We start from the raw sequence: 47,969 nt of genomic DNA on the forward strand, positions 1-47,969 counted from the left end.
GTTGCCATCCCGCAGCCCGGCCCCCGCGCCTCCGCCGTTGTTCGGCCGCCTCGTGGGCGTGGGTTAGCGGGGGGGGCGGGGGGCAGCGGTTCCCTTATGCCCTAAGGTACCGTTTTGCCATTTCAACCCTAAGACGCTTAACTTAAAGATGCTGAGCCCCAAAAGGCTTAGCCCCTTCTTCAGGATATTCAGAGCTGCATTCTGATCCCTATCCAGCACAAGCAGACACTTGGGGCAAATATGAGTTCGCGTAGACAGAGTCTTAACCACTCTATGCCCACAACCACTACAATCCTGCGTGGTGTATTGAGGCGGCACTGCTACGATTGCCTTGCCCCACACCTTGCCGTAGTAGTCTAGCCAGTGAGTGAATAGCGACCAGCTAGCATCTTGGATCGATTTGGCAAGATGACGATTTTTGACCAAGTTCTTCACCGGCAAGTCCTCATACACCACGATGTCGTTAGACATCACTACGCACCGGGCTAGCTTAATCGCCCAGTCTCTACGCTGGCGCTGGACTTTGAGGTCAATCCTACCTACTCGGTTCTTCTGTTTGTGGTAGTTGTTTGATTGCGGTTTTCTCCCTTTTGCGAACATCCTGCTCAACTTGCGTTGATGCCTTTTTAGCCGCTTCTCGCTGCGGCGCAAAAACTTCGGGCAATTCACGGTATTGCCGTTCTGGTCGGTGTAGAAATGCTTGAGCCCAAGATCAATACCGATAACATTGCCTGTGTATTGTCCTTGCTCCTTGCGGTCTACATCCAGACAGAACTGGGCATAGTACCCATCTGCTCTTCGGATCACCCGCACACGGTTGATTTTGGAGCTCAGGATATCCTGTCTTGCTTCTCCATTGCAGTACAGCGCAAAGGTCCCTGCTCCAAACCCGTCCGTGAAGGTGATAGACAGGCCATCATCAGATAACTTCCAGCCCGATTGCTTGTATTCCACAGACCGGCAATGCTTCTTGAACTGGGGATAGCCTTTCTTCTTTTCGCCCTGCTTGCACCGTCTGTAGAAGTTGGAAATCGATAGCCATGCTCGCTCCGCACTCGCCTGCCGAGCAGCAGAGTTGAGCTTATTCGCAAATGGGAACTCCTTCGCCAAGTCTTTGCAGAAAGCATACAGATGCTTCTTCCCTACCCCCCGATTGTCCATCCAATGGCGCAGGCATTTGTTGCGCACAAACTGTGCGGTGCGGATGGCTTCGTCCAAAGCTTGATACTGCTTTGGCGTCCCGTTGAGGAGTTTGGCTTCCCTGACTAACATGAATCTATTTTATTCTGGGTCTTATCAGATAAAACAATCTGCGCCTTATATCCCTGACCTAAAGGGCGGGGCTTTATGGCGCCGCTTGGTAATCTCCTCTCTTCCGGAGGGAGAGGGGGGAAGATCTCAAATCAAATAGAATGGCCCAAGCCGGTTAGCTTGGGTTGGATGGACCCTGAATTTGGCCCCCTCTTGCAAGCATTGGTGCCATGGCTTCTTCTGCTGAGACCACTTGGGATGCCCTGCAGGTGGATCCCGCCCTGCTCACCCCCATGATGCAGCACTACGTGGAGCTGAAGCGGCAATACCCGCACGCCATTCTGCTCTACCGCCTGGGGGATTTCTACGAGATGTTTTTCCAGGACGCGCAACTGGTGTCGCGGGAGCTGGAGCTGGTGCTCACCGGGCGAGAGGCAGGGGCCATTGGCCGGGTGCCCATGTGCGGGATCCCTTACCACGCCTTCGACCGCTATGCCGCCCAGTTGGTGGCCAAAGGCTACGCCCTGGCCGTCTGCGACCAGATGGAGCCGGCGGATCAGGCCAAAGGCTTGGTGCGGCGGGAAGTGACGCGGGTCATCACCCCCGGCACGGTCATCGAAGAGGAGCTGCTGCAGGCACGGCAAAACAACTACTTGGCCGCCGTGGTCCGCCTGAGAGGCTCCAAGCAAACCCCCTGGGGCCTGGCTTACGCCGACATTTCTACCGGCGAGTTCTGGGTCTGCCAGAGCGAGGGGCAAGAGCAGCTAGAACAGGAGCTGGCCCGGCTGCAGCCGGCGGAGATCCTGCTGCCCACCGAGGAAGGGCTGGGCCTGGGCCTAATTCGGCCTGGGGATCCCCAAGCTCCCCTGGGCCTGCCCGGCCAGTACACCTATACCCTGCGCCCGGCGGAGCCCTTTGAGCTGGCGGTGGCTCGAGAAAACTTGCTACAGACCTATGGCCTGCGCTCTTTGGAGGGCTTGGGCTGCGAGGGGCTGCCCCTGGCAATTCGGGCGGCGGGAGGGCTCTTGCACTACCTGGAGGAGACGCAAAAGAACCTGGTGCAGCCTTCTCCCCAGGGGGGCCATCCCCTCCTACGTCCCCCTCGCACCTACCAGTTGACGGATTACCTCATCTTGGATCCCCAAACCCGCCGCAACTTGGAGCTCACCCAGACCATCCGCGAGGGGGCCTTTGTCGGATCCCTGCTCTGGGTGCTGGATCACAGCCGCACCGCCATGGGAGGACGCACCCTACGCCGCTGGCTGTTGCAGCCTTTGCGAGATCCAGAGCAAATCCGCCTCCGCCAAGACACCATCCAGGAGCTCTTGGAAAGCCCCTCCCTGCGCACCCGCCTGGGATCCCTGCTGGACTCTCTCTACGACCTGGAGCGGCTGGCCAACCGCGTCGCCTCCGGCACCGCCAACCCGCGCGAGCTGGTGGCCCTGGGATCCTCTTTGGGCAAACTGCCCCAGTTGGCCGAGCTGGTGGCCGAAGCCCAAACCCCCCTCCTGCAGAGCCTACAACAGGTGGATCCCGCCCTGGTTGACCTGGGCCGCCGCATCGAGCACACCCTCCTGCCCTCCCCTCCCCCTGTGCTCACCGAAGGGGGGTTGATCCGACCTGGGGTAGATGCCGAGCTGGACAGGCTGCGGCAGCAGGTGGAGCAAGACCGCCAGTGGATTGCCCAGTTGGAGAAAACCGAGCGCGAGCGCACTGGGATCCCCACCCTCAAAGTTGGCTTCAACAAGGCTTTCGGCTACTACATCAGCATCAGCCGCGCCAAGGCCCAGCAGGTGCCAAAAGACTACATCCGCAAGCAGACCCTGACCAACGAAGAGCGCTTCATCACCCCTGAGCTCAAAGAAAAAGAAGCCCGCGTCCTCACCGCTCAGACTGAGATCAACCAGCGGGAATACGAGCTGTTTGTGCACCTGCGCCAAGAGGCAGGATCCCAAGCTGCCGCCATCCGCCAGGTGGCCCAGACCCTGGCCGCCGTCGATGCCCTGTTTGGCTTGGCGGAAGTGGCTGTGCAGCAGGGCTACACCCGTCCCGTAATCACGACCGACCGCCGCCTAGTCATCGAGGAAGGGCGCCATCCGGTGGTGGAGAAGTCTTTGCCCCAGGGCCTATTTGTCCCCAACTCGGTGCGCCTGGGATCCCCCCACGGCCCGGATCTGATTGTCCTCACTGGCCCCAACATGTCGGGCAAATCCACCTATTTGCGGCAGATCGGGCTCATCCAGATCCTGGCCCAGATGGGCAGCTTTGTGCCGGCAAGGCGGGCGGAGCTGGGCTTGTGTGACCGCGTGTTTACCCGCATCGGCGCTGTCGATGACCTGGCCACGGGACAGTCCACCTTCATGGTGGAGATGAACGAGACGGCCAACATCCTCAACCACGCCGGCGAGTGCTCCCTGGTGCTTTTGGACGAGATTGGCCGCGGCACCGCCACCTTCGACGGCCTCTCCATTGCCTGGGCCGTAGCCGAGTACCTGGCCACCCAGGTGCGCGCCCGCACGATCTTTGCCACCCACTACCACGAGCTCAACCAACTGGAAACCCTGCTGCCCAACGTGGCCAACTTCCAGGTGGTGGTCAAAGAGCTCCGGGATCGCATCATCTTTTTGCACCAGGTGCAACCTGGCGGAGCCGACCGCTCCTACGGCATCGAGGTGGGGCGCATGGCCGGCCTGCCCCAGCCGGTGATCGAGCGGGCCAAACAGGTGCTGGCCCTGGTGGAACAACACAGCCGCATCGGCCTCGGCCTGCGCAGCCAGGGGAAAAGCCGCCCTTCTTCAAACAACCCCAAGAAACGGTTCAAGCAAGAATCCAATTCCCGCGGGATACCCGACTGCGATGCCAAGGCTGGGGATCAACTATCCCTGATCCCGACCTCCCTCTACCCCGAGGAGCTCTAGGTCTATCCTCGCTCCGGATCCCGTTCTTCCAGCCCCAAGGTGGCGGCCAGCACCTCCAGCTCCTCCCGCTGCCCCTCCACCCAGAGGTGGGATCCGGGGGGCGGAGCGGCCTCTTGCAGCTTCAGGCGGATCTGCTGCGGGCGGTGGCTGCGCCGCCAGTAGTACCAGCCCGCCCAAGGAGAGGCCAGCAGCAGCGTCCAAGGCCAGGCTCCCCAAGCCGGCTGCAGCATCTGCAGCACCAGGGCCAAACAGGCCAGCCCTGCCCCCGCCAGCCCCGTCAAAAAAACAGCCAACCCCACACTGGCCCGCGCCTGACCCACAAAGGTGGCGATCCCCTCCGGGTCAGCAGATTGCAAGCGATAGGCGCGCCCCTCCAGGTGCTTTCGGAGAAGGGATCCCATTTCTTCCAGGTTGCGACTGCTAAAATAGAGACGAGCTTCGACGCGGTCTTTGCCAGAGGCTCGCAGAAAAAAGAACAGGCCGATGGCCAGCAAGACCGTAAGCAGTAGCGTTGAAATTGTCTCCCCTTGCAAGGAAGAAGAGGCGGCTACTGCCGCACGTGCCTCGGATAGAGAGCCAAAGTTGATGGGCGGCGCAACTGCGATCGGGGCTTTCTCTCCTGACCAGAAAGAAGGAGACTTGGCAAGAAAGCAGTTCATGGAATGCTAGTTTACACGCCTGCTGACCAGTTTAGACTTCTCAGAGGAGCTGGCCGCCCCCTCCTCCAAAGAAAAACCGAGTTGCCACCTCTATCGCTTTGTAGCTCGCATGGGCAAAAAACCCCTTGGAGGGCAGTGCGCTTTTCAGCAACCTCAGTGGCAGTTCAAGAGGAGGGGAGGCTACGCCGGATCTCGTGCCTCTCGGCTGGGAAGTGCAACTATAATAAGTTATGATAAGAGGCTTCTGCTTTACTGACTCTTGTCTCTCTCCCTTTCCAGGGTAGCCTCCTTTAAGAGGGCAGAGCTCTGCAGCGAGGGTTGAGGAGGAGGGTGCCTGCCCCACTCGAGCGATGACGGCGCAAAGCAACCGCTCCAGGGAGACACCAGCCTTAGAGATTTCCTCCCAGTCCTGCCCTTTTGGTTTGCCTGCCTCTGTCGCTGTTTCAGCAATACCTTACATGTCTAACTACGAACCTGAGCTCAACGACATTTTGTTGGATGGCGATCTCCTCGATCCCGCTGAGGAAGCAGAGGTAGATCTGGCCGAGAGCGAGTTTGCAGAAGAGGAGCCAGCTCGCCGCTCCACCGATCTGGTGCGCCTTTATTTGCAGGAGATCGGTCGTGTTCCCCTCCTGGGTCGCGATGAGGAGGTGGCTCTGGCCCAAAGAGTCCAAGACTACATGAAGCTTTTGGATGTGCGCCTGCGCCTGCAGAAAGAGTTGGGACGGGAGCCAACTCTGGCCGAGTGGGCAGCTAGGGCCAACCAGTACCCCGAATGGGCCAACCTCACCCCCGAGAAGCTACAGCAGATCCAGCGAATTGGCAAGCGCGCCAAAGAGCACATGATCAAAGCTAACCTGCGCCTGGTGGTGTCGGTGGCGAAAAAATATCAAAATCGCGGCCTGGAGCTGCTGGACTTGATCCAAGAGGGCACGCTGGGCCTGGAGCGAGCGGTGGAGAAGTTCGATCCCAAGAAGGGCTATCGCTTCAGCACCTACGCCTACTGGTGGATCCGGCAGGGCATCACCCGCGCCATCGCCACCCAGAGCCGCACTATCCGCTTGCCCGTTCACATCACCGAGAAGCTGAACAAGATCAAAAAAGCCCAGCGCAAGCTTTCCCAGGAGAAAGGCCGTACCCCCACCATTGAGGATATTGCTTCCGAGCTGGAGATGACGGTGCCCCAGGTCAGGGAGCTGCTGGTGCGGGTGCCGCGCTCGGTTTCTCTGGAAACCAAGGTGGGCAAAGACAAGGACACTGAGCTGGGGGATCTGCTGGAAACCGACGACATCTCCCCCGAAGAGACGATGATGCGGGAGGCCCTGCATCGCGATCTACAGCAGTTGCTGGCAGATCTCACCAGCCGCGAGCGGGATGTGATCCGCATGCGCTTTGGGTTGGGGGATGGGCGCACCTACTCGCTGGCGGAAATTGGCCGCGCCTTGGATCTGTCGCGGGAGCGGGTACGGCAAATCGAGGCCAAAGCCCTGCAAAAGCTGCGGCAGCCGAAGCGGCGCAACCGAGTGCGAGACTACCTCGAAGCCATCAGCTAGTCGGGCCTGCCTAGGATCTGGATGGAGATCGCTGGCTGGCAATCTTGCTCAGGCGCGTCTGGATCTGGGCTGCCAGCCAGTTCACTTCCGGGATCCGCAGATACAGGGCCCCTGCCGCAAACAAGCTGAGACCGATGCCGGCGGCCAGACCGGCCCAGAGGGCGGCGGTGATTAGAGAAGAGCCGAGAATCTCGTGGGAGCGCAGTTGCGTCCACAGCCAATGGCTGAGGCCCCCGGCCAAGGCGGTGATCCCCAGCAACGGCAGCAGGGCCTGCCCCATCTCCTGCCAGGGGATCTCCGGCAAGCGCTGGTGGAGGCGGATCCCCAGCCCAATCAGAGCCATCAGGTTAACGCCTGCCGTGGCCAAGGCAATGCCCGGTGCTCCAAAGGTTGGCAAAAACAGGAAGTCCAGCAGGGCGTTGAGGCCGATGGCCAGGCCGCTGATGTGCAGGGGCGTAGCCCCATCCTCCAGGGCGTAGAAGATACGCACCAGCACATCCCGCAGCAGGTAACAGGTCATCCCCAGCCCATAAGCCATCAGCAGGGCCGCCACCTCCTGGGTCACCTCCGGCGTAAAGCGACCGCGCTGGTAGGCTACTTGAACGATAGGTTCGGCCAGGGCCACCAGCACCATCGCCAGGGGCAGGGTGAGGATGGCCGTCACCATCAGCCCTTGGCGGATACGCTGGCGCAGCTCCGGCCAGCGGGATCCATCCCCCGCCAGCTGGGCGTAGAGAGGCATCAGGGGCACCAGCACCATGTTGGAGAGGATCCCCAGGGGGGTTTGCACCAAAAGCTGGGCATAGCCCAAGTTGCCGATGGTGCGATCCCCGGGCACGAAGGAGGCAAAAAAGAGATCCACATAGACATTGATGTGGATCATGCCGGAGGAGATCACCGCCGGCAACAGCAGCAGGCCCACCGCCCGCACCGGCGGGGATCCCCACTCAAAGCGCAGCCGCAGCCGCCCCAGCCCCAGCCGCTGCTGCAGCGGCACCTGCGCCAACCACTGGGCGATGGCCCCGATGAGCACCCCCCAGGCCAGCAACGTCGGGATCCCCGTCCATCCCAACGCGAGCAGGATCCCAATGACTGACAAGCTGGAGATCAACGGGCTAAGGGCGGGCAAGAGGTAGTGCTCGGCCGCATTCAGCGCCCCAAAGCCAATGCCAATCCAGCCCGAGAGCAAGGCCAGCGGCGCCATGATCCGCAACTGCTCGGCGGCAAGAGCATGCACTTCGGGGCTGGCCCCTGGTGCGCTCAGGCGCACCACCCAGTCGGCTCCCCACCAGAGGCCCAACGTCACCGCTAAGAGCAGGCAGCCCACCAAGGTAGAAATGGACTCTAGCCAACGGGCCGGATCCTCTCTTCCCGGCTGCTGCTTTTTGAGCACGCTGACGATGGCGCTGTGAAAGGGGCCGTTGATCCCGCCCAGCAAGATCAACAAAAAGCCAGGCAGGACATAGGCTATGCTAAAGGCGCTGTACTCTGTCCCCGAGCCGTAGACTGCCGCGATTAGGGCCTGACGGATAAACCCCATGCCCTTGCTGAGCAGCGTGGCCCCTGCCACCAGCCCTGCTACCGAGAGCAAGGAACGGGGTGGAGAAGACGCGGCGGATGGGATTCGCGGGGCAGACTCTTTCATACCCCTAGCTCCCCACCGCCGCCTTGGCAATGGGCAACTGTCGGGATGCCCTAATCTTCCCAGGATTCACCCACAGGCTCACAGCCGCTACCCCCCTCGCTTCGGCATAGGGCAGCACCATTATCCCGGATTCTCCCGACCTCTGGAGGGAGGGCAAGGCAGAGCTCAGGCCAGCAGTTGTCGCTCCTGCTCCAGTTGCCGCAACAGATGCTCGTCGCCGCGGGCCTGGGCAGCGCGAATGCGCTCTTGTAGTCGCCGCAGCAGGTTTTGCCGATGGGTTTCTTCGACCAAGGTTATAAAGTCCTTGCGCGGGGAAATAGCCGCCGGCACCCTGCTCGCTGCCTTCGCCGCCGGATTGAGGACAAGGCCTCGATACCTCAAGGCAAAAAACTGTGGCAGCGACACAACCGCCGATTGGGCTGGCCAGCTCCACGCCAGGCCCCGGTAGCGCGTTGGCACCTCCTGCCGCTGGCAGGTTGCGGGGGCAGAAGGGACAAAGTCGTGGGCAATGCCCCGGTAGGTCAGTTGCATAGGAAGACTCCCCCAAATAGACTGCGGCGATCTTTAAAGAGCTGAGGAAGAAAGCGACGCCCCTGAGCCAGCTTGTTGAGAGCCGTTAGACAACAGCTTCGGCTTCCTCGGCGCAGCTCAGAGGGTAAGACCCAATTTTATTCTGTATCGGAATTAACAAAATAAGCAGTTGGGTGTCAACTTTGGGTCGAGGTCGTCTCCCTATCCAGAGAATTAGAGCAGCTCGTCGATTAGCCGTAGCACCTGGTGCAGGTCGGTGCCGGCCTCTTTTCCCCGTCTGAGGTTCAGCTCCACCAACTGCTTGAGGGCGAGCAGCTTGATATTGGCCTCCACCGCTGCCGCTGCCATGGCTTGGGCCGCCGGCAGATAGCCGCTGGCCCCCAGATCCAGCAGGGCAGCCCGCCGCAGATGGATGTTGGGGTGGCTCAACACCGACAGTAGCGGTTGGACAAAAGTGGGATCCCCTGTCAGCCGGTAACAGGCCCGCGCTGCCGCGCATTGGAGGCGAATTGAGGGGTGCTCTAGGTAAGGGCGGATCTGCCCCAGGGCGGCAGCCACCTGCAACTGTCCAAGCGCCTCGATCAAAGCCTCCAAGGCGGCAGGCGCTTCTGTCTGCAGACCCTGCTCCACCCAGCGCAGCCCTTCGAGCAACGCCACTCCCAGCTCTTCGGCTTGCCTGGGATCCCGATCCAGATTATTGGCTAGGGCGATCTCCACCAGCGCCTGAGCTGCTGCTGCCACCACTTGGCCATCGGAGCAGCGTAAAGCCTCTTTCAGAGCCGGGATCCCAGCAGGGGAGGCCACCTTGCCCAGGGCACGGGCGGCGTTGCGCCGCAGCGGATATCCCCCCTGCGTGGTGCGATCTGTCTCATCGGCCAAGGCTTCGATCAGGGCCGGGATCCCTTCGGGGATGCGCATGCGCCCCAGCCACCAAGCCGCGTAGTAACGTTCCCCCGGATCCCCATGGCGCAGCTTGGCGATCTGGCCAGCGGGGGTGAGGTCGGCGGCCGGAGGGAGATCTGAAGGAACAGCCGTGGTCATAGCATCAACAGGCCAGAGCGCCTGCAGAGGCCTCAAGCGCTGCGGACGCTGACGATCTTGGCGCCCGACTTGAGCAGCCGCTGCATCGTCGCCGAGAGCTGATCGGCAGAGACAAAGATCTGCTGGTTGGATTTGCGCACCCGGCTGGAGGTGGCCAGGGCCGAGGGCGGGTTAAGCAGCCGCGTCACCTCAATGCAGAACATGCGATCGGACTGGCCCGTTGGCGGCCCCAAGTGTTTGGTAATGGGGCTGGGGGGCAGCAGCCCCCGCACCCCGATGCGGCGGATGGCCGGGGTAAAGCCGGTGGCGAGGGGTACCATCAAGCGCGGCCTGCGCCCCTGGGAACGGTCGTTGTTGGCGTAGCCCCCGTAGAGGGCAAAAAGGTTGGTGAAGTCGCGGGTGGTATGGGCCTTGCGATATTCAAACCCGCGCGGATAGGGGACGATGTTGTCGCCAAAGGCTTCCAGGTATTCTGGGCTGTCGATGTAGGAATCGATCTCCGCGCTGTGGCCCCCAGCGTGGTAGATGTCCAGGTGTCGGGCAATATCCTTAGGGCTGGTGGGAGCTCGCCCCAGCAGGTGCTTGAAGTTGAGCTCGATGGCGCGGGTCTGGGAGTTAGGGTACAAAAACCGCCTCTTGTAGGCTTCGGACTTGGCGATTAAGCGCACAAACTCCCGCACCGTCAGGCTGCCCCGCCGTAGCAGCGATTCCGCACTGGCCAGCTCCTTCCTGTCTGCGCCAAACAGGTGATCGTTACCCAGCACCTGGCGATAGATGGCCCGCAGGATCGCATTGAGCTGATCCTGGCTGGCATTAGGGCGCAATTCTAAGGGAGTCGTCTCTGTAATGCCCCGGATCCCCATTCGGCTTGCCGCTGTGATTCCACTCATGTTAATTCCTCATGATGAAACTGGCTGGATTAACTTTGAAAAAAGCTTGAAAAGGCTGCTTGGGTTCACCTCTCAACTCAACAACCCTCAGCAGCACAAATATGGGGTTGAAGCGAGAGCAACAGCGGCGCTTTTCCCTCTGGGGGAGAGATCCTCAGACCCAACCGGCCAAAGGGATCCCTTTCTCGCCACCGTTGCCCTCGACAACCTTTCTTCGCTATCCCCCTCAAGCGCCGGGCTGGCCACCTTTTTGGGGGATCCCAAGCTGCAGAACCTAGCTGAGCGCGTTGATGGCGTAGTCGATGTAGGTGTTGGCTTCGGTGGCCGCTTGCCCCGTCAGGCCATGGTTGGCTTTGATGTAGCGTAGCGCTTCGATAAACCAACTGGGGGAGAGTTCAAAAGCGGCGTTGATCTCGCGGATCCCGGCCAACTGATACTCGTCCAACGGGCCGGTGCCACCGGCTACCAAGCAGTAGGTGATGTAGCGCAGGTAGTGGCGCACGTCGCGGGCGCACTTGTCTTTGCCCGCTTGGGTGTGGCATTGTCCCCCAGGCTGAGTGGTATAGGGGAACTTGGCATAGACGGCCTCGGTGGCGCCGCGCACCAGCTCTTCGGCACGGCTGCTCAGGACACGGGCAGCTTCCATGCTGGCGGCAGCCCGCTGAAAACGGCCGTTGATGGCCTGCAACTCGCTGTTGCTCAGATAGCGCCCCTGGCTATCCGCGGTAGCAATGGCATCGACAATAGGGGTTTGCATGATTCAAAACGCTCCTTTACTTAAGCTCAACGCAAAAATCCAACACTGCAAAAGCGGCTTAACTGCAAAATGACTGCAAAAAAGGTTGTCTTCTCAGGGATCCCAGGCCAACCCGAGTTGAACTCCACGGCGGCCTTCACCCTAGGATCCGACTGTTCCAGGCAAAGCGATGGAGATTCCGGCCCTATCAGACCACGGCAGCAGCGGCGCGATCGAAGTAGGACTCGATTTCGGCGATCAAAGCGCTGCAATCACCCCGGGTGATGCCGTTGGGATCGCTCACCACCGCCACCGCAGCTTTTTTCATTTTTTGAATGCCGTTGGCCACAGAGCTGCCAGGGGTGCCCAGCGCCTGATAGGTTTCCCGCAAGCCGTTCAAGCAGCGCTCGTCCAGCACGCTGGGGTCAGCGGCTGCCACTGCATAGGTGATGTAGCGGAGGATGATATCCATATCCCGCATACAGGCGGCCACGTTGCGGCTGGGATAAGCAGGGCCGCCGGGAGCGTTCAAATTGGGCTCCTCGGCAAACAACTGACGGATGGCATCGGTCACAATTTTAGAAGCGTTGCTGGTGAGGCGGTTCACGGCGTCCAAGCGCTTGTTCCCCTCGGCAATCACCTGCTGCAGAGCCGCAAACTCGTTTTCTCCCAAGAAAGCGCCTTTGGAATCAGCTTGCGCAACAACTTTGCCAAATACATCGTTCATGGCTTTAAATCTCCTAGCGAAAGCAAAAGAGGTTATGAATCGTCACTCCCTGCCGCGGAAGTGGAAGCTCCCGCCAGCCAGGAATGCAGCAATGCCCCGATCCCTGATGCCGACCGGCACCGTTGGCACAGCTCCTTGTCCCAACAGACCTGCCCACGGGATCAAAGCCCGTAGAAACAAGATGGGCAAGCTAATCCTCGACCCACCTCCAGTCAAACGGCCTCGCAGGCGAAGCCGCTTGCCGACACATGTCAACGGATCCCGCTTCTTAAAGATCCTCCACTGCCGACAACCTGAACTGGACAGATGAGGAAAATCTGGCTCGCCTTGTTTCCAGTCTTTTTCTATCGCGAGGACAGGGAGCGATTGAATCAAAAAATGTAAAGGGACTTTACTTGCCGCAAAAAGTCTTGGATCCTCATCCAGACGGGCAATCCCGCCCTCTTCTCTCCATCCTTCAGGGCCTTAGTTTTTACAGAAAAAAATGTTACTTTACACAGCTTTACGACATGAAGAAAAATATAAACCGTGATTGTGGCTTTCGGCCAAGAGGCAAGCCCGCTTCAGTATCCACGCAAACCTTCTCATAAAGGATACATAATTTAACATTTGTGGAACCTCCTCGGCAGAGCAGAGGTTAGGGGAAAATCTGAGCAGGTTTTCATCGACCGCCTGGGATTTTCGGTATAAGTCCCTACGGTATTTCTGGATGCGTGGTTATGTCGAACTGGTTGGAGTCCACCTCTTCCCCTGAGCTGTTGCAGATGGCACGTTGGCTGGCGGGAGACTTCAGCAACCAAGAGCAAGCCTGGGAGAACCCACCTTTTTTTGCCTCGATCCGGGTGGCCTATCGCCCCTTGCCAACTGCTGTGCTGGGGGGAATCGGCTTTTATGTGGAGCAGGCTTACAGCGGCCATTTGGAGGAGCCCTATCGTCAGGCAGTGGTGGAACTCACTCAAGTGGGGGACGGGATCGTGATCCGCAACTACCGTCCTCTGCAGCCGCAGCGGTGGCGGGGGTGTGCTCGGGGGAGGGCGGAGCAACTCAGCCAACTGAGCGCTGCCGATCTGGCCTACCTGCCGGGGTGTGATGTGCAGGTGAAGAGGCAGGGATCCCTTTTTGTCGGCGTGACGGAGCCGGGTTGCCGCTGTTGCGTGGTGCGCAACGGTCAAACCACCTATTTGCAGACCACCTTGCACCTGAGCGAGAACGAGTTTTGCAGCCACGATCGCGGCATGGATCCGGTTACCCACCGCCAGGTGTGGGGAGCTGTGGCCGGCCCTTTTCGCTTTCGCAAGGTTGTCGATTGGCAGGCGGAGCTGCTGCAGTAGGTGGGAAGAGAATCCCTTGCCAATCTCGGCGCCGTCGGTGAAAGATGATACTTTGGGAGAAAGCAACTGCGGCCCGCTACATGTCCAATAGGGATCCTTGTCTGCCGGCTGCTCGGCAACGCTGACGCGAATGTGCGAATGAACTTTCCCCATGCAAGACGAACGAGACACGCTTCGCCAACAGCTTCTCACCCTCCAAGGTGAGGCGCTTGCCCAGGTGGCGCAGGCCGCCGATCTGGACGCCTTGGAGCAGATCCGCATCGACTATCTGGGCAAGAAGGGGAAGCTCTCCAAGATCTTGGGGGGCATGGGGAAGCTGCCCCCGGAAGAACGGCCTGCCATTGGCGCTTTGGCCAACACCTTCAAAGAGGCCCTGCAATCTAGGCTGGATGAGCGCAAACGGGCCCTGGCCGAAGCTCAGCTCCAGGCTCGCCTGGAGGCGGAGCGGCTGGACGTCACTATGCCGGGGCCGCGCCGGCCTCTAGGGCGGATTCACCCTTTGCAGGCCACCATCGACCGCATGCTCGATATCTTTGTGGGGATGGGCTACACGGTGGTCCACGGCCCGGAGATCGAGACAGAGTACTACAACTTCGAGGCCCTCAACACCCCCGCCGACCACCCGGCGCGGGACATGCAGGATACCCTCTATTTGGAAAAGGGCTATCTGATGCGCACCCAAACCTCTTCGGTGCAGGTGCGTTATATGGAGCAACACCAGCCGCCCCTGCGCATTGTGCATGCCGGGCGAGTGATGCGCCGCGACAGTGTCGATGCCACCCACTCGGCTGTGTTTCACCAAATGGAAATCTTGGCGGTGGGCCAGAACCTCACCTTTTGCGACCTGAAGGGCACCCTCAAGGAGTTTGTCACTCGCCTGTTGGGTCAGCGAGAAACCCGCTTCCGGCCCAGCTATTTTCCGTTCACGGAGCCTTCTGCCGAGATGGATGTGCGTTTTGGCTCCAAGTGGCTGGAAATTTTTGGCTGCGGCATGGTGGATCCCAATGTATTTCAGGCGGTCGGCTATGACCCGGAGCGCTACACCGGCTTTGCGGCAGGGATCGGCGTTGAGCGGGTGGCCATGCTCTTACATGGCATTCAAGATATCCGCCTGTTCTACAGCAGCGACCTGCGCTTTTTGTCGCAATTTTAGGTCAAGAGAAGGTGCGTTTGTAAACCAACTGCAGGTGCTCCAGCTCGTCTTTGCGATTGGCGCGGCGCAACAGGCGCATTTGTTCTTCGATGACCTGGCGGGCTTCGTTGCGGCTAATCGGGTCAAAGACCAATTCTTCCAGAGCAGAGGGGTCGTCGTCAGCGGGGGGCTTGAAGTAGACCCGAAAAAACAGCCGTTGGGCATAAAGGGTGGTGAAGATGGCCTCACCTTCGTTAACCCGACACAGGCCGTAGAGCAAACCAAATGTAGGGTGATTTAGATAGAGCTCATTCATGCCCAATAGCGTACCACTCTTGGTGGAGAAGAGGGGCTTTCCTTCTCGTTCGGTGGCCGAGAAAGTTGCCGAAACGATTTCGCTCCGGCTCTTGAGACCGAGAGCGCAAATCGTAGGTTCCACCCAGCTTGATTTTGGTTCGGCTGTTGCAACTGGATTCGAGGTTAACAGAGTTTTTTTAGACACAGGCCAGGCTGCTACCGCCGCTGCTGTTCCCCCACCTTTTTCTTCATGTCATGCAATTCCTTCTCTACCTCTAGCCGCATCTCCAGCCGGCGAAATTCCTCCTCCAACTTATCTTCCTCAAACGGTTTTCCCCAGGGGCTGAAGCCCCAAGCCGGCTCGGCGGCAGTTTTGGCTTGGGCGGCCTTGACTTCTTGCAGCTTGGTTTTCACCTCTTGGCGGCGCCGGGCAATTTGCGGCAGCAGAGCTTCCAGTTGCTGGATTTTCTCCTCCAGAGCCTTCCCTTGGTTGAACAACCGGCTTCCTTTCTCCAAAAGCTCGGCTTCCCGTCGACGCGCCCCTTCGGCCAGGTCGGGGCGGTTGGCCCGCTCGGCTTTTTCGATGCGAAAGTGCCAGGTCTTGATCTCCTCGCCCAGCTTGGCGAGAGCTTCGCTCAGGGCTTGCTTCTGGGCCAAGCTTTCCTGCCGCAGCCGTCGAGTTTCTTCTTCCTGCTGGCGCAACTGCTCGTCGAGGGCTTGCAACTCGATCTCTGGGTGGGCTTTGAGGAATTCCTCTAGGCGGGTCTCCAAAAATCGGATGATATCTTCGATCAATTTCATGGGCCGATCCTCACTGGCCGAGCGCTCAGTTGCGTTTAGGCTAGCGCAAGCCGGCTCGTTCCCGATAGGCCCCCGTTGGATCGCAGCCTAGACCAGCAAATGCCCATCGGCAACGCGGATGATGCGCTGGGCGGCCTGGGCCACTTCCAGGTCATGGGTAACCACGACAAGGGTAATGCCCTGGCGGTGCAGCTCGGCAAAGAGGTTGAGCACTTCCTGGCCGGTGCGGCTGTCCAGGGCTCCTGTAGGCTCGTCAGCCAACAACAGTTGTGGCCGGTTGACGATGGCACGGGCGATGGCCACCCGCTGCTGCTGGCCGCCGGAGAGTTGAGCCGGGCGCTGGTGCAGCTTGCTCCCCAAGCCCACTTGTTCTAAAGCTTGCTTGGCCCGCCGGCGTTGCTCTGGCTCCGGGATCCCGGCGTAGGCCAGGGGCAGCATCACGTTCTCCAGAGCCGTCAAGAGGGGCAGGAGGTGAAACTGCTGGAAGACAAAGCCAATCTTTTGGTTGCGAATCCGGGCCAGCTCCCGATCCGTCAGAGTAGAGACTTCCACGCCGTCCAGCCAGTAGCGCCCTGAGCTGGGCCGATCCAGGCAGCCCATGAGGTTCATCAGGGTGGACTTGCCGGAGCCAGAGGGCCCCATGATGGCGCAATACTCCCCTGCCTCGATCGCCAAGTCGATATCGTAGAGGGCCTGAAAGCTGCCTTCCGGCAGTGGGTAGACTTTGTTCACCCCGACCATTTGCACCACGGGCAGGTGGGGTGTGGTAGGGCGCTCCAGGGATCCGACCAGCCCCTGGCGACGATCTGCCCAGGGTTGTTGCTCAAGCATGGTGGGTACCGCGACTGGCCCCATTCTAGCCTTTGGGCTGCTGGGGCTTCGGGGGCTGACTAACCGGAAGAGCGGATTTCCAGCGGCTGATGGTAGGGACAGCTTCCTTGCGGATCCACCCGGAGGCGGTAGAGGGGGGAGCGCTCTTGGTCGCAGCGAAAGGCTTGGGCTTGTGAGGTTAAGATCTGGCGGGCAAAGCGGCAGTTCTGGCACTTTCTGCCACCGTTATCGGTGGAGGCAGAAGGCTGTTTTGGACGCGGCACGATTCCTGCTGGTGCGGGGGCGGCCCCTGCCGGGCGGATCAGCTCCCGCGGCGAAAGGCCGCGCAACACCAGTTCGGATCCCTGCCAGCGGGCCTCCACCAAGCCAGTCTCAGCCCAGGCGGCCCAGCGGGGATCCTGGGCAATCTGAGGGGGCAGCCGTACCTGTACGCCGGCCAAGGCGCGGGGCGAGCCCTGTTCCTGCCAGATCTCTTCCACCTCCCCCTCGTAGCGCAAGGCGGGATCCCTGGGAAATTCTGACGGCTTGACTTGGGTTTGCAGGCGGCCGTCGGGCAGCTCCAACCAATGGCCGGGTTGGGGGCAGTGGACATGGTAACGGTTGCACAGCTCCGGCAGATCCGCCAGATCCTGCGCCTGCTGGGGGCTGGCGTGCACCAAGACCACATGTTGGGGGCGAAAGGTGTGGACGATCTGGGTCAGATGCCCAACGTCGTTGTGGCTGTGCCAAGCCAGCCACTCCACTCCGATGCGGGAGCGCAGCGGCGCTGGCCATTGGTCAAAGGGGGTGGCCAGCTCCACTTCCGGCAGCCGCACCAGCAGACAGGAGCGCTGCGGCTGGGCCAGCAAGCGCGACCAGATGGGATCCCAGGCTTCAGGCCCGGCATCGGCATCGCACAGCAACAGGCCCTGGGGCAGGGGATCCGCCTCCGTGAGGGGCTGCACCCGCGGCTGCAGGCGGTCTTCCCAGAACAAGGGCTGATAGGTGGCGAAATTGCGCACCGGCTCCGGCAGGTAGGGGAGCAAGCGTTCGTAGAGGTTGCAGCCTGCCGCCAGCCCCGGCGCCACCCACACGGTCAGCTCTTGGGAAGCCTGGGTAAAGCGGTGGTGGGCTTTGAGGAGGAAGAGCAGCTCCTGCCCCAGCCCCAACACCGGCAGCGGAAACAGCACCGTCTGCCCTGCTGCCAAGGCGCTGATCAGACGCTCCAGCAGGCGGTTTTCCAGATGGCGACGGGGCGGATGGCGAGTGGATCCCAGCGAGGCTTCGATGAGCAGCACGTCCGGCTGCCAATGGCGCAAAGCGGTGAGATCCAAGCCGGGGGCAAAGCGGGTTGAGGCCAGGGAACAGTCGCCGGTGTAGACGCAGGTTTGGGCCGGAGTGGTCTGGGTATTTTGCAGCAGGGTTGCCGCTGCTCCCGGCAGGTGCCCGGCTGTGAAAAAGGTGAGCATCAGATGGGGCAGGATCTCTCGTGCCTGGCCAAAGGGCAGTGCCCGAAAGGGAGGAAAGCGAATTTCCCGGTCGTAGCCCGGCCAAACGCCCCGCTCCCACAGGCCGCCCGCCAAGTGGGCGGTCAGGGGAGTGGCATAGATAGGCACCTGCGGGTAGCGACGATAAAAGGCGGGCAGCCCCTGCAGGTGGTCAAAGTGAGCATGGCTGCAGATCACCGCATCCGGGATCCCTGGCAGGGCCTTGAAGAGGGAGGAAGCAGGCAAACCGCAATCGAGGAGCAAGCGGTGGGATCCCATCTCCAGCCAGTAGGCACAGCCCTGCCGGCGGGGATCCGTGCCCAGGGGAAACAGTCGAAGGGGGGGTCTTTCTGACTCCACAGAGGTGTTGTTTTTAAGCTAGAAGACCACGCTCAATCCTGCAAACCACAAGGGCGGCTCGGCCAGGGATCGCCCCTCCCCCTCCGTACACCTCCCGGAAAGGCAGGGGCAACCTCTGCCGATCTAGCTATCCTATCCTTCTTCCAGCATAGCTGTTGACCACTTCCGCCGGGGCAGCCGGCCATTTTCTCTATGCTCTCCATGCAACAGCGGAATAATAGGGGGATTTGGCTTTGCCGTGTGCCTGGCTTGGCAGCCCTAGGAGTTGGAGAGCGCATCTGTTGTTTCTTCCGCTGCCGGGTTGTGGCTACGCAAGGCAAAGCCGGCAAAATCGTGATCGTCCGGGCGCACCGTTAGAACCATCAGGTTGTAGAAGGCCCAGACTAGGCCAAACAGCAGCTCTGGCCAGGTTGGATCCCAGTTGCCGGCAAAGCGCAGGGATCCCACCCCCATGGCCAACAACGTCAGCACAATAGCCAGCGCCTGCGGGCCGAGGGAAAGCTGGGACGGCTGTTCGGGGTAGGGGGGCACCCCCCGCACCGCCTGCACCAGCGCCTGGATGGACTGGAAAAACTGGCTGCCCGTCTGCCGCTCCGACTGCCACGCCGCTCCCCACAGCGACGGGGGAAAAGCCAACAGCCAGGTGAGGCGCCCCAGCAGGGCGTAGGGAAGAAACCAGGCAAAGAAGACTCTATCAAAGGCCGGCACCGGCATCCAGCCTGTGCAGAGAAAGAGGATGGGCACCGCCAAATAGGCCAGCTCCGCCACCCCGCCCGCAGCCCAGAGGGCCAGCCACAGGTACTGAAAGCGCTGCTGCTGCGTGGTGGGCTTGCTCCAGAAGGGGTTTTCCCGCAGGGCAGAAAACACCGCCAGCAGAGCGACGCGGCGGTTGCGCAACGGCAACAAAATGCCAGTGACCTGGGCTGGGCGCACTAGGTGGGACTGCCAGCCGCGGCAGTGCATCTGACACCCCAACTGCACAGGGCGGCGAATGTCGATTTGCGGGATCCCCTCCAAAGCTGCCCGCCGAATGAGACAGCCAGATCCCAGCAGCGGCGCCGCCTGGTAGCCCTGGGATCCCACCGCCAAAAGCTGCTGCAGCGGGTGAACCGCCCTGGGCTGGCCCAGGGTGCGCAGCGTTGCCTGCACAAAGCCGGTGGCATTGGCAATCGGGGCCCGCTCCGGAAAGTCGTAAAACAGGGGCAACGTCTGCCACAAAAAATCCGGCTCGACAAAATGGCCGGGATGCAGCAGGAGCAGATATTCTCCCTGGAGCTGGCCGGATCCCAGCATGTAGGCTAGGGGATCGGTCGTGGGGCTTGGGCAAGACCAGTACTCGCAGGGGATGGCCCGCGCCACTTTAGCCATCTCCGCATCTTCCACCCGATCCACAATATGGACAAACAGCCGCTCCCAGGGGTAATCCAGGCGCAGGGCCGAGAGCACCGTCTGCCGGGTCGCTTCCACGGAATCCCGCTGGCGCAGCACCAGCACGTCCACCCGCGGCAGTTGAAAAAACGCCCGCCGCAGCACCTCGGGCGCGGGCACCCCCTCCTGCGGCACCTGGGGATAGCGGCTGAGGATAAAGCCCACCGCCGCCAGCCAAACGTACAGCTCTGCCCCCCAAAACAGAAGGGATCCCAGACCGGTCAGCCCCTCGCTGATGCGCCAGTAGAGGTACGCCACCCCAGCGATAAGGTGGAGCAACCCCACTCCCCGAAACAAGTACACCCGCACAGCCCTGGATCTCACAGGCGCTCCACACAGGATTGGGATTGGGCCAAGCCAGGATCCCCCCTTTGCCCAGCTGCAGGCTGAGGAATGGAACCAGTTGAGCTGTCTTGCCCAGTTGCCCAGCCAGAACGGGAAGCTCACTGCCTATTGGGCAGCCGCCTCAACCGGGTAGACGCTCACCTTTTTCCGCCACTTGCCGTAGCGCTCAAAGGTAACAATGCCGGTGGCCACCGCAAACAAGGTGTCGTCGCCGCCGCGGCGCACGTTCACCCCTGGATGAAACTTGGTGCCCCGCTGTCTCACCAAAATGTAGCCAGGGTGCACCAGCTCGCCGCCAAAGCACTTCACCCCCAGCCGCTTGGCATTGGAGTCGCGACCGTTGCGGGTACTGCCGGTTCCTTTCTTGTGAGCCATAACGCCTCCTCTGCAACTGTGTCGTCGCCAAAGATAAGTTGGGATCCTGAGTTTAGGATCTATTCCTCCGCCGCTGGGATCCCTGTGGTGTCAGTGGTCGCCTCAGAAGTGGATGGCGGAGCAGACTGGGCCGTGGCCAGGGTTGTGCCGTTGAGTTCGATGGACTCGATCAGCACGCGGGTGAGCGGCTGCCGGTGTCCTCTCTTTTTGCGGGTTCCCTTCTTCGGCCTCATCTTGTAGACGATGATTTTGTTGCCGCGGCGGTGCTGCAAGACCCGTGCCCTGACCACTGCCTCGGGAACATACGGATGCCCTAGCGTCACCTGTCCCTCGTGGTTGATTAACAACACCTGGGACAGGGCCAAGGGGCTGTTTTCCTCTGTGCCGGGCAGGCGATCGACGTCGTAAAAGCGCCCTGGCTCTACCCAAAGCTGCTTGCCACTGGTTTCCACAATTGCGTAGGTCATGCCTTTTCCTTGCCGTACAGGTGCCCCTAGGGGTCTTGCAACCTGATCCGAGCATTGACAGCGATTTTTAATCCTAGCGGAAAAACCTGCCCTCTGTCAGCTAGGGCTATTCCCTCACCCCCATCCCCTCTCCCTTTGGGAGAGGGGAGTTGGAGCATCATTCGGTCAGCTTTTCCCAGGCGGCCTGGAGGGCAGCTTGCATGCGCTGGGCGGCGCGGCTAAGGCGCTGCTGCCAGGTTGTCCATTTTTGCTGCAAAAACTCTGCCGCCTCATCGAGCAGGGAGAGGTCGAACTTGCCCCCTTTGGCCAGCTCGTCCCGCACTTGCTTGACCTTGACGCGCACCACCTCCGGCGGATCCTGGGGGCCGACCAGGGATTTGAGGCGATCCCCCATGCGCTGGATGAGCTGCTTGACTTGGCGAGACTTTTCGCTCCAAAAGTTCTTTAGGCCCTCAGTTTCTGATTTGAGGCGCTGCGGCGCATCTTCCTTGACCACCACGGCATCTACGTCGATGGCCTCTACATCCTCCGGCAACAGGACGGCGCGCCCTCCCCAGGGCTCGGCGATGCTGCCCCCCAGGATGTAGGCGGCAATCGTTCCGGTTTCCCAATCGAAGAGAAAATCCTCGATCCAGCCCACCGGCTGATCCCCAATACGCACGGTTCGCCGGTAGAGGGAGCTAAGCGGCGTTGCCGGAGTGGCGAAGACGGTGGAGTAGGTCAGCAGCGCGTCCGGCCCGATGAGAGAGATTTGCTCCAGGGGGGTGTAGCCCTGCTGGCTGGTGAAGTAGCAGACCCGCCCTTGTCCATCGACCCAGATTTCTTCGACAGTGCCCAGGGCCGTGGCAGTGCTGCTATCCAGGGCCAGCAGGCCCACCACTTGGCTGCGTCGGACGACTTGTTCCATAGAGAAGTTCTCCTGACTTGCGGGATTTAAGGGAGATGGAGGCTTGGGCTGCTTAGCCTCCGCGGTAGTAGTGTAGCTGCGCCCTGAGGCGGGCAATTTCCTGGGCCATATCCAAAACCATGGCCGCCCCAACCCAGTTGAGGCCCAAGTCCCGATGCAGGCGGATCATCTGCAGCAGGCGCCGCAGTTGTTGGGGGGTGAGGTAGCTGCTTTGCGCTTCCACCAGCCCCTGCAACAGCAGCCACTCCAGCAGGTGGGTCGGGATCCCGGCTACTTCACTGGCCTGCTCAAAGGTGTAGAGCCGTTCTTCTACCCGCACAATGGCCAAGCTCATAGCCTCACCTCCTGCAAGTAGGCGCGGGGATCCCAGCTCCGATTTTGCCGCAGCTTCTCGTAGAGATCCCGCTCAGTGGGGGAGAGGGATTTGGGCGTGACAACCTTCAGCCGCACCAGCAGGTCGCCCCGCTGCCCTTGGGGATCCCGCCAGCCCTGGCCGCGCAGCCGCAGGGTCTGGCCGCTATCGACGCCGGCGGGGATCTTCAGTTGCACCCGACCGGTGGGGGTGGGGACTTCCGCTGTGCCGCCCAAAACCGCCTCGTCAGGGGTGATGGGCAGCTCGCAGAGCAGGTTGTCGCCGTCGAAGCGGAAGAAGGGGTGCGGGGGCAGCTCCAGGGTGAGGTAGAGATCCCCCCTCGGCCCGCCAAAGGGGCTATATTGGCCTTTACCCTTGACGCGGATGCGGCTGCCCGGTTTGGCGCCGGGAGGAATGCGGATGGTGAGGGTTTCGCCATCCACGCTCAGCCGCTTTTGGGTGCCGTGGAAGGCCTCTGCCCAGGTGAGGCCCAGCGTGGCTTCTACGTCTTGCCCTGGCAGATCCACCGAGACAAACGGCCCAAACCCCGTGGTGAAGCCCTGGAAGCCGCCGCGGCGGGATCCCATGCGGCCCAGCAGCTCGTTGATGAAGTCCTCGAAGCTGGCGTACTGGGCAAATCCCTCCATGCCCGGCCCCGCCGCCGCGCCGCTGCCCACCCGTTGCCAGTACTGGCCAAACTGGTCGTAGCGCCGCCGCTTGTCGGGATCCGAGAGCACCTCGTAGGCTTCGTTGATCTGCTTGAAGCGCTCCTCGGCCGCCTTGTTGCCGGGGTTGACGTCGGGGTGATACTGGCGAGCCAGCTTGCGATAGGCGCGCTTGATCTCCTCTAAAGAGGCATCTCGGCTGACGCCCAGGATCTGGTAGTAGTCCTTGAAATCGCTCGCAGCCATAAGCTCACCCCTACGAAATCAGGTTAAGGCTTTTAGGATACCTTCAGGCTAGAGGTGCAATCGGAAAACCCAGAGCGAGGGAGAAACACTTAGCTCTGTCCTTGCCCCTGAGAGCACTCCCCTAGGGTTTGCGCCTGGAGAAAATCCCCTTGTCGTCTCTTGTGAAAACTTGTTTGACCTTTTCCCAAGCCTTGAGCAGCGCCTGGGTGACCGGGCTGCCCTCTGCCTTGGCCTGGTTATAGGCTTCCACAAAGGTTTGCTGGGCTTCTTCTGAGAGATCGGCGCGGATCTCGGGGGAGATGGTTTCGGGAGTCAGGGATCCCTCTGGCTCGCTGGGCAAGTTCAAGTCGGCAGTGGCCACCTCTTCGCCGCCGGCACTTTGCAGCAGCAAGTAGATTTCGCCCGCTTTTTCCTCCGGCACCTGCACCACCAACAGGAATTCGCCCGCCTGCACCCGCGTCTGGTAGATGGCGGCCTTCTCCTGTGGCATGCCCAGGGCAATGAGGGCGGATCCCAGCCCCGCTCCCAGCGCCCCGTAGAGAGCGCCACCGGTTGCCCCCAGCAGCGCCGCTCCTAGTGGCCCGGCGGCCACCACCGCCCCCAAAAAGGGAATAAACAGCACCCCTACCCCCGTGAGGAGCCCCAGCAGCGATCCAAACAGGGATCCGTAGATGGCGCCGCTGGTCAAGCCATCGAGAACCACATCTTTGCGAGTGATAAAGCCACTAATTTTGGCTTCCGTTTGAAAGTTGCGGCCAATGATGGAGATGCGGTCGTTGGGGATACCGCGGTTGAGCAGGCGCTGGATGCACTCTTGGACTTTGGCTTCTTCTTTGAAAACGGCAGAGACGCACTTTTTGGGGGCTTGGGCGAAGGTATTCATGAAAAAGGCTCCTGTGAAAGTTTTGACCCAAAAGGCTAAGGGAGGTTTTTTGGCAAACTTTTCCCCTCTTTGCCTATGCCGCCTATTATCTCCCTCTGTCGCCCAAGCGGGAGTCGAGGGATCGCGAAACTCCTGGAGCGATCTCCGTACTGAGGAGGCCTGCCCAAGCGCCCCGCGCCGCTGGCCTTCACCCCCAGCCCCTCTCCCAGAGGGAGAGGGGAGTTGGGAATCGAGGGATCTCACGGCCTAGAGGGATCCAAGACCCTGCCTCAAGCCGCGGCAGACCCCACTCAAAAAGGCAAGATCTAGGGTCTCGAGGGTGTCGCTCAGCTTGTGGTAGTGGGGGTTGCGCAAAAAGGCGGTGTCGGTCACCATAGCCGCAGGGTAGCCCGCATCCCAAAAGGGGGAGTGGTCGCTGAGGCGGGTAACCGGCAGGAACAAACCCCGCTGGCCGGCTGGCAGCCAGCAACACGGGATCCCCACCTGCTGAAAACCGCGCTGCAGCCTAAGCAGATCCCCCAGGGCGGGCCAGTTGCCAATGAGACCGATGTAATCTCCCCGGTCGGGGTAGAGCCGCTCCAGGCCGGCGGGGTAGCGCTGGGATCCGGGCGTGGGATCCCGGTAGCCCAGCATCTCCAGAGAGAGCATCAGCCGCAGGGGTTGGCGCTGTTGTCTGAGAAAGCGGGCGTAGGCTTTGCTCCCTAGCAGGCCCCGCTCTTCTAGGTCGAAGGCCACTAGCCACAGGGGGGAAGGGGCGGGCTCGGCGGCAAAATGGCGGGCCAACTCCAGCAACACCGCCACGCCGCTGGCGTTGTCGTCGGCGCCGGGGGTAGCAGGCGCGGCGTCGAAGTGGGCCCCGATTAAAATGGGCCTGCGGCCAGGCTGGGATCCCGGCAATTTCAAGATCCAGTTGCGGTGCTGGCAGCCATTGGCCTCAAAGGGGAAGGGCTCCACCGGGCCGCACTCGGAAAGCTGTTTTTGGACATACTGCTCCACCTGCCGATGGCCCAAAGGCGACCAGTCGGGATCGCGGGGCTGAGCTACTTGCTGCAGGTGCTCCCGGAGGCGCTGTTGCAGATTGGGCTCTCGGGTCACTTTTCTTGTCCGGCGAGGGCTTGAGCGTGGACTTGGCGAGCCAGCTCCAGAGTAAAGTGGCTGTGGGATCCCGCCCTTCCCGCCAACACCTGAAACGGCAGCCCAGGCTCCCCTAGGTGATCCAACACCAAAGCCGCTCCCGAAAAGTCTTGCTCCCGCGTATAGTTGTTTACTGTCACCACGGCCGGGACGCCCGCCTGCTGGGCCGAGCGCAGCCCGTTCTCCGAGTCCTCAAAGGCCAGGCACTCCTGGGGGCGCAGCCCCATCTGTTCCAGCGTGTAGCAGTAGATGTCGGGGGCTGGCTTTTTGGCGGGGACAATATCGCCGGCAGCGATCACCTCAAACCAGCTCAGGCTTTCTGGCAGGGTGTGCTCCAGAAGGGCCGTCACGTTTTCGGGCGTGGTGGTGGTGGCGATGGCCAGGCGGATCCCGGCGGCTCTGGCTTCCTGTAAGAGGCGCTTGACGCCGGGGCGCAAAGGGATCCCTCCTTGGGCCAACAGAGCTGTGTAGTGGCGGGTCTTGGCCTGGTGCAGCCGGGCTATTAGACTGGTCAGGTCTTCGCCGGCAGGCAGGGGCGGCTGGCAGGTCTGGACGAAGTGGCGAATGCGCTCTTTGCCGCCGGTGATGGCCAGGAGCTGGCCGTAGAGCTCCACCGACCAGTGCCAGTCCAACCCTGCCTCGGCAAAGGCGGCGTTGAAAGCCACGCGGTGCCCATCCCGCTCCGTATCCGCCAGCGTGCCATCCACATCAAAAATGAACGCCTGCAGTTCCATGCGCATCCCCCGTTCCCACCCCGCCAGCCTTTTGTCAACTGGGCAAGCGACCCTATGCTACCTCATGGTTTGGATGCTCTCAGCCAGGTTCCTGGGAAGGCCAACAAGATGAGAAAATGAGGCACCGGTTATCCAAGTCTCGCCATGAGCTTTGATTTTGACTTGATCATCATCGGTGCTGGCGTCGGCGGCCATGGCGCGGCGTTGCATGCCGTCGAGTCCGGCCTCAAAACCGCCATCGTCGAGTGCGCCGAAATGGGCGGCACCTGCATCAACCGCGGCTGCATCCCCTCCAAGGCGCTGCTGGCCGCCTCCGGACGCCTGCGGGAACTGCAACACAGCTCCCAGCTAGGGCTGCAGGTGGGATCCGTCCAGGCTGACCGAGGAGCCATTGCTGCCCATGCTGCCCAGGTGGTGGAGAAGATCCGCACCGACATGACCCGCTCCCTAGAGAAGCTGGGGGTAACAATCCTGAGGGGGCGGGGCAGGCTGGCGGGGCCACAAACGGTCGAAGTCCAGGAAGAGAAGGGATCCCAGACCTACACGGCGCGGGATGTGATCCTGGCCACGGGTTCTCGACCCTTTGTGCCGCCGGGGATCCAGGTGGATGGCCGCACCGTGTTTACCAGCGACGAGGCGGTGCGGTTGGAGTGGATCCCGGAGCGGCTGGCCATCATCGGCAGCGGCTACATCGGCCAGGAATTTGCCGACGTCTACACGGCGCTGGGATCCCAAGTTATTCTCATCGAGGCGCTGGAGACCCTGATGCCGGCCTTTGACCCCGACATTGCCCGCCTGGCCCAGCGGGTGCTGATTAAACCCCGCCAGATCCAGACCTATGTGGGCGTGCTGGCCAAGCAGGTGATCCCCGGCCAGCCGGTGACGATCCACCTCTCCAACGGGGAGACGCTGCAGGTGGATGGCTGCCTGGTGGCCGCTGGGCGGATCCCGGTCTCAGAAGGGCTGGGCCTGGCGGAGCTGGGGGTTGTTACGGACAAGCGCGGCTTTGTGCCGGTGGATAGCCGCATGGCCACCGAATTGCCCCACCTGTGGGCCATTGGGGATGTGACGGGCAAGATGATGCTGGCCCACGCGGCGGCAGCGCAGGGGCGGGTGGCGGTGGAAAACATCTGTGGCCGCCCTGCCTACATGGATTACCTGAGCATCCCGGCGGCGGTGTTCACCCATCCGGAGATGGGCTTTGTGGGGCTAACCGAGCCGCAGGCCAAAGCCGAGGGCTATAGCGTAGGCACGGTGCGCACCTACTTTGGCGGCAACTCCAAGGCCATTGCTGCTGGCGAGACTGAGGGCATGGTGAAGCTGGTCTTTGATAAAGAGACGGGCCTCTTGCTGGGATCCCACATTTTTGGGCCGCATGCCGCCGATCTCATCCACGAGGCAGCCCAGGCCATCGCCCGCCGCGCCACGGTGCAAGAGCTGGCCCGCCTGGTGCATGTTCACCCCACCTTGGCAGAGACGCTGGAGGAGGCCTACCGGCGAGCTGCCCACAGTTTGGCAGTGGCCTAGCCAGCAGGTTTCCCCTCCAGCCCTTGAGAAAGCCATAGGATTGGGAGGGAAGTACGCAGGAGGAAGTCCTCTTGGTTACCGAAGCCGAGATTACACGGGCAGTGCAAGCCCAGTACGAAACCTTCCCCTATCCCCCTGTTCCCTACGACCAGCCCTTTGAGGGCTTTTCCAGCCTGGGCAGCTATACCTTGGCCCAATACGCCCGCACCCGCACCTTGCAAGAGCCCACTGGGGCCAGGTTTTTGGTGGCCGGCTGCGGCACTGGTTGGGAGATGCACGTCATCGCCGCCAGCAACCCCGGATATGGCGCCGTGGTAGGGATCGACCTCAGCCGCCCAGCTCTGGAGATTGCCCAGAAGCGGATCAAGTACCACGGCCTGCGCAACTGCTCGGTGCATTATGGGGATCTCATGGATCCCTCCACCTGGCCGGAGGGAAGCTTTGACATGATCAGCTCCTACGGGGTAATCCACCACACCGCCGATCCCGTCAAGGCTCTAAAGAACTTGGCCTCGCGCCTGGCTCCCGACGGGGTAATGGCCCTGATGCTCTACAACCGCTCAGGCCGTTGGCATGTCTACCGCATTCGCCGTGCTTTGGAGCTGCTGGGGATTACTCCACCGGCCACCCGGGAAAAGATCGAATTTGTGCGGCAACTGCTGAAGGCAGCTCATCCCAACTCCCTCTTGGCCAAGCACGCCAAGGCCCATGAGGAATACTACCTAGCAGACGAGAACATCGTCGACAACTTCTTCCACGCCAACGACATTCCTTTTGACATCGGCGAAATCCCCGACCTTCTGGCCCAGGCGGGCTTGGAGTTTATCGATGTAGCCCCCTACTTGGACTACTGGAACGCCAAGCCTTTAATTGCTGCTACTCACACCGAGTTCCATCGCCGCTACGAGGCCCTTTCTCGCCTCGACCAGCTACGAGTTATCGAGTATCTGGAGCCTCTTTACCACACGCAAAATCTCTTTTGGTGCTGCCATCAGGGCAAAAAGGTGGCCAGTTGGGATCCTTTTACCCCTGAGTTTTTCCAAAGCTCCCGTTGGCAGCTCAACCCCCTCTTTCTCCAGTACGGCAAGGTGCGCTACTGGGATCAAAAGATCCCCTTTTCGGATCTGCTGGGCAAAGTGGATCCGGCCCAGATCGTGACCCAAAAGATGGACATCTTCTGGCCCATCGCCCGCATCCCGGGCAAGATGATCGCTTCTAGCCGCTACCAGGTGGTGGAGCTGCTGCTGCCATTGGCCAAGCAAGCTCGTTCCGGCGCCGAGATCTTGGCCGACCATCGCGAGAGAGCCGGCCACGTCCTCCGCCTCTTCCAGCAGTGGGAAGCCGACCGGCTGGTTCTAAGAGTTGCTCCCTAACTCCCCTCTCCCTTTGGGAGAGGGGCTGGGGGTGAGGGCTAAGCAGGCTGTCGGCCCCCCACAATGGCACGGCAGCGAATGTAGGGCCCTCCGGCGTCTACCTTGGCCGGCTGACCCTTGCCGCAGTGGCCGGATCCCAAGTCCCACCGGAAATCCCGCGACACGGCATCCACCGACTGCAACACCTCAAAGGCATTGCCCGTGATGGTAACTCCCCTCAGCAGCTCCGCCAGCTTGCCGTTGCGAATGCGGTAGGCCCGCTCCACGCCAAACATGAACTCACCGGTGGAGTCGGCTTGCCCGTTTCTGGCCCCATCCAGGAAGTAGCCGTCGGGAGTGCTGGCGATGATCTCCTCCAATGTCTGGGATCCCGGCTCGAGATAGGTGTTGCGCATGCGGATGAGCGGCTCATCGGCGTACTCCCAGGCGCGGGCATTGCCGGTGGGCTCGACGCCGAAGTGGGCAGCCGTTTCGCGGTTGTGCAGGTAGCTCACCAGGATGCCGTTCTGGATGATGGTGGTGGTTTGGGTGGGGACGCCCTCATCGTCCACAGGCAGCGTTCCCCCTGCCCCCGGCATCAATTCAGAACGGCCAGAGTCCTTGAGAGTAACCAGCTCGCTGGCCACCCGCTGCCCCAGCTTGCCGGCTGCCACCGAGCCGGCCAAGACAAAATCCGCCTCGACCGTGTGGCCAATGGCCTCGTGCACCAGCAGCCCCACGATGGAAGGGGACAAGATGACCGTGGCCCATCCCCCCTCAGCATAGCCTGCAGAGAGGAGATCGACGGCTGTGGCAGCCGCCTTCTCCGCCATCTGCAAGGGATCCGCCCGAAAAAGGCAATCCCACCCCCCCGTCACGCCAATGGACTCAGTACCGCTGCTTAGTTGGCCATCCGCCTCGGCCACCGCCTGGATCCGCAGCTCAGGGCGCACCAGCCGGAAGGCCACATCCGCCCCATCCGTAGTAACAATGGCTTTTTCCTCGTAGATCTCGTTGTAAGTGCAACTGGCGGAGGTGATGCGGGCGGAAGACTTGCGCGCCTGGGCTTCTGTTTCCAGAGCCAACTGGATCTTGGCCTCCAGGGGTTTGTTGACCACCTCCTCCACGCCGGGCTCGCAGAACTCCCCCTGGGCTAGTTGGACGCGGGGCAAAGCCTTCAGCTTCTGCCTGCGGCAGTTGGCGCTGGCGCGGGCCGCTTGCTGGGCCTCGGCAATGGCCTTGCGAATGGCTGCGGGTGAGAGATCCCCGGTGGCGGCAAAGCCCCAGGTGCCGGCTTCTAGCACCCGCACCCCCACACCTGAGCGCCGCCGAACTGCCGTGCGCTCAATGCGGCCCTTTTCCGCCGTGACACTGCGAAAGACTTTGCTGTGGTAGCGCAGTTCCACAAAGCCAGAATAGTCTCGAAGGATGTCGCGCAGCAGATCTCGCATGGCAATGAGGCGGGAAGGCCGTACTCACTCCAGCATAGCTTTGTTTTCGCCTGAATCCTCCGGCTGCCACTTCAGCACCAAGGTTGAAAGAGGGGGCAGGCAGAGCTCAAGCGAGTAGGGCAGGTTGTGGTAGGGCCAGTCATCCGTCCACTTGCCCCCTAGGTTGCCAACCCCGCTGCCCCAGAACTCTACCGCGTCGCTGTTGAGCAGTTCCCGGTAAAACCCTCGCTGCGGCACGCCAATGCGGTAGTTTGGCCAGACCACGGGGGTGAAGTTGCAGACCACCACCAGCCACTCCTTGGGATCCTCCCCATAGCGGATGAAAGAGATAATGCCCCGATGGTCGCTGCAGTCGATCCAGCGGAAGCCTTCTGGCTTGGTGTCTTGGGTGTAGAGAGCTGGCTGCGAGCGCAATAGATGGTTGAGGGTGGCTACGTAGTGGCGCAGTTTAGCGTGGGGCTCATACTGCAGCAGCTCCCAGTCTAGATCTGCCCAAACATTCCACTCGTTCCACTGGCCAAACTCCATGCTCATGAACAGGGTTTTCTTGCCGGGGTGGGTGAACATGTAGCCGTAGAGGGCCCGCAAACTGGCAAACTTGTGCCACATATCCCCTGGCATTTTGCCCAACATGTGGCTTTTGCCGTGCACTACCTCATCGTGGGAAAAAGCCAGCATGTAATTTTCACTGAAGGCATACATGAGGCTGAAAGTCACTAGGTTGTGATGGAACTGGCGGAACCAGGGATCCATGCGGAAATAATCCAGCATGTCGTGCATCCAGCCCATGTTCCACTTCAGGTTAAAGCCCAGACCGCCCACGTGAGTTGGCCAGGTCACCATTGGCCAGGCAGTCGATTCCTCGGCAATGGAAAGAACGCCAGGGTAGTACTTGAAAATAAGGGTATTGAGCTGGCGAAAAAAGTCGATGGCCTCCAGGTGTTCTCGCCCGCCGTAGCAGTTGGGGATCCATTCTTTGCGGTCGTAGTCCAGATAGAGCATTGAGGCCACCGCATCCACCCGAAGGCCGTCGATGTGGTATTTGTCAAACCAAAAGAGGGCATTGGCTATTAGATAGTTGCGCACCTCGTTGCGGCCGTAGTTGAAAACCAAAGTGCCCCAGCCCTTGTGCTCGCCCTTGCGGGGGTCGGCATATTCGTAGAGGTGGGTACCGTCAAAAAAGGCCAGCCCATGCCCATCTTTGGGGAAATGCCCCGGCACCCAATCGACAATGACGCCGATCCCTTCCTGGTGGGCGCGATCGACAAAGTACATGAAGTCTTGGGGCGAGCCGTAGCGGGAGGTTACCGCGTAGTAGCCAATAACCTGGTAGCCCCAGGAGCCGTCGAAGGGGTGCTCGGCCACGGGTAAGAGCTCGATGTGGGTAAAGCCCAGCTCCTTGACATAGGGGATCAATTTGTCCGCCAGCTCCCGGTAGGTAAGAAAGCGGGTGTTGGGCTTTTGCTCCACCGGCACCAGGTGCCCATCAGCGGGGGGGTCTTCCGTGGAAGCGTGCATCCAGGATCCCAAATGCACCTCGTACACCGAGATGGGCGAGCGCAGGGGGTCGGTGGCAGCCCGCTTTTCCAGCCACTCCTGGTCGTGCCAGGTATAGGTGTGGAGGTCGGCTACAATTGAGCCGGTTTTGGGTCGCACCTCCTGCTGAAAGCCATAGGGATCTGACTTTTCGTAGATATCCCCCCAGGCAGTTTTCACCTCGTACTTGTAGACGGCTCCTGGCCCAACACCAGGGATGAACACCGCCCAGATGCCGCTTTCGCCCAGCCGCTTCATCTGGTGTTGGCGGCCATCCCAGTGGTTGAAGTCGCCAATGACACTGACATTGCGGGCGTTGGGAGCCCAGACGGCAAAGTGGACTCCCTGAACCCCATCTACGCTGATGGGATGAGCGCCCAACTTCTCGTAGATGCGGTGGTGGTTGCCCTCGTTGAAGAGGTAGCGATCCAGCTCACCGATGTGGTTGACCTTCTCCAGGGGAAAGCGATAGGGATCCTCCCACTCTTCCAAGTGCTGGCCCTCCGGATCCCAGACCCGCTGCGCCCGCAGAAAGTAGTCTGGAACCGGCGTGCCAGGCGCAAAGCACAGCTCAAACAACGTTTCTGGATGCAGCGGCTGCATGGGGTAGGCCTGCCCAGTGGCGCGTTCTACCAACCAAACCTGTTTGGCATTGGGCACCAGGGCCCGCACCAGCCAGAAGGACGTCTCCCCCTGCTCTATCTGCTGCGGCCCCAAAACAGCATAGGGATCCTGCCACTGGTTGGTGACGAACTGAAGCACTTGTTCGGCAGACAGGAGAAAGCCCATCGGCAAGCTTCAACAAAGCAACAATCTCAGTCTAGCGGTCGTCGGCTGCCGCTTTTGGCAGCTCATGGATTCCAGAGCCATGGCAGTAGCAGCCAAACCTTTCTGCCCCCGGGAAAACCTGCTAGAGTTGGGAGGGGATAATTCCCCTCCTTGCCAGCGAGGTTGGTTGGCTTGTTCTATTTTTGGGGTTTTGGGGACTTATGGCTATCCTGCTGTCGAGCGAACCTATCCTGGCCGTGAGCATCTTCGGCATGGGCCTGCCAGAGCTGGCCGTGATTGGGATAATTGCAGTGGTCGTGTTCGGCCCCAAGAAGCTGCCGGAGTTGGGCAGCGCCTTCGGCAAAGCGTTGCGCAGCTTCAAGCAAGAGATGAACAACCCCAGCAGCGATGACGAGCCCACCGCCGGTGCCGATCGCGTCAGCGGGACGGAGTCCCTGAAGGTAGAAGCGGAGAAGGTGGTCGAGAAAGATGCCGCCTGAGGGCATCTGCACTGAAAAAATGGTGTCTTGGGTCGGCTCCTCGTTTTGTAGGAGATAGGTGCGAGTAAAAGCGGATACCGCAAGTTGCACGGCCGGCATCTGCACCAGCCGCAACAAAATGAAGTCGGCTTGCCGGTGAGCTGGATCCAGGGCTGATGTATATTTTTGAAAAAGCTACCGGCCTGGCGCTACCGCTTGACCCAAAGCCGGGCTGGACAGGCGCAGCAGATGGGGGGCTATGGCGGAGCCGACCGATTTCGAGCTGATGCGCCAGATCCAACTGCGGGATCGCCGCAGCCACTTTTTACTTAAGGATCGCTACCAAAAGCGCCTGCTGGAGATCGCGCTGTCCACTCTCAAGCAGCCTCACCAGGCCGAAGAGGTGGTGCGCCAGGTGTTTGAGTTCTGCTGGAAACATGCGGAGGCCTTTGACCTGCAGCGGGATCGCTCGGTGGCCCTGTGGCTTTACGAGTTGACGGCCTTTCAAGCCCAAGAACGCTTGCGGCGCTGGAGCTGGTTGCCCGCCCCTGCCTCCATCCGGGTCGCACCTCCTTGGTGGCCGCGGCGTTTCCTCTGGGGCAGCTTAGTAGGGTTAGGGATCTACGCAGTGGCCATAACAGCGGCCTACTGGCGGCTGCGCTGGCAGGGGGAGTCGGTAGCCATTCAACGGCTCTATCAGGAGTGGCAACGACAACCGCAGGTACGGCGAACCCTTCTGCGCGACCCCAGCTTCCGCAACCCCCTGTTGGTACAAGCTCTCTGGTCGCCCCGCGCCAAGCAGGTGTTGCTCTTGGCTTCAGAAATGCCCCCTGCCCCCCCGGGAACCACCTACCAACTGTGGCTGGAGTCGGCTGGGCAGCGCCTGGAAAGCGCCGGCACCTTCACCGTCAACGCCGAGGGATCCCTGCAATGGCTCAGCCAGCCCACCCATTCACAGCAGCCGACCCGCCTTTGGATTACCCTCGAACCGGCAGGCGGGAGCGAATCCCCCACTGGCGCCCCTCTGCTGCAGAGCAACTTCTGGATCCCTGCCTCTCAACCTGAGGAGAGCAAAGAGAACCTCTTAAACTAGCTTGAAATGACTCCTGAGACCCTGGAAGTTGCCCCGTCAGGTCAAGGGATTCATCCCCCCGTATACGGCGGGGAAGAGGGGGGCCTGCGCCGCCAAGGTTTCGGTCAACAACCGTTGCCATGACGGTAGTAGGATCAGGGGGCAGGCTTGCCGACGCCACACCAGGATTCGCCAGTATCTATCGGGAAATGGGTTGCGTTGGTTTCGCTTGGCCCTGCAGTTGCACGGATCGGTTGTGCCGGCAGTGCTGCCTCGCACCCTCATCTGTGGTCTCCTGGGAGTGCTGGTTTCCGTTCTCTACAAGCTGGGGTTGCCCATAGCGCTGTCCTCGTTGGTGGCGTTCGTGCCCAACATCGTTTTTGGCTTGATGCTGGTGTTTCGGACAAACACTGCCTACGAGCGGTTTTGGGAGGGGCGAAAAGCTTGGGGATGCGTGGTGAGCAACGTGCGCAACTTAGCCCGCTTGATTTGGGTAGCCATTGAAGAGAAGCAGCCAGACGATCGGGAAGAAAAAATCAAAATCCTCTATCTCCTGCCTGCTTTTGCCATCGCCATGAAGCAACATCTGCGCCAAGAATTTTTGCCAGATGAGCTTCAGACCCTCCTCAGCCCAGAGCAGTTGCAACGTCTTAAAAACCTCAACCATCCCTCCTTGCAAATTGCCTTTTGGATTGGAGACTACCTACAGCGCCAATACCAAAAAGGCCGCGTTGAAGTCTATCAGCTAACGATCATGGTGGAGCGGCTCAATAACATGGTCGATGTCCTGGGCGCCTGCGAGCGCATTCTCATGACCCCAACGCCCATGGCCTACGCCTTACATTTGAAGCAGTTGTTGCTGCTGTATTGTTTGTCTTTGCCTTTTCAGATGGTGGAGGGATTGGGCTGGATGACCGGCCCCATTGTCGGGCTGCTGGCCTTTATGCTGTTTGGCGTCGAGGAGATCGGCATTGAAATTGAGAACCCCTTTGGACGGGATCCGAACGACCTGCCCCTTGATGTGATTTGCAGTAGGATGAAGCAGAATATCGCTGATTTGATCCAGTCTGCCTAGAACAACCATGGGTTATCTCATAAACAAGCTTAGGTTTCCCTGGGGAAGGTAGTCCGGCTTTTTAAATTTTTCCAGTAACACCGGCTACGCAGCCGACAGCCGTACTTTTAGGCTTCTTCTGTGCCAGAGGGATCCCGCTTCTCCCCAGAATTGTTGGGTGGGGAGATTGGCCTGGGCAACTTTCTGGGATCTGGACGACAAGGGATCCCACCTCGGCGCCAGGAATGATACCTTGAAGAAAGGCGTAGGATCTCGACCGGAGCGACAGCCATGCTGAAATGCACCACCCGCCACGTTCACATCTTTGCTGGCGAGGTGACCGCCGATAACCACTTTGTGCCTCGCGACGATCTGCTCACCCTCGATGTGGATCCCGACAACGAGCTGGTCTGGAACGATGCCGCCTTGCAGAAGGTCTATGCTCGTTTTGAGGAATTGGTAGAAGAGTACAGGGGCCGGGATCTGACTGAGTACAACCTGCGGCGCATCGGCTCTGACCTGGAACACTTCATTCGCTCTCTCCTCAAGCAAGGGGAAATTGCCTACAACCTGCAGGGGCGTACCCCCAACTACAGCATGGGCTTCCCCCAGATCCCTGCTGAAGAAATTGTCGGCCAGTACATCCCCAAAGGTTAGCCTCTCTTCCATCCCTGACTCTGGGCCTGCCAGCCCGCACGCCAATCGTTGACCTGTTATCGGAGTATCAGCCCATGTCTGGAGAACCTACCCCCGCCCAGGAAACCGCTGTCGAAAAGCCGGCCCGGGTTGAGGCCGCCAACCCTGCTCCCAAGGAGACTGACACTGCCCAAGCCTCGCCCAAAGCCGCAGCAAAAAAACCAGCCAAGGAAGAGAAGCCTTTCGAGCAACTCATTGCAGAAGATGTGATCCCGGCAACCATCGCCGCTTTTCAGAAACGCGGCGTCACCGATCTGCAACTGCGGCTGGAGGGCAAGACGCTGATTGGCTCGTTTGCCGGCGGCAAAAAGCAGTTTAGCGTCCTCTTTGCCGAGGGATCCCTCAATGGGCCCAAGTTCTTCCGCTGCGCTATTGAAGGATCCCCGGCCAGCACCATTGAGTCTTTTATGATCGACGAGCGTCGCGTCGATGTGCCCCTGTTCGTGTTCTATCTGGTGCAGCGCCTCTATGCCCAGCAGTGGTATTGAGCGATCCCAGGCAGATGCCTGAGCCGCCAGCCAAACCCGTAGGCAGCGCAGCCAGAGATTGAGCTAGCCACCTGTTAGGCAAGGAAGGGATCCCCGGACAGGGATCCCTTTTCGCTGAGGCGGGGGATGGGCTGTAGAAGCCAAAAGAGATTATCTTTTGTGAAGAAAAGTAAGGCGGTGCTACGGGAGAGCGCGAAATGTACATCGTGCAGATTGCGTCGGAATGTGCCCCGGTCATCAAGGCGGGGGGGCTGGGGGATGTGGTGTACGGCCTCAGCCGAGAGCTGGAAGTGCGGGGGCACTGTGTCGAGCTGGTTTTGCCCAAGTACGACACCATGCGCTACGACCAGATCTGGGGCTTGCACGATGCCTACCGCGACCTCTGGGTGCCCTGGTATGGGGGAGCTATTCACTGCTCGGTGTACTGCGGCTGGGTACATGGCCGCCTTTGCTTTTTTATTGAGCCCCACTCCGGCGACAACTTTTTTAATCGTGGCTGCTACTACGGCTGCCCGGACGACAACATGCGCTTTGCTTTTTTCAGCAAGGCGGCTCTGGAGTTTCTTCTCAAAAGCAATAAGCGCCCCGATATCATTCATTGTCACGATTGGCAGACAGGATTGGTGCCGGTGCTGCTCTTTGAGATTTACAAGTACCACGGCATGGAAAACCAGCGGGTATGCTACACCATCCACAACTTTAAACACCAAGGCTTTGGCGGCCCGGAAATCCTCTGGGCCACCGGCCTCAACCGGGAGCCCTATTACTTTCATTACGACCGCCTGCGAGATAACTTTAACCCCTTTGCCCTCAACTTTATGAAGGGCGGGATCGTCTTTTCCAACTTCGTGACCACCGTTTCCCCCACCCATGCCCTGGAAGCGCGATTTGGTAATTACAACTATGGACTGGGACACACTCTTTACTTGCACCAGCACAAGTTTCGCGGCGTCTTGAATGGCATCGACTACGATATTTGGAACCCTGAGATCGATCGCTTTATTCCTTTTCACTACACGGCGCAAACTTTGGAAAACAAGGCCAAAAACAAAAAAGCACTGCGGGATCAGCTATGGCTACAAGATGTTGATAAGCCCATTGTGGCCTATATTGGGCGGCTGGACGAGCAAAAAGGCGTGCATCTGGTGCATCATGCCATCTACCGCTCCCTGTTTAAAAATGCCCAATTCGTGCTGCTGGGATCCGCCACGGAGCCGGGGATCGGCGCTTGGTTTGCCCACGAGAAAAGCTACCTCAACAACAACCCCGATGTTCACATTGAGTTGGGCTTTAACGAAGAACTTTCCCACCTTATCTATGCGGGGGCAGACATCATCGTAGTGCCCAGCCACTACGAACCCTGTGGACTCACTCAGATGATTGGCTTGAAGTATGGCACGGTTCCGGTGGTGAGAGGAGTGGGTGGCCTGGTGGATACCGTCTTCGACCGCGACTACGATCCCCACAAATTGCCCGAGCAACGCAACGGCTACGTCTTTTATCACACAGATCCAGCTGCTTTGGAGTCGGCTCTGGATCGGGCCATCGACCTTTGGTACACCGCTCCTGACCAGTTCCGTCAACTGCAGATTCAAGGCATGAGCTACGACTACTCCTGGAACTATCCTGGCAAGGAGTATCTGGAGATCTACGACTTCATTCGTCACCGCTGAGCCCAACAGCGATCCCCAGCGATCCCAGCTCTTGACCCCAAGGACGAAATGCTGGACGATAGGTAGCAATCTTGGGCTTAACCTTCTCTACAGATTTGCTGCTGAGAAGGGCAAGTCTGCTCCGTTATCTTTCCCTGTCTGTAAGGATCGCCGGCTGCCATGGGTTATCTCGCCTTGGTACTCCACGCGCACCTGCCGTTTGTGCGCCACCCTGAGCAAGACTTTGTGCTGGAGGAAGAATGGCTCTACGAAGCCATCACGGAGACCTATGTGCCGCTGCTGCACATGTTCGAGGGGCTACGGCGAGATGGCATCGACTTTCGCTTCACCATGTCCCTGACGCCGCCCTTGGTGTCGATGCTGCGGGATCCCTTGCTGCAGGAGCGCTACGACCACTACCTAACCAAGTTGGAAGAGCTGGCCCAACTGGAATACGACAAGAACGCCACCAACGGCCACATTCGCTACCTGGCCGAGCACTACATCAAGCAATTTGCCATGGTGCGCGATCTCTGGGAGCGCTACGACCGGGATCTGGTGCGGGCCTTCAAACAGTTTCAAGACAGCGGCAACCTGGAGATCATTACCTGCGCGGCTACCCACGGCTACCTGCCCTTGATGCAGATGTACCCGCAGGCGGTTTGGGCCCAGCTTATCGTAGCCTGCGAGCACTACAACGAACACTTTGGCCAGTGGCCGCGGGGGATCTGGCTGCCGGAATGCGCCTATTACCAAGGGCTGGAGCGGATGATCGCCGATGCCGGCCTGCGCTACATGATCACCGACGCCCACGGTTTGCTCTATGCCAAGCCGCGGCCCCGCTACGGCATGTACGCCCCCATCTTCACCGAGACTGGCGTTGCCGTCTTCGGTCGGGATCACGAGTCTTCGCAGCAGGTGTGGTCAGCGGAGGTGGGCTACCCTGGGGATCCCGTCTATCGCGAGTTCTACAAAGACCTGGGGTACGAGGCCGACTACGAGTACATCAAGCCCTACATCATGCCCAACGGCCAGCGGAAAAACACCGGCATCAAGTACCACCGCATCACGGGGCGCAACCTCGATCTGGGACAGAAGCAACTTTACGATCCCTACTGGGCCAGGGAGAAGGCGGCAGAACATGCGGGCAACTTCATGTTCAACCGCCAGCGGCAGATCGAGTATTTGTACAGCGTCATGGGGCGTCCGCCGCTGGTGGTGGCCCCTTATGATGCCGAGCTGTTCGGCCATTGGTGGTATGAGGGCCCCTGGTTTTTGGATTTCCTCATTCGCAAGAGCTACTTCGACCAAAATACCTATCGCATGACTCACCTGGCGGAGTACTTGCGGGAGAACCCCACCCAGCAGGTGTGCAAACCTGCCCAGTCCAGTTGGGGGGCGCGCGGCTTCCACGAGTACTGGCTCAACCCCACCAACGCCTGGATCTACCCCCACCTGCACAAGGCTACCGAGCGGATGATCGAGCTGAGCCGCCGCGAGCCTGCCGATGACCTGGAGTGGCGGGCCCTGAACCAGGCGGCGCGGGAATTGCTCCTGGCCCAATCTTCCGACTGGGCCTTCATCATGCGCACGGGGACGATGGTTCCCTATGCGGTACGCCGCACCAAATCCCACCTGCTGCGCTTCAATCACCTCTACGAGAAGATCCAAGCCGGCCAGTTTCGGCGAGAAAAAGCCACCCCTGAAGACGAGCAGTGGCTGGCCAAGGTGGAATACATGGACAACATCTTCCCCAACCTCAACTACCGTGTCTACCGGCCCCTCTGACCATTGGGTAAGGCCGGAACCTTTTGGCAACTTCCACCCGCACCGCGTGGAAAAAAGAATTTCCGACTACTTGAGCCTCACTCCCCCCCTTCCTCTTGGACGATGGGCTGGGGTTGGTCGCAGCAGAGGCGCGCTCGGGAAGTGTTTTCTTCAATCGGGTTTGAAACGACTGCAGTTTGAAATAGCCATCATCGGCATCCCTGCGGACTTTCCGCTGCCGAGGGCGGGCCTTGTTGCGAAGGGATCCCAACTTCCCTGCCCTGATGGCCAGCCCTGCCGGTTCTAGAGCTTGGTGCCGCACTCGGCGCAGAACTTGTGCAGGCTGGGGTTTTTGGTGCCGCAATTGGGGCAGTAAATCAGCTCGGCGGCTTGCTCCAGTTGCCGCTTTTCCGGCAGGCCGATCATCTGGTAGTTGGCTTTGCCGGCGGGCACCATCGGGTAGCAGTTCTCGTCCCGCTTGACCACAAAATCGACCACCACCGGCCCCTCGTGGCGCAGCATCTCTTGGATGGCGTCGTCCACTTGATCGGGGTGATCGACGCGCATGCCCTTGACGCCAAAGGCTTCAGCCAGCTTGACGAAATCCGGCATGCCCGGAGTCATATCCGAGTGGGAGTAGCGCTCGCCGTGGAAGGCCTGCTGCCACTGCCGCACCATGCCCTGCCAGCCGTTGTTGATGATGGCCACCTTGGTGGCAATGCCGTACTGGGCCACCGTGCCCAGCTCCTGCATGTTCATCTGGAAGCTGGCGTCGCCGCTGATGCAGATCACCTCGGCGTGGGGCAGGGCCACTTTGACCCCCATGGCCGCCGGGAAACCGTAGCCCATGGTGCCCAGGCCAGAACTGGAGATCCACTGGCGCGGCCCGTTACGCAGAAACTGCGCCGCCCACATTTGGTGCTGACCGACATCGGTGGTGTAGTAGGCGTGGGGAGCATGGCGACGAAAGGCATCGATCACCTGCTGCGGGGCGATCACGCCCTCATAGCGGGGCACCTGCAGGGGGTAGTCCCGTTTCCAGCGCTCGATCCGCTCCAGCCAAGCCTGCGTCTGGCCAGGGGTGTGGGGCATTTTGCTCAGTTGCGCCAACAGCTCCACCAGGACGGTGCGCACATCTCCCACAATCGGCACGTCCGGAGTGCGGTTTTTGCCCACTTCTGCCGGGTCGATATCAATGTGGATAACCTTGGCGTGCTTGGCAAATTCGTCCAGCTTGCCGGTTACGCGGTCGTCAAAGCGGGCCCCCACGGCAATCAGCAGGTCGCACTCGGTAACGGCGAAGTTGGCGTAGGCGGTGCCGTGCATGCCCAGCATCCCCACCGAGAGGGGATCGTTCTCATCGAAGACCCCTTTGCCCATGAGGGTGGTGGTCACCGGGATCTGATAGGTGTGGGCCAGCTCGGCAATCTCGGCATGGGCACCCGAGATGATGGCCCCGCCCCCCACGTAGAGCAGGGGCCGCTTGGCCTGCAGGATCAGCTTGGCCGCCGCGTGGATCTGGCGCGGGTTCCCCCGCACCGTGGGCCGGTAGCCGGGGATGTTGACTTCGCTAACCGGCTGGTAGTCGAACTCTTCCAGCCCCACATCTTTGGGAATGTCGATCAGCACCGGCCCCGGTCGCCCGGTGCCAGCAATGTGAAAAGCCTCGGCCACGATCCGAGCCATTTGGCGCGGATCCCGCACCACGTAGGAGTGCTTGACGATGGGCAGGGTGATGCCAAAGATGTCGGTCTCCTGAAAGCCGTCGGTGCCGATCAAATGGCGGGGCACCTGGCCGGTGATCACCACCATGGGCACAGAGTCCATCATGGCATTGGCAATGCCCGTCACCAGGTTGGTTGCTCCTGGCCCCGAGGTGGCGAAGCACACCCCCACCTTGCCGGTGGCGCGGGCGTAGCCATCGGCAGCATGGGCGGCGGCCTGTTCGTGGCGGACTAGGAAATGTTTGAGTAGCCCTTGGGATTCGGCCTTGTACAGCTCGTCGTAGATGGGCAAGATCGCTCCTCCTGGATAGCCGAAAATGTGCTGCACCCCATGTCGATGCAGGCTATCCACCAGTGCATAGGCCCCTGTTGCCACGATATCTTCTCCCCACTGAAGACGACCGAGCGCTCAACCTGAAGGGTTTGAGCTAGAAGACCAGCCAGCTATTGGCCGGCTTTTTAGGTTGTGTATTTAATTCAACAGTCTAGCAGGGGTTTGCTCCGCAGGGTTGAGATTTGCCTGGGGGGTGGCAACCGGTTTTTTCCTTCACCCTGCTTTTGCCTTGGAGAGCCCTTTAAGGCTGAGCTGTCGCATCCCCAGCAGAGGTGGCTCTAGATGAGAAGGGATCCGCTGCCCTGGGGATCCTGCGCTGCAAAACCTGCCCAGGCCGACGTGAGACCATCCGGTTCTCAGAGGGTTGAACCTGAAATTGATGGCATCCTCCCCTCAATATTTATTGAGGGGATTATTGCCCCTCGAGCTCCCCTACTTCTCTAAAACCTGCTGTTATCTATCTAGGTTTGATGATTGCGATGCTGGTCGGCAACCCGCTGGCTGGCCTCAAGACCGGCCCAGAGCCGGTTTTTGCCCAGTCTTCTGTCTCAGCAATCGATGAAGAAACTATTGGATTGCTCGCTTAGTTGTTCCCGCTGCTTCCGTTGAAGAAGTCGAACTGGAGCGGGAGAATGGGCGCTGGGTTTGGAAGGTGGGGTTTGCCAACGACATTGAGGTCAAAATCGATGGCAGAGCCGGGAAAATTCTAGACATCGATGATGACTGGTAGTTGGGCTGCTGCAAGAGCCCAAGAGAGGGCTGACGAGTTCTATCGGATCCTCGAGCGGCTGCTGCGCAGGATGAGCCATGCCAATTCCAAGGCCGGCCCCAGCACTCGCCAGGCGCGAAAGCAAAGCAGCAGGGATCCCTGTCCGTGCCAGCCGGTGTGGGCGAAGGTCAAGCGCAGGTGGCAAGCCAGCGAGGGGGGGAGGGTTGCCAAAAGCCCTAGGCACTGCCCCGTCAAGGCCGGGTCGGCAAAGCCGATTTCCAGGCCGCCTCGCCAGGACTGGATCTGGATCCCCTCGGCCAACCGCCTCAGAAGGGGCCAGAAGCGAGGCCAGTCGGCAAAGGAGAGACGGCAGCCCACCCAGGCTGGCCAATGCCCGCGAACGTATAGGGACCCGCAGCGCCATTCCCAACCCCGACGGCTGCCCCGCAGAGCCAAGCCCCTCCACCCGCGCCATTCCCCAACCCAGGCGAGGGGGCCCTGCCAAGGCTTGCGGTAGCGCAGCAGGAGCTGTTGTGGCCAGAACAAAAACAGCCCCAACCCCGTGACCAGCAACAGCCCTGCCAGGCGCTGGACGACCTCAGGCCAGCCCATAGCGAGCCAGAAAACGGGGCAAATCGACCACCTGACAGGTATAGGATCCCTGCATGACCAAGCGCCCCTGCTGCGTGATCTTCACCTGAAATTCAATGCGCCTTCCCACCGCTTGCACAACCTCAACCTGAACGTGTAGAGGATCCCCGACCACGGCTGCCGAGCAGTGTTCCAGGGCAAAGCGGATCCCGACGACGGCTTCTTCCCCCTCGTAGAAGGGCTGCAAGGTGTTGTGGCCGCACCGCTCGATCAGCGCCAACAGCGCCGGGGATCCGATCACCCTCACGCCGGGGTTGCCCAGGGCCTCTGCCGTTTGCTCGGGGCCGGGGATCCCTTGCCAGGTGCCGCGGGTGCCGAGAGGAACAGGTTTCACGGTCTGGGAGCCCCAACAGGCGAGGGTGGGCATTTAGCGGGATGCAGTCCTGGACTGCCACAGGCGCCAGCCCTGCCCAAGCAAGAGGCAGAGAACCAGGATCCCGACGAGAACCACCAGCACCAGGGCCCGCTCCAGGCGGGTGGCATAGAACCCCGTCACCGTCCAGTTGCGGCTGAGGTTGGAGCCCAAAATGGCAAGCATAGCCAGGCCCAAAGCTTGGGTCCCTGTCCAAGGTGCCCTTCCCCTTTCTTGGTTTAGGGCTATGGGCTGCAGCGCTGCCAAGATCAAGGCGGTGATCAAGGCTGCCAGCAAGAAGGCCGCCTGCGGCTGGGCGTGGACGAAATAGCCCACCCCCAGCGGCAGGAGCAGGCTGGCCAGCGTCAGGCCGATCCCCGTCGGCAGCGGCCTGTCTTGCCCGTACACCCAGTGGACAAGCGCTGCCAGCCCCATGCTCGCCATGCCCAGGTACAGCGCCGCCGCCACATAGGGCTGGGTGAGGTCGATCCCGGCCACCTGCAGGTTGAACTGGTGCAGCAGGTTTTGCAGCAGGGGTTGGGCCGACAAAAACAGGGCGGCCATTGCCCCCCAGCGGCTGGGAAAAGCCAGACACCCCAGCCCCAGCAGCGCCGCCCCGTAGGATCCCCCCAGCCGCAGCGCCAGCAGCGCCCCACCGCCTACCAGCGTCAGGCTCACACAGGCCCGCCAGAGCAAGGCCTCTTTCCCCTCGGGTGCCGGGATCCCGCCCTCCAAAGCCAGCAGAGCCCACGAGAGCAGCACCCCCGCCCCGTACAGCAGCGCCCAAAAGGGATCCTGGTACAGCCCGTTGCGCACCAGGGCCAAAGCCAGCGCCGTCGCCACCAGCCATCCCACACCGTGCCCCAGGGCCGACAGCAGCCGGTTGGAGCCCACCTCGCTGTCGCGCGAGGACTCCGTCCCGCTGGCGGGAACGGGGAGGATCAGCAGGGGCAGCGTGCCCGCCACCAGGCTGAGGGCAGCCAGCCCCACCGGCAGCAGCACCGACCAAGGGAGATCTTGGGGGGAGCCCATCTCCAGCAGGCGGGATCCCCAGGTCAAGGCGGCGATGCCGCTCCAGCCCTGGCCCAGACCCATCAGCACAGACAGCATCTCCGCCTCGGCCAAGCAGCCCAGCAACGGGATCCCCACCAAGCCCATCCCCAGGCCGCAGCCCCACAGCAGCAGAGAAAAAGCAGCTCCCGCCTCAGATTCCTCGAAAGCACCGCGGGCTAGGCCCCACACGCTGGCCAAGCTGAGCAGCAGCACCGCCAGCCCCTGCCCGGCCCGCCCGCAGCCGCTCAAGCCCAGCAGACCCAACCCCACCAGTCCCCCCAGCAACACCGCTAGCGGGATCGGCTCCGACAACTGTCCCAGCCCTGCCCCCAGCGCCGCCAAGGCTGCCAAGCCCAGCCCCACTGCCGGCTGCCAACGGCGAAGGGATCCCCAGCGGCGATAGCGAATCGCTTCCAACAGCAAAACCACCAAGCCAATTGCAGCCCCAATCGCCAGCGCTCCGCTTACCATCTCCCCCTCCTGACCAACCCTTCCTCAACTATCGCCGATCTTGGTCTGGCCATCGAAGGACTCCGTCCCGCTGGCGCAAACGGCAAAAGGGTTGACAGAAACTTGGTGCCTTATCCCCCAGCCGGGGAAGGGCAATGCCCCAAGCCGCCGAGGCGGTGGCAAAGATAAGCTGGAAAAGAGCAGCGAGCGGGCGTTCATGTCTTCCGAGCATTACAAGTTCGACCTCTTCTTGCGTTACCACCGGGCCCAGGCCCGTTGGGCGCGGCAGTTGGCGGAGCGGCTGGATCGGGAGGGCTTCAAGGTCTGGTTTGACCGCTGGATGCTACAGCCAGGAGACGACCGCCGGCTGGAGCTGCAACTGGCCATCGAACAGTGCCGCTGGGTCGGGGTGGTGGCCTCGCCGGAGTTTGTCGCCAATCCCTGGCCCAGAGATGAGCTCTACAGCGGCTTCTCCCACGCCCCGCCCCGGCAGAACCAGCGCCTGCTGACGCTGCTGCACACGCCCGCCGAGCTGCCCCGCCCCCTGGCAGAAGCGCCGCTGCTGGACTTTAGCGGCTCCGATGAGGATCCGGTGCTGTTCGAGTACCGGGCCCGGGAGCTGATGCACTTTTTGGATCCCAGCTTTCCCGCCCCCGGGGATCTGCAGCGATTTCGGCTGCAATACCGTCGCCGCGAGGAACTCCCTGAAGATGAGGAGGTGCGGGGGTTCCAGGCCTTTTTGCGGGCCATTCAAATGGCCATCCTGCGCATTGCCACCGGCGAAATGCCCTCTGCCACGCCGGAGGAAGGAGCACGCAAGATTGCCATTTTGCAATTTATTCAGCGGCTGTTTCAGTGGAACAGCGCCGACATTCAATTTGAGCGGGCCGAGGAGTGGCGCAAGCGGGGCAACCTGAGCGAGGCGCTGGCCGCCTACGACCGTGCCTTGAACATGGATCCCAACTTTGCCCTGGCCTGGAGCCGGCGCGGCGATGTGCTGGTGCAGTTGGCCCGCTACCGCGAGGCGGTGGACAGCTACAACGGATCCCTGAGCATCAACCCCTACGACGAGGAGACGCGGCTGCGCCTGGCCCTGATTTTGGGGCGCCTGGGCCAGTACAAAGCGGCGGTGGTCAACTACGACAAGGTGCTGGAGAGCAACCCCGAAGATGCCTTGGCCTGGCACAATCGCGGCATTCGCCTCATGCAACTGAAGCGGCCCAAGCTGGCCCTCAACAGCCTGAACAAGGCGCTGCGCTACAACCCCCAACAGCCCCGCACCTGGCTGGCGCGTGGGATCGTGCTGCGGCGGCTGCGGCGGCCCAGCTCGGCGGCGGCCAGCTTTGCCCGCGTCCTGAAGCTCAACCCCAGAAGTGGCCGGGTCTGGCGCTACCAAGGCAATGCCCTGTTCCACTGCCAGCGGCTGCGCTCGGCCATCGAGTGTTACAAGCGCTCGCTGCGGCTGCGCCGCCGGGATCCCATTACGCTCCACAACCTAGGGGTGGCTCTGCTGCGCCTGGGGCAGTATCGGCTGGCCAGCAAGGCCCTGGAACGTGCTCTGCGCTACGACGCCGACAACCCCAAAAGCTGGTATGCCCGCGGCGTGGCCTTCCAGAAATTGGGCTACCTGAGGGAGGCTTGCATTCACTTCGAGGAAGCCCTGAAAATCCGGCCAGAGGACTTCCCGGCTCGCTACGCCCTGGCGGTGGCCCAGCAGGAGCTGGGGCAATACGAAGCCAGCCTGGAGCAGTTCCGGCGCCTGGTGCAACAGCGTCCCGGCAGCTTTGCCTGCTGGTTTGGCCAGATCACCAGCCTGCGGCGCTTGGGCCGGTTGGAAGAAGCCCTTGCTGCCGCCCAACAGATGACCCGCCTCAACGAACGGGATCCCTGGGGCTGGTTTGCCTTAGGGCTAGTGTATGGCGACCTGAAAGAGGCAGAAAAAGCGGTGGAGGCCTACTCGCGGGTTTTGCAGCTCACCCCAGAAGACGCGGTGGCCCTCAACAACCGCGCCTGGGAGGCCCTGAAGCTGGGGAAATTGGAGCTGGCTCTAGCCGACGCCCAACGGGCCACAGAACTGGAGCCGCAGCGGCCCGCCTTCTGGCATACCTTGGCGCTAATCCAACTACAGGCCGGCCAGCGGGAGGCGGCCCAGGCCAGTTTGCAGCGCTGCCTGGAACTGGATCCCCAGTTTCAGCCGGCCCAAGCTGCTCTGCAGGAGCTGAACCGCGCCGGCTCCAGCTCGCCGACACCGTTGCCGGGCAACTTTGCCGAGAGCCCTGCTGCTGACGCGCCGGCAGGAACGGCGCTGCCAGAACTGAAAACCCTCACCCCTCAAGAGGAGCCGCAACCGGTAGACCGTAGGCCCCTACCGGATCCCTCCGCTTAGCCCTTGTCTTGTGCCAATCCCCACAACGCCCTGACTGGATTTATGCCCAGGGACAGCTTGCCTCCCTGCCTGACAAAACTCCACCGGCTCAGGGCTATGTAGACCATCCGCGAACTGAAGCGCGGAAGCAGGCTACTGAGCAGGGGGAGAACCTCAGCCTTAGCAATATACAAACTGTGCTGTTCAGAGGGGCCGTCAGCTCTCCCCCGTTCACAGCAAGGGCAGGCCGCGCAGTCGTCGCAGTTGGTTGATATGGGCTGGGCAATCACACCCGAACAGGGCAATGGCGGCGTTGCTCTCTTCGAGGGTGAACTCCAAGAAAAGATGCTCCGCCGCCTCGACCTCAGCTTCAGATGGGTTGGGATCCCCTATCTCTGGCCAAGGGAGCGGGTGCCGCCACGGCAAAGAACGAGAGCGGACAACACTCAGATCAAATTGAGGCACCTCCAGAGCAGAAGCCCAAGCCATAGGAGCAGGCGACAGCAGCAACGCCCACAGAGCCGGTGTAGCCCACCTAGCCCAACACCAATAGAAATGAGGGATCCCTGCCATCAATCTGACCAACTCACCGTAGCGGTAGTGTACCACTGGTTTTGGCTTCTGTCAGGAAAGAGAAACTCCATCAGCCGAAATGACCGTAAAGTGGTTGAGCTTACAGCCTGTTAAGGACTCAAGGGGTACAATAGCAGCACTTAGCAAACCAACTTTGGAAGGAGGATGGATTGATCAGTAGTAAAGAAGTCTTCACTATCTGCTCCATGCT

The 47,969-nt window shown here is 60.9% G+C and carries 43 protein-coding genes; 15 read left to right on the plus strand and 28 right to left on the minus strand.

The features are described 5' to 3' along the window. Positions 1-63: 63 nt before the first annotated feature. The gene (locus NW848_RS11120; RefSeq protein ID WP_414511107.1) at positions 64-1,272 is read right to left on the minus strand and encodes an RNA-guided endonuclease InsQ/TnpB family protein; all 1,209 of its coding nucleotides are present in this window, start codon (positions 1,270-1,272) and stop codon (positions 64-66) included. Positions 1,273-1,481: 209 nt separating this feature from the next. Between NW848_RS11120 and mutS the strand changes: the two genes are divergently transcribed. Beyond that, positions 1,482-4,169, plus strand: a complete 2,688-nt coding sequence (mutS, locus tag NW848_RS11125; RefSeq protein ID WP_414508848.1) for a DNA mismatch repair protein MutS — start codon at positions 1,482-1,484, stop codon at positions 4,167-4,169. A 2-nt stretch (positions 4,170-4,171) separates the two neighbouring features. Here the strand turns inward: mutS and NW848_RS11130 are convergent, their stop codons facing one another. Further along, positions 4,172-4,828, minus strand: coding sequence for a cofactor assembly of complex C subunit B (locus tag NW848_RS11130; protein ID WP_099813015.1), 657 nt, complete (start codon positions 4,826-4,828; stop codon positions 4,172-4,174). Between the two features lie 449 nt (positions 4,829-5,277). Between NW848_RS11130 and sigC the strand changes: the two genes are divergently transcribed. Continuing rightward, the gene (gene sigC / locus NW848_RS11135) at positions 5,278-6,381 is read left to right on the plus strand and encodes an RNA polymerase sigma factor SigC (RefSeq protein ID WP_041439130.1); all 1,104 of its coding nucleotides are present in this window, start codon (positions 5,278-5,280) and stop codon (positions 6,379-6,381) included. Positions 6,382-6,391: 10 nt separating this feature from the next. Here the strand turns inward: sigC and murJ are convergent, their stop codons facing one another. From murJ to NW848_RS11165, 6 genes are all read right to left on the minus strand, one after another. After that, on the minus strand, positions 6,392-8,026 hold the full coding sequence (gene murJ / locus NW848_RS11140) for a murein biosynthesis integral membrane protein MurJ (protein ID WP_011430852.1): 1,635 nt from the start codon (positions 8,024-8,026) through the stop codon (positions 6,392-6,394). Positions 8,027-8,191: 165 nt separating this feature from the next. Continuing rightward, positions 8,192-8,557: a DUF4278 domain-containing protein gene (locus NW848_RS11145; RefSeq protein ID WP_414402824.1), complete on the minus strand. Its 366-nt coding sequence runs from the start codon at positions 8,555-8,557 to the stop codon at positions 8,192-8,194. Positions 8,558-8,770: 213 nt separating this feature from the next. Next, positions 8,771-9,598 (minus strand): HEAT repeat domain-containing protein, encoded by an 828-nt coding sequence (locus NW848_RS11150; protein WP_099813014.1) that lies wholly within the window; start codon positions 9,596-9,598, stop codon positions 8,771-8,773. Between the two features lie 32 nt (positions 9,599-9,630). After that, positions 9,631-10,488: a phycobilisome rod-core linker polypeptide gene (locus tag NW848_RS11155; protein ID WP_011430855.1), complete on the minus strand. Its 858-nt coding sequence runs from the start codon at positions 10,486-10,488 to the stop codon at positions 9,631-9,633. A gap of 274 nt (positions 10,489-10,762) precedes the next feature. After that, entirely contained in the window at positions 10,763-11,245 is a 483-nt protein-coding gene (locus NW848_RS11160) for a phycocyanin subunit alpha (RefSeq protein WP_011430856.1), read from the minus strand. A gap of 187 nt (positions 11,246-11,432) precedes the next feature. After that, positions 11,433-11,951 (minus strand): phycocyanin subunit beta, encoded by a 519-nt coding sequence (locus NW848_RS11165; RefSeq protein ID WP_011430857.1) that lies wholly within the window; start codon positions 11,949-11,951, stop codon positions 11,433-11,435. A gap of 719 nt (positions 11,952-12,670) precedes the next feature. Here NW848_RS11165 and NW848_RS11170 point away from each other — a divergent pair. Next, positions 12,671-13,282, plus strand: coding sequence for a chromophore lyase CpcT/CpeT (locus NW848_RS11170; RefSeq protein ID WP_041438454.1), 612 nt, complete (start codon positions 12,671-12,673; stop codon positions 13,280-13,282). 151 nt (positions 13,283-13,433) lie between these two features. After that, the gene (gene pheS / locus NW848_RS11175) at positions 13,434-14,435 is read left to right on the plus strand and encodes a phenylalanine--tRNA ligase subunit alpha (protein WP_011430859.1); all 1,002 of its coding nucleotides are present in this window, start codon (positions 13,434-13,436) and stop codon (positions 14,433-14,435) included. A 1-nt stretch (position 14,436) separates the two neighbouring features. On the opposite strand, the gene NW848_RS11180 is transcribed toward pheS, so the two are convergent. The 13 genes from NW848_RS11180 to NW848_RS11240 form a co-directional block, all read right to left on the minus strand. Next, positions 14,437-14,730: a PipX family protein gene (locus NW848_RS11180; RefSeq protein ID WP_414402825.1), complete on the minus strand. Its 294-nt coding sequence runs from the start codon at positions 14,728-14,730 to the stop codon at positions 14,437-14,439. Positions 14,731-14,927: 197 nt separating this feature from the next. Continuing rightward, positions 14,928-15,512: a TIGR04376 family protein gene (locus NW848_RS11185; protein ID WP_011430861.1), complete on the minus strand. Its 585-nt coding sequence runs from the start codon at positions 15,510-15,512 to the stop codon at positions 14,928-14,930. Positions 15,513-15,599: 87 nt separating this feature from the next. Continuing rightward, positions 15,600-16,343: an ABC transporter ATP-binding protein gene (locus tag NW848_RS11190; RefSeq protein WP_011430862.1), complete on the minus strand. Its 744-nt coding sequence runs from the start codon at positions 16,341-16,343 to the stop codon at positions 15,600-15,602. Positions 16,344-16,402: 59 nt separating this feature from the next. After that, positions 16,403-18,169, minus strand: coding sequence for an MBL fold metallo-hydrolase (locus NW848_RS11195; protein ID WP_099834821.1), 1,767 nt, complete (start codon positions 18,167-18,169; stop codon positions 16,403-16,405). A gap of 258 nt (positions 18,170-18,427) precedes the next feature. Further along, positions 18,428-19,921 carry a cellulose synthase gene (locus tag NW848_RS11200; protein ID WP_099813010.1) on the minus strand — a complete coding sequence of 498 codons (1,494 nt, stop codon included), beginning with the start codon at positions 19,919-19,921 and terminating at the stop codon, positions 18,428-18,430. A gap of 126 nt (positions 19,922-20,047) precedes the next feature. Continuing rightward, on the minus strand, positions 20,048-20,317 hold the full coding sequence (gene rpmA, locus NW848_RS11205) for a 50S ribosomal protein L27 (protein ID WP_011430865.1): 270 nt from the start codon (positions 20,315-20,317) through the stop codon (positions 20,048-20,050). A gap of 59 nt (positions 20,318-20,376) precedes the next feature. Next, a complete protein-coding gene (rplU, locus tag NW848_RS11210) occupies positions 20,377-20,784 on the minus strand; it encodes a 50S ribosomal protein L21 (RefSeq protein WP_011430866.1) in 408 nt (135 codons plus the stop codon). Between the two features lie 157 nt (positions 20,785-20,941). Next, entirely contained in the window at positions 20,942-21,691 is a 750-nt protein-coding gene (locus tag NW848_RS11215) for a photosystem reaction center subunit H (RefSeq protein WP_011430867.1), read from the minus strand. Positions 21,692-21,743: 52 nt separating this feature from the next. Next, the gene (locus NW848_RS11220) at positions 21,744-22,025 is read right to left on the minus strand and encodes a chaperone modulator CbpM (RefSeq protein WP_011430868.1); all 282 of its coding nucleotides are present in this window, start codon (positions 22,023-22,025) and stop codon (positions 21,744-21,746) included. Further along, positions 22,022-22,954: a DnaJ C-terminal domain-containing protein gene (locus NW848_RS11225; RefSeq protein WP_011430869.1), complete on the minus strand. Its 933-nt coding sequence runs from the start codon at positions 22,952-22,954 to the stop codon at positions 22,022-22,024. Before NW848_RS11225 ends, NW848_RS11220 begins: the two co-directional genes overlap by 4 nt. A 121-nt stretch (positions 22,955-23,075) precedes the next feature. Next, positions 23,076-23,837: a ChaB family protein gene (locus NW848_RS11230; protein ID WP_011430870.1), complete on the minus strand. Its 762-nt coding sequence runs from the start codon at positions 23,835-23,837 to the stop codon at positions 23,076-23,078. Positions 23,838-24,083: 246 nt separating this feature from the next. Further along, the gene (locus NW848_RS11235; RefSeq protein ID WP_011430871.1) at positions 24,084-24,932 is read right to left on the minus strand and encodes a M28 family peptidase; all 849 of its coding nucleotides are present in this window, start codon (positions 24,930-24,932) and stop codon (positions 24,084-24,086) included. Further along, the gene (locus NW848_RS11240) at positions 24,929-25,705 is read right to left on the minus strand and encodes an HAD family hydrolase (protein ID WP_011430872.1); all 777 of its coding nucleotides are present in this window, start codon (positions 25,703-25,705) and stop codon (positions 24,929-24,931) included. The genes NW848_RS11235 and NW848_RS11240 overlap by 4 nt, the downstream gene beginning before the upstream one ends. A gap of 144 nt (positions 25,706-25,849) precedes the next feature. Here NW848_RS11240 and lpdA point away from each other — a divergent pair, with 144 nt between their 5' ends. Next, complete coding sequence (lpdA, locus tag NW848_RS11245; RefSeq protein ID WP_414402889.1) at positions 25,850-27,232, plus strand: dihydrolipoyl dehydrogenase; 1,383 nt, start codon at positions 25,850-25,852, stop codon at positions 27,230-27,232. Between the two features lie 71 nt (positions 27,233-27,303). Continuing rightward, the gene (locus tag NW848_RS11250; protein WP_414508849.1) at positions 27,304-28,605 is read left to right on the plus strand and encodes a class I SAM-dependent methyltransferase; all 1,302 of its coding nucleotides are present in this window, start codon (positions 27,304-27,306) and stop codon (positions 28,603-28,605) included. A gap of 38 nt (positions 28,606-28,643) precedes the next feature. Here NW848_RS11250 and NW848_RS11255 read toward each other — a convergent pair whose 3' ends face one another. Both NW848_RS11255 and glgB read right to left on the minus strand, forming a co-directional pair. Further along, complete coding sequence (locus NW848_RS11255) at positions 28,644-30,035, minus strand: TldD/PmbA family protein (protein ID WP_414402901.1); 1,392 nt, start codon at positions 30,033-30,035, stop codon at positions 28,644-28,646. A gap of 24 nt (positions 30,036-30,059) precedes the next feature. Continuing rightward, positions 30,060-32,360: a 1,4-alpha-glucan branching protein GlgB gene (gene glgB, locus NW848_RS11260; protein ID WP_414402900.1), complete on the minus strand. Its 2,301-nt coding sequence runs from the start codon at positions 32,358-32,360 to the stop codon at positions 30,060-30,062. A gap of 200 nt (positions 32,361-32,560) precedes the next feature. Here glgB and tatA point away from each other — a divergent pair, with 200 nt between their 5' ends. From tatA to NW848_RS11295, 7 genes are all read left to right on the plus strand, one after another. Further along, positions 32,561-32,839 carry a twin-arginine translocase TatA/TatE family subunit gene (tatA, locus tag NW848_RS11265; protein ID WP_011430879.1) on the plus strand — a complete coding sequence of 93 codons (279 nt, stop codon included), beginning with the start codon at positions 32,561-32,563 and terminating at the stop codon, positions 32,837-32,839. Between the two features lie 238 nt (positions 32,840-33,077). Continuing rightward, positions 33,078-33,911: an anti-sigma factor domain-containing protein gene (locus NW848_RS11270; RefSeq protein WP_414402899.1), complete on the plus strand. Its 834-nt coding sequence runs from the start codon at positions 33,078-33,080 to the stop codon at positions 33,909-33,911. 193 nt (positions 33,912-34,104) lie between these two features. Next, the gene (locus NW848_RS11275) at positions 34,105-34,965 is read left to right on the plus strand and encodes a bestrophin family protein (protein ID WP_240527344.1); all 861 of its coding nucleotides are present in this window, start codon (positions 34,105-34,107) and stop codon (positions 34,963-34,965) included. A 270-nt stretch (positions 34,966-35,235) separates the two neighbouring features. After that, positions 35,236-35,601, plus strand: a complete 366-nt coding sequence (locus NW848_RS11280; protein ID WP_011430883.1) for an NAD(P)H-quinone oxidoreductase subunit M — start codon at positions 35,236-35,238, stop codon at positions 35,599-35,601. Between the two features lie 74 nt (positions 35,602-35,675). After that, positions 35,676-36,128 (plus strand): DUF2996 domain-containing protein, encoded by a 453-nt coding sequence (locus NW848_RS11285; RefSeq protein ID WP_099813003.1) that lies wholly within the window; start codon positions 35,676-35,678, stop codon positions 36,126-36,128. A gap of 197 nt (positions 36,129-36,325) precedes the next feature. Further along, on the plus strand, positions 36,326-37,801 hold the full coding sequence (gene glgA / locus NW848_RS11290; RefSeq protein WP_414508850.1) for a glycogen synthase GlgA: 1,476 nt from the start codon (positions 36,326-36,328) through the stop codon (positions 37,799-37,801). A gap of 159 nt (positions 37,802-37,960) precedes the next feature. Continuing rightward, positions 37,961-39,568: a glycoside hydrolase family 57 protein gene (locus tag NW848_RS11295; RefSeq protein ID WP_414508851.1), complete on the plus strand. Its 1,608-nt coding sequence runs from the start codon at positions 37,961-37,963 to the stop codon at positions 39,566-39,568. Positions 39,569-39,850: 282 nt separating this feature from the next. Here NW848_RS11295 and ilvB read toward each other — a convergent pair whose 3' ends face one another. Beyond that, positions 39,851-41,647: a biosynthetic-type acetolactate synthase large subunit gene (ilvB, locus tag NW848_RS11300; RefSeq protein ID WP_414402921.1), complete on the minus strand. Its 1,797-nt coding sequence runs from the start codon at positions 41,645-41,647 to the stop codon at positions 39,851-39,853. 532 nt (positions 41,648-42,179) lie between these two features. On the opposite strand from ilvB, the gene NW848_RS11305 reads away from it, so the two are divergent. Then, positions 42,180-42,335, plus strand: coding sequence for a PepSY domain-containing protein (locus tag NW848_RS11305; RefSeq protein WP_346426067.1), 156 nt, complete (start codon positions 42,180-42,182; stop codon positions 42,333-42,335). Positions 42,336-42,374: 39 nt separating this feature from the next. On the opposite strand, the gene NW848_RS11310 is transcribed toward NW848_RS11305, so the two are convergent. From NW848_RS11310 to NW848_RS11320, 3 genes are read right to left on the minus strand one after another with little or no spacing between them, the layout of a single operon-like run. Beyond that, positions 42,375-42,926, minus strand: a complete 552-nt coding sequence (locus tag NW848_RS11310) for a hypothetical protein (protein ID WP_414402922.1) — start codon at positions 42,924-42,926, stop codon at positions 42,375-42,377. Beyond that, positions 42,913-43,299: a thioesterase family protein gene (locus tag NW848_RS11315; protein ID WP_099813344.1), complete on the minus strand. Its 387-nt coding sequence runs from the start codon at positions 43,297-43,299 to the stop codon at positions 42,913-42,915. Before NW848_RS11315 ends, NW848_RS11310 begins: the two co-directional genes overlap by 14 nt. 33 nt (positions 43,300-43,332) lie before the next feature. Further along, the gene (locus NW848_RS11320; RefSeq protein WP_011430892.1) at positions 43,333-44,841 is read right to left on the minus strand and encodes a hypothetical protein; all 1,509 of its coding nucleotides are present in this window, start codon (positions 44,839-44,841) and stop codon (positions 43,333-43,335) included. Positions 44,842-45,037: 196 nt separating this feature from the next. On the opposite strand from NW848_RS11320, the gene NW848_RS11325 reads away from it, so the two are divergent. Continuing rightward, positions 45,038-47,206: a toll/interleukin-1 receptor domain-containing protein gene (locus NW848_RS11325; protein WP_041438461.1), complete on the plus strand. Its 2,169-nt coding sequence runs from the start codon at positions 45,038-45,040 to the stop codon at positions 47,204-47,206. A gap of 210 nt (positions 47,207-47,416) precedes the next feature. On the opposite strand, the gene NW848_RS11330 is transcribed toward NW848_RS11325, so the two are convergent. Continuing rightward, on the minus strand, positions 47,417-47,674 hold the full coding sequence (locus tag NW848_RS11330; RefSeq protein WP_049749773.1) for a hypothetical protein: 258 nt from the start codon (positions 47,672-47,674) through the stop codon (positions 47,417-47,419). Between the last annotated feature and the right edge of the window lie 295 nt (positions 47,675-47,969).

The sequence above is a fragment of the Synechococcus sp. RC10A2 genome, from assembly GCF_047502605.1.

Excerpts from the sequence above, each read along its gene's own strand:
- NW848_RS11180 (WP_414402825.1), bottom strand. The coding sequence starts at position 14,730 with ATGAATGAGCTCTATCTAAATCACCCTACATTTGGTTTGCTCTACGGC.
- NW848_RS11185 (WP_011430861.1), bottom strand. The coding sequence starts at position 15,512 with ATGAAATTGATCGAAGATATCATCCGATTTTTGGAGACCCGCCTAGAG.
- NW848_RS11215 (WP_011430867.1), bottom strand. The coding sequence starts at position 21,691 with ATGGAACAAGTCGTCCGACGCAGCCAAGTGGTGGGCCTGCTGGCCCTG.
- glgB (WP_414402900.1), bottom strand. The coding sequence starts at position 32,360 with ATGGGCTTTCTCCTGTCTGCCGAACAAGTGCTTCAGTTCGTCACCAAC.
- NW848_RS11240 (WP_011430872.1), bottom strand. The coding sequence starts at position 25,705 with ATGGAACTGCAGGCGTTCATTTTTGATGTGGATGGCACGCTGGCGGAT.
- NW848_RS11160 (WP_011430856.1), bottom strand. The coding sequence starts at position 11,245 with ATGCAAACCCCTATTGTCGATGCCATTGCTACCGCGGATAGCCAGGGG.
- rplU (WP_011430866.1), bottom strand. The coding sequence starts at position 20,784 with ATGACCTACGCAATTGTGGAAACCAGTGGCAAGCAGCTTTGGGTAGAG.
- NW848_RS11310 (WP_414402922.1), bottom strand. The coding sequence starts at position 42,926 with ATGGGCTGGCCTGAGGTCGTCCAGCGCCTGGCAGGGCTGTTGCTGGTC.
- murJ (WP_011430852.1), bottom strand. The coding sequence starts at position 8,026 with ATGAAAGAGTCTGCCCCGCGAATCCCATCCGCCGCGTCTTCTCCACCC.
- NW848_RS11220 (WP_011430868.1), bottom strand. The coding sequence starts at position 22,025 with ATGAGCTTGGCCATTGTGCGGGTAGAAGAACGGCTCTACACCTTTGAG.
- NW848_RS11170 (WP_041438454.1), top strand. The coding sequence starts at position 12,671 with ATGTCGAACTGGTTGGAGTCCACCTCTTCCCCTGAGCTGTTGCAGATG.
- NW848_RS11165 (WP_011430857.1), bottom strand. The coding sequence starts at position 11,951 with ATGAACGATGTATTTGGCAAAGTTGTTGCGCAAGCTGATTCCAAAGGC.
- tatA (WP_011430879.1), top strand. The coding sequence starts at position 32,561 with ATGGCTATCCTGCTGTCGAGCGAACCTATCCTGGCCGTGAGCATCTTC.
- NW848_RS11130 (WP_099813015.1), bottom strand. The coding sequence starts at position 4,828 with ATGAACTGCTTTCTTGCCAAGTCTCCTTCTTTCTGGTCAGGAGAGAAA.
- rpmA (WP_011430865.1), bottom strand. The coding sequence starts at position 20,317 with ATGGCTCACAAGAAAGGAACCGGCAGTACCCGCAACGGTCGCGACTCC.
- NW848_RS11145 (WP_414402824.1), bottom strand. The coding sequence starts at position 8,557 with ATGCAACTGACCTACCGGGGCATTGCCCACGACTTTGTCCCTTCTGCC.
- NW848_RS11270 (WP_414402899.1), top strand. The coding sequence starts at position 33,078 with ATGGCGGAGCCGACCGATTTCGAGCTGATGCGCCAGATCCAACTGCGG.
- NW848_RS11325 (WP_041438461.1), top strand. The coding sequence starts at position 45,038 with ATGTCTTCCGAGCATTACAAGTTCGACCTCTTCTTGCGTTACCACCGG.
- NW848_RS11295 (WP_414508851.1), top strand. The coding sequence starts at position 37,961 with ATGGGTTATCTCGCCTTGGTACTCCACGCGCACCTGCCGTTTGTGCGC.
- NW848_RS11285 (WP_099813003.1), top strand. The coding sequence starts at position 35,676 with ATGTCTGGAGAACCTACCCCCGCCCAGGAAACCGCTGTCGAAAAGCCG.
- NW848_RS11230 (WP_011430870.1), bottom strand. The coding sequence starts at position 23,837 with ATGAATACCTTCGCCCAAGCCCCCAAAAAGTGCGTCTCTGCCGTTTTC.
- NW848_RS11320 (WP_011430892.1), bottom strand. The coding sequence starts at position 44,841 with ATGGTAAGCGGAGCGCTGGCGATTGGGGCTGCAATTGGCTTGGTGGTT.
- mutS (WP_414508848.1), top strand. The coding sequence starts at position 1,482 with ATGGCTTCTTCTGCTGAGACCACTTGGGATGCCCTGCAGGTGGATCCC.
- glgA (WP_414508850.1), top strand. The coding sequence starts at position 36,326 with ATGTACATCGTGCAGATTGCGTCGGAATGTGCCCCGGTCATCAAGGCG.
- NW848_RS11225 (WP_011430869.1), bottom strand. The coding sequence starts at position 22,954 with ATGGCTGCGAGCGATTTCAAGGACTACTACCAGATCCTGGGCGTCAGC.
- NW848_RS11280 (WP_011430883.1), top strand. The coding sequence starts at position 35,236 with ATGCTGAAATGCACCACCCGCCACGTTCACATCTTTGCTGGCGAGGTG.
- NW848_RS11150 (WP_099813014.1), bottom strand. The coding sequence starts at position 9,598 with ATGACCACGGCTGTTCCTTCAGATCTCCCTCCGGCCGCCGACCTCACC.
- NW848_RS11255 (WP_414402901.1), bottom strand. The coding sequence starts at position 30,035 with ATGCGAGATCTGCTGCGCGACATCCTTCGAGACTATTCTGGCTTTGTG.
- NW848_RS11120 (WP_414511107.1), bottom strand. The coding sequence starts at position 1,272 with ATGTTAGTCAGGGAAGCCAAACTCCTCAACGGGACGCCAAAGCAGTAT.
- NW848_RS11190 (WP_011430862.1), bottom strand. The coding sequence starts at position 16,343 with ATGCTTGAGCAACAACCCTGGGCAGATCGTCGCCAGGGGCTGGTCGGA.
- NW848_RS11155 (WP_011430855.1), bottom strand. The coding sequence starts at position 10,488 with ATGAGTGGAATCACAGCGGCAAGCCGAATGGGGATCCGGGGCATTACA.
- lpdA (WP_414402889.1), top strand. The coding sequence starts at position 25,850 with ATGAGCTTTGATTTTGACTTGATCATCATCGGTGCTGGCGTCGGCGGC.
- pheS (WP_011430859.1), top strand. The coding sequence starts at position 13,434 with ATGCAAGACGAACGAGACACGCTTCGCCAACAGCTTCTCACCCTCCAA.
- NW848_RS11330 (WP_049749773.1), bottom strand. The coding sequence starts at position 47,674 with ATGGCTTGGGCTTCTGCTCTGGAGGTGCCTCAATTTGATCTGAGTGTT.